The sequence below is a fragment of the Sulfitobacter sp. UBA1132 genome (assembly GCF_002311545.1).
GTDB lineage: Bacteria > Pseudomonadota > Alphaproteobacteria > Rhodobacterales > Rhodobacteraceae > Sulfitobacter > Sulfitobacter pontiacus.
Genome location: NZ_DCAN01000021.1, coordinates 1 through 54,125, shown reverse-complemented (window position 1 = coordinate 54,125; position 54,125 = coordinate 1). Strand labels below are relative to the sequence as shown.

Here is a 54,125-nt window from a genome sequence, read left to right as displayed (position 1 = left end):
GGCACGCCACCGGAGGCCATCGCCACGATCACGCGCTTGCCTTTGACCAGACCTTCGGGGCCGTTTTCGGTATAGCGAAAGGTAACGCCGACACGGGCGACCAGATCGATCCACGCCTTCAGCGACGCGGGCACGCTGAAGTTATAGATGGGCGCGCCGATGACGATGGTGTCGGCGGCCAGAAGCTCTGCGACGAGCTTGTCGGATTCAACCAGCGCTTCGCTTTGCTCGGGCGTGCGGTCTGTCTCGGGGGTGGCGCGGGCGATGGCCCATGTTTCGGTGATCTGGGGCAGGGGTTCGAGAGCCAGATCGCGGACGGTTACATCATTGTCGCCCAGTTGTGCGATGATCCGGTCGGTGAGGCCGCGGGTCACAGAGCTGGTGGTGTTTGCAGAGGAATCGATACGCAAGATAGACATGGGAGGATATCCTTTCGTGTTAACTTTCTTCCCTTTACATGACCCTTGCTCGTGCGAACGCAACTGGCGAAACTGCGGGTGATGTGTTCAATAATGCACAGTCGGGCAGACGAGGGGCCGAGAATGGACAATTGGGAAGAAATCAAGACGGCCTATCAGGTGGCGCGCATGGGCACCGTCAGTGGCGCGGCCGAGGTTCTGGGTGTCCATCATGCGACGGTGATCCGCCATGTAGATGCGCTGGAACGACGTTTGTCGGTAAAGCTATTCCAACGGCACGCGCGCGGCTACAAGACGACGGAGGCGGGCGAGGATCTGCTGCGTGTGGCCTCTGCCACGGATGACCAGTTCAGCCAGCTTGCCAGTCGCATCAAGGGGCGCGGCGAAGCGGTGTCGGGCGAGCTGGTCGTGACCTCTCTGATGGAGCTTTCAAGCTGGATGACGCCGTTGTTGGTCGCGTTCCAGAGGGAAAACCCGGATGTGACCCTGCGCTTTCTGACCGGGGAGCGATTGTTCCGGCTGGAGTATGGTGAGGCGCATATCGCGATCCGCGCGGGGCAGGTGCCCGAGCAGCCGGACAACGTCGTGCAGCCGTTCTATCAGTTCCAGATGGGGCTGTTCGCGCATAAGGACTATATCGCGGCCTTCGGGATGCCGTCGGGGGTCGAGGAGTATGGCAACCATCGGTTTGTCGGCCATGACGACGCGCAGATGCGTGCGCCCTTCTTCAAATGGATGCGCGAGGTGGTGCCCGCCCATGCGATCTCCTTCCGCGGTCTCCATGCAGACGCGCTCCGCGTTGCGGTGCTGGAGGCGGCGGGGATCGGGTTTGTCGATCTGATCGAGGGGCGCGCCAACCCCGATCTGGTCGAGGTGCACCCGCATCTGCCGGAATGGGATTCGATGCTGTGGCTGGTCACCCATGTTGATCTGCACCGCACGCCCAAGGTGCAGGCCTTGCTGTCGTACCTGAAAAAAGCCGTCAAGACGGGGCTGTGATGCGATCTGATCTGCAGGGGCATCTGGCGATGCTGGCATTTTCGGCGCTGGTGGCGGGGTCGTTTTCGCTTGGGTCGCTGTCGGCCAATCTGATCTCGCCCACGGCGTTGAATGCGGCGCGGTTCGTGATCGCGGGCATGGTGATTGCCGTGGCGGTCGCTGCGACGACAGGTGTGCCGAAAGGGGCCACGCGCGCGCCTTGGCGCTATTTGGTGCTTGGGGGGCTTTTCGCTGTCTATTTCGTGCTGATGTTCGAGGGGTTGAAGACCGCGCGCCCCGTCAGTGCGGCGGCGGTGTTTACGCTGACGCCCGTGATTGCTGCGGGGTTTGGGTGGCTCTTGTTGCGGCAGGTGACCACAGGGCGGATGGCGCTGGCGCTGGCCATCGGTGCGGTCGGCGCGCTTTGGGTGATTTTTCGCGCTGATCTGGCCGCGCTGCGGCGGTTCGAGCTCGGGTATGGCGAAGCGGTGTATTTCGTCGGCTGCGTAAGCCATGCGCTTTATACGCCGATGGTGCGCAAGCTGAACCGCGGAGAGCCGGCGGTGGTGTTCACCTTGGGCACGCTGATCGCCGGTGGTCTGTTGCTGTTCATCTATGGCTGGCGCGATGTGCTGGGGACGGACTGGACCGCGCTGCCCGCGATTGTCTGGATCACCATCCTCTACGTCGCGATCGCTGCGTCTGCCGCGACTTTTGTGTTGCTGCAATTCGCGTCTCTGCGGCTGCCGTCGGCCAAGGTAATGGCCTATACCTATCTGACGCCCAGCTGGGTTATTCTGTGGGAAGTCGCATTGGGCAATGGCGCACCCGGCCCGCTTGTTTTCGGGGGCGTCGGGCTGACGATTGTGGCGCTGTATCTGCTGTTGCGGGACGATACCAAAGCGGTTTGATCAAAAGGGCGGGAACCGATCCGACATATCCAGCGTTAAGATCACATAAAGTTTATAAAGGGACTATTCTAATGCGTAGCATTATTTATCTGATCGGTTTGATTGTTGTTGTTCTGGCGATCCTGCGCTTTGCGTTCGGCGTCATTTAATAACATCAAGTTTGGCCCTTCTGTGTAAAACCTCGTCGCAGGAGGGCCAATATTTATCTACTCTTCCAGCGTCCCCGGATCATTCTGCGCCGCATCCCCTGACGTTTCGCGTATTTCGGCGGCCAGAAACCTTTCAAAGTCATCAAGGTTGATCGGGTCATATTGACCGAAGCCCTGCATCCACACGGACGGGGCCTTTAGGGCTGCCGGCTCAAGCTTGCACCATTTGAGCCGCCCGCGTTTTTCCTGCACGATCAGACCTGCACGTTCCAGCACCGACAGATGTTTCGATATCGCAGCGAGCGAAATGCCGAAGGGGTCGGCGACGTCTGTGACGGCCATATCATCCTCAAGAAGCATCGCCAGAATGGCGCGCCGCGTGGGATCGGCGAGCGCGGCAAAAATCGCGTCGAGCTGTGTGGCGGGCGGTTGGGGCACGGCTGTCTGGATGTCCTTGATGCGCGGGTAGGGGCGGTTCTTATGAGGTAGCGGAAACCACGCTTAACCAAAAGGTTGAATATGATTGCCGCGCGAATTTGCAAGGGGTGGGGGCAGTTTGCACCTGAATATGAAGCGCGGCTCAGCGTAAAACCTTTTTATTACAATGCTTTGGGGTGTCGGCTAACAGAGTTGACTCTGAAGCGGTGTGAAAGTAGCTACTGCGCAACACATCCAACAGGGATTTTGGCGTGACCGATCCGGACCAACAGCAGCGGCTAAAGCAGCTTGAGGCAAAGATCGAAGCAGCCAAACGGGCGCAGGCTCCAAAACCCCGGGCGGATGAGCATTATTCCCAGGCATCGCTGGCCTGGCGGATGGTGATCGAACTTTGCGCCGGTCTGGGGATCGGTTTTGGCATCGGATACTCGTTGGATTGGTTCTTAGGAACGCTCCCGATTTTCATGGTGCTGTTTGTAATGCTGGGCCTTGCGGCAGGGGTGAAGACGATGCTCCGCTCCGCGCAGGAAATCCAGGAAAAGAAGATGGCCGATGTGGCCGATGAAGAAAAAGGGCCCTGACATGGCGGCAGAAGCACACGGCGAAGAAACAGGCGGTTTGGCTTTTCACCCGATGGATCAGTTCATCGTCAAGCCATTCTTTGGCGACGGCGCTGTATCCTGGTACACGATCACCAACGCAACAGTCTGGATGGCCGTTGCCGTTCTGGCGATCTTTGCGCTGCTGGTTCTGGGCACCTCCAAACGGTCGGTTATCCCGTCGCGCATGCAGTCGGTCGCTGAACTGGCCTATGGCTTCATCTACAAGATGGTCGAGGATATCTGCGGTAAAGAAGGGGTGAAATACTTCCCCTACATCATGACCCTGTTCATGTTTATCGTCTTCTCGAACTTCCTGGGCCTGCTGCCGATGGCGTTTACCCCGACATCGCATATCTCGGTCACCGCCGTGATGGCCTTTGCCGTGTTCTTCGGTGTGACCATTCTGGGTTTCGTCAAGAACGGCGCATCGTTCCTGAGCCTGTTCTGGGTCAGCAGCGCGCCCCTGGCACTGCGTCCGGTTCTGGCCTTGATCGAGCTGATCTCGTACTTTGTACGTCCGGTCAGCCACTCTATCCGTCTTGCGGGTAACATGATGGCGGGTCACGCCGTGATCAAGGTTTTCGCGGGCTTCGCGGCACTTGCTGCCATCGCCCCCTTCTCGGTTCTTGCGATCACGGCGATGTATGGTCTCGAGGTGTTGGTTTCCTTCATCCAGGCATATGTTTTCGCGATCCTCACATGCGTTTATCTGAAAGACGCATTGCACCCACACCACTAACACCAAGGCGGGATATTCCCGCCTGACCAATCACCAAAATTCCATTGTAAGGAGAAATGACATGGAAGGCGAACTCGCACAAATGGGCCAATTCATTGGCGCAGGTCTGACAGCATTCGGCATGGGTGGCGCAGCCATCGGTGTGGGCAACGTTGCAGGCAACTACCTGGCTGGCGCACTGCGCAACCCATCTGCTGCTGCTGGTCAAACAGCAACTCTGTTCATCGGCATCGCCTTTGCAGAAGCCCTGGGGATCTTCTCGTTCCTCGTCGCTCTGCTGCTGATGTTCGCTGTCTAAGCTTAAGACACCTACGTCCTTACGCTTCGGGCAGTGCGCTATGGCGCGCTGCCCGAAAGACTTCCACGCTTTGACAGGAGCCCGCTATGGCGACGGAACCGATTACTAGGGAAATCGCTGGCACATGTGTCAACGAATTTGGCAGCGCCATTGGTATGCCACAGCTTTGCATTGATTGGTTCGGCAACCAGATTTTCTGGCTTATCGTCGCTCTGGTCGCAATTTACTTTATTCTGTCGCGCGTTGCCCTGCCACGCATCGGCGCTGTTCTGGCGGAACGCCAGGGCACCATCACCAATGACATTGCCGCCGCCGAAGACCTGAAGGTCAAAGCGACGGAAGCAGAGGCCGCTTACGACAAAGCCTTGATCGACGCCCGTGCAGAAGCACAGCAGATCATCGCCGCCGCGAAAGCCGACATTCAGGCCGATCTGGACAAAGCGATTGCCAAGGCAGACGCTGAGATCGCCGCCAAATCCGCCGAGTCCGAAAAAGCGATCAGCGAAATCCGCGCCTCCGCGATGGAGAACGTTGAAGCTGTTGCCAAAGACACAGCCGAGGCAATCGTCGCCGCCGTCGGTGGCTCTGCTGACGCGAAAACAATTTCCGCGGCCGTCGATGCCCGGATGAAAGGATAAGCCATGCGTTTGACCTTCTCAGCCCTCATCGCCGGCCTGGTCGCCTCCCCTGCTTTTGCAGCTGGTGACGTGTTCTTTTCGCTGCGCAATACGGACTTTATCGTCCTGCTGGCTTTCCTGCTTTTCGTAGGTGTTTTGATCTATTTCAAAGTGCCAAAGATTATGGGCAGCATGCTCGACGGCCGCGCCGAAGGCATCAAGTCCGAACTGGACGAAGCCCGTGCGCTGCGTGAAGAAGCGCAGACGCTTCTTGCCAGCTACGAACGCAAGCAGCAGGAAGTGAAAGAGCAAGCGGACCGTATCGTGACATCGGCCAAGGCCGAAGCGAACGAAGCCGCGGATCAGGCACGTGCCGACTTGGAGAAATCCATCGCGCGCCGTATGGCCGCCGCCGAAGAGCAGATTGACTCCGCTCAGGCTGCTGCCGTTAAAGAAGTCCGCGATCAAGCTGTTATCGTGGCCATTGCCGCTGCCAAGGATGTTATCGCCAAGAAGATGACAGCCGCGGAAGGCAATGCATTGATCGACAGTGCAATTGCGGAAGTCGACGCAAAGCTTCACTAAGTTTTAACGAACTGACTTTGAAAGGCCTCGGTATTGACCGGGGCCTTTTTACGTTGGGCTAGGTGTTCGTCTCGTGTTGAAGACGTTGTCGCGCGACATCTTCGTTCCGCTCGGCCTTTTGATGATCGCGCAGCGCATTTTCAACATAGGTCAGATGCGCCTCTACTGCGGCTTGTGCTGCGGCGGGATCACGTGCCTGTAATGCGTCGTTGATTGCGCGATGTTGATCCAGCAGGGCGGTGCGCGTTGTGCGCTGCTTGAACATGACTTCGCGATTGTAGAACACGCCGCCACGCAGCAGATCATACATCGACCGCATCATATGCAGCATAACGACGTTATGGCTCGCCTCTGTGATCGCCATGTGAAACTGCGCGTCCAGTTGCGCTTCGTCATCCGCGTTACGCTTCTGATGTGCGGCTTCCATCTTGTCGAAAACCGCCTGAATGACCCCAAGGTCGGTATCAGAGCCAAGCCGCGCAGCCCGCTCGGCTGCAAGCCCTTCCATATCGCGGCGGAACGAAAGATAGTCGAACACGGCTTCGTCGTGGCGTGCAAAAAGCTCTGTCAGGGCAGGGGAGAACGCGCTGCCAAGCACATCGGCGACATAGACCCCCGCGCCAGGCTTTGCGGTCAGCAATCCGCTGGCCTGAAGCTGGGCAATAGCATCCCGAAGCGAGGGGCGCGAAACGGCGAGACGATCCGCCAGCTCCCGTTCGGCGGGTAGCCGTTCGCCGGGCCGCAGAATTCCACGCAGGATTAACTGTTCCACCTGCCTTACGACAGCGGCTGACAGTTTTTCGGAGGCGATAGGATGAAAGGGCATCGGCGTTTCCTTGGATTGGTCAAATTATATGACCGGAGGGGCGGGGCGGCAACGCGATTGTTTTTCTGCAAAAGGTTAGTCCGCATTAACACTTGCTTAGTGTGCAGCGCGTTAGATGGGCTCATGATGATAGATACGCGATTCCTTACCGTTTTGCTGTGCGCCTTCGTGATGGTGTTTGTCACGGGCTGCAACATGCCGAGCGCGAATTTCAGCGGCCTGCCTGCCACTGCAGTAACGGTGGATGGTTCCGACTTTGACGTGCGCGTTAACGGCAATCAGGCTGAAGCGATACGCACCAATATGGAATACGCCCCCCGCTTCGGCCCAATCCGCGACCGCGCGGCGCGGGCGATGGCGCAGGTCAGCGGGTGCGAGGTCACGCATGTCGTGGGGGATCAAGCGCTTGCCGTCGGGAAGCTGGACTGCGGGTGAGGGGTAGAACCGTCAAACAACCATAGCGAAAGGGGAACGCGATAACAGGCATAGAATAACAATATCTTGTGGATAAGGCGGCTACTTCCCGCTCTACCTAGCGGGGTCGCGTTGACTCTAAACCCGATGATCCGCAATTCTGGCTATCCATAAGAATCAGGCGGGCACGAACATTGCGGTTTTCCAAACTCAGGCTGACAGGCTTTAAAAGCTTTGTAGACCCCACTGATCTGATCATCTCGGATGGTCTAACCGGCGTTGTTGGCCCGAATGGTTGCGGCAAGTCCAACCTGCTTGAAGCGCTCCGTTGGGTGATGGGCGAAAACCGTCCGACCGCTATGCGCGGTGGCGGTATGGAAGATGTGATTTTCGCCGGCGCGTCCTCTCGTCCGGCCAAGAACTTCGCCGAAGTCGCGTTGCATATCGACAACTCCGAACGTCTCGCGCCGGCTGGGTTTAACGACGGTGATAGCATCGAAATCATCCGGCGGATCACCCGTGATGTCGGTAGCGCCTACAAGGCGGCTGGAAAGGATGTGCGCGCGCGCGATGTGCAAATGCTGTTTGCCGACGCATCAACGGGAGCCCATTCGCCAGCGTTGGTACGCCAAGGCCAGATTTCGGAACTGATCAACGCCAAACCGAAGAACCGGCGCCGTATTCTCGAAGAAGCCGCGGGTATTTCGGGGCTTTATGCCCGCCGTCACGAGGCTGAGCTGAAGCTGAATGGTACCGAAGCCAACCTTGCGCGCGTCGACGATGTGGTTGAACAGCTTGCCGGTCAGCTTTCGCAATTGGCGCGCCAGGCCCGTCAGGCTGCGCGTTATCGCGATATCGGGGATGCCCTGCGCCGGACCGAAGGGGTGCTGCTGTATCGGCGCTGGCGCGTGGCTGAGGATGCGCGTCAAACGACGGCCGAAGCGCTGCGCAGCCAGATGGCCACCGCCGCCGAGGCGGAAAAAGCCGTGCGTCAGGCCACTGTGGCACGGCAAAAAGCGGAAGAGGCTTTGCCGCCCCTGCGTGAGGAAGAAGCGATCGCGGCTGCGATCGTGCAGCGGCTTGGCGTGCAGCGCGATACCTTGAGCGATCAGGAAAACCGCGCCCGGGCCGCGATTGACGCCTTGACCAAACGCATCGCGCAGTTGACCCGTGATCTGGATCGCGAAGGTGAGCTAAACCGTGACGCCGAAGAAACGATCACGCGGTTGGAGCGGGAAGAACGTGACCTTTCGGATGCGGGCGAGGGCCATGAAGCTGCGGTCGCGGAGGCGGCAGAGCGCGCGAAAGAGGCCGCCGGCGTGCTCGAAAAACAGGAAGCGGATCTGTCGAAGCTGACCGAGGATGTCGCCCGTTTGGTCGCGCGTCACAGCTCTGCCGAACGTTTGCTGAACGATCACCGCAAGACGCTTCAACGATCGGAAGCGGAAGCGGATAAAGCGCGTGCCGCCGTCGCGCAGAGTGCCGCCGCACTCGAGAAGGCAAACGCCGATTTCAGCGCCGCTCAAGCTGCAGAGACGCAGGCGCATGCGGCCTCTGTCGCTGCCGAGGAAGCCTTGCAAAAGGCGGAGGACGACCGCGCTGCCACGCAAAGTCGCGAAGCAGATGCCCGTGCCGAACGGTCAGAGGCCGAGGGCGAACTGAACGCCATTCGCGCCGAAGCAGGCGCGCTGGCGAAGCTGGTAGAGCGTGACACCGCCGAGGGTGGTCAAATTCTGGACCGCCTGCAGGTCGAGCACGGGTTTGAAAAAGCGCTTGGTGCTGCCCTGGCCGATGATCTGCGCGCCCCGGATGTCGATGCCGACGGACCCTCGGGGTGGGCATATTTACCTGCCTATTCAACGGTCCAGCCGCTACCCGAGGGGATCACCTCGCTGACGGCGCATGTCTCGGTGCCTGACGTTCTGAACCGCCGGATGAGCCAGATTGGTCTGGTCGACGCGGACGACGGCACGCGGCTTCAACCGCTGCTGCTGCCGGGCCAGCGTCTCGTCTCGCCAGAGGGCGATTTGTGGCGGTGGGATGGTTTCCGGGCGTGGGCGGAGGATGCGCCCTCGGCCGCCGCGCTTCGTTTGCAACAAATTAACCGTTTAGAGGTACTCAAGCAGGGGTTAGAGCAAACGAATCAACGGGCAGAGGCTGCGCGTGATGCACATGAAACATTGCAAAAGCTTCTGCTTGCTCAGGCAGAGGCAGACAAAAATGCGCGGGCGCTGCGGCGCGATGCAGACCGTGCTGTTGCGGATGCAGGACGGGCCCTAAGCCGGGCTGAGGCGGATCGGAACCTGGCGGAGAGCCGGTTGGACAGTTTGGGATTGGCCGTCGCCCGCCACGAGGAAGAGGCGATCGTGGGTCGACGTTTGGTGTCGGAGGCAGAGAATGCGATTGCCGCACTTGACGACGTATCAAGTGCCCGCGCCGATGTGGAGATGTTGCGACAGACCGTTGAAGGCGCGCGCATCGCGATGATGACGAGGCGTTCTGCGCTGGACGAACTGCGTCGCGAGGGCACCGCGCGCGAGAGACGTGCCCAGGATGTCGCCAAGGAATTGGGCGGCTGGCGGAACCGCCTGGACACGGCGGGAAAACGCAGCGCCGAGCTTCTTGAGCGTAAAGAAGCGTCGGAAAGAGAATTGACCGAAGCGAGCTCTGCCCCCGCAGAGATCGCGGCGAAACGTGAAGAGTTGACGGGCGCAATTTCTGCGGCAGAGACCCGCAAGCAGACGGCCAGCGCAGAGTTGTCTACCGGGGAAGCTGATTTGCGCGAAACGACATTGGCTGAGCGTGACGCAGAGCGCTTGGCGTCGGAGGCGCGCGAGGCGCGGGCGCGGGCAGAGGCGCGCGCGGATGCGGCGAAGGAAACGGTAAGTCTTGCCGCAGAGCGCATTGATGAAGAACGCGACACGACCCCCGAAGCGCTGGCAGAGACACTTAAGATCAATGCAGATGAGATGTCAGATGTCGAGGTTCTTGAAAGCCAGCTGAGCCGTTTGAAGGGACAGCGCGAAGCCTTGGGTGCTGTGAACTTGCGTGCCGAGGAAGACGCGAAAGAGGTTCAGGCGGAACACGACACTTTGGTTGGCGAAAAGGCGGATTTGACCGAGGCGATCCGGACATTGCGCAGCGGTATCGCGAGCCTGAACAAAGAAGGCCGTGAACGCTTGCTGACCGCATTCGAAGAGGTGAACAGCAATTTCTCTATGCTGTTTAAACATCTTTTTAACGGGGGTGTGGCCAACCTTGTAATGGTCGAATCGGACGATCCTCTGGAGGCGGGGTTGGAGATTATGTGCCAACCGCCGGGCAAAAAGCTTAGCACGCTTAGCCTATTGTCGGGGGGCGAACAGACCTTGACCGCGATGGCGCTGATTTTTGCAGTGTTCCTTGCGAACCCTGCGCCGATTTGTGTGTTGGACGAGGTTGACGCGCCTTTGGATGATGCGAATGTGACGCGCTTTTGTGACCTGTTGGACGAGATGTGCCGACAGACTGACACGCGCTTTTTGATCATCACGCACCATGCTGTCACCATGGCGCGAATGGATCGGCTGTTCGGCGTCACCATGGCGGAACAGGGCGTCAGCCAGCTGGTCTCTGTCGATTTGAAGAAGGCAGAAACGCTGGTGGCCTAACGCCCGTGTCCCTAATCGCGCCCATGTGGGGCGGTGAAATCGACCTTCGGGTTAATCGGGATGATCTGATGCGGGTTCACCGTGATCTGACTGAAATGGTAGTGCCGAACAATGTGATCAAAATGAATGGTCTCGGCGATATCAGCGTGTTGATAAAGTTGCCGCGTATAGGCCCAAAGGTTCGGGTAATCGGTAAGGCGCTTATGGTTGCACTTGAAATGGGTGTGATACACGAGGTCAAAGCGCGCGAGGGTCGTGAACAGCCGCCAGTCGGCCTCGGTCAACTTGTCGCCCGCGAGAAAACGGTTGTTTTCGAGGATGCTCTCGAGCCACGTCAAACTGTCAAAAAGCGGATGGACCGCGTCGTCATAGGCATCTTGAGACGTCGCGAACCCGGCCTTGTAGACACCATTGTTAACGGTCTCGTAAACGCGTTCGTTGATGTCGGCGATTTGTTCGCGCAGGTCAGTCGGCCAATAATCATCAGTATTGCCGGTGATTTCATTAAACGCACTGTTGAACATGCGAATGATCTCGGCCGATTCGTTCGATACGATCGTGTTCTGCGCCTTGTCCCAAAGCACAGGCACCGTGACGCGGCCTGTGAAATTTGGATCGGCTTTGATATAAATGTCACGCAAAAAGTCACTGCCAAAGAGGGTGTCTCCGGTCGCGCCATGGAAATCTGTTGCGAAAGTCCAGCCGTCTTCCATCATATCGGGGTGTACGACCGACACGCTGATATGGTCGGTAAGGTCTTTCAGCGCGCGGAAAATCAGTGCGCGATGTGCCCAAGGGCAGGCATAGCTGACGTAGAGGTGATACCGCCCTGATTGAGCCTGAAAGCCTGATTTTCCTGACGGGCCCGCGCTGCCGTCCGCTGTGACCCAGTTGCGAAATTTGGAGGTGGAGCGTTCAAACTTACCTCCGGTAGACTCCGTATCGTACCATTTATCGCGCCATTCTCCGTCGATCAGCAGTCCCATACACCACTCCTTTACTTGTTTGTGTTCAAGGTAAGTTCAGACGGGCGAAAGGCCATAGCACGCGACGCACAGGGGGGCTGCGTTGATGCACGTCGAATAAATTCTTGGGGCGCACTTGATTTTGAATCCCAGCACGTCACGCTTCATGTTGGAAGCCTTTGGAGGGAGGAAACTGTGGAAGCCATATTGCCGAAAGACATTCAGGCCGGGCTGGATGCCGCACGGGTGGATAGCCTGCGAAAATCGTCGCGGTTGCGGGTACACGCGGACGGGGTCGAACATAAGGTCCTGCGTTATTGGGACACCGGCTTCTCGCTTGATGCGCAGACGGCACCGCAGTTGCGCGGTCGGGTCGATTTATTCGATGGCGCGGCGCATCTGTTTCAATGCTTGATCGTCGCGGTAGAGCAAGAGGGCGGCGAAATGTTGTTTGATTTTAAGCGCGCGACCCGTGTCGCGAAGTCTGCGGCGCTGGATTTCGAACAGTCTGCAGATGCGCCGGCGGGCTTGATCACCGTCGACGCACCGCATTGATTTTATTGCAGGTCTTTGAACGCCTCGCGCAGACGGTTGCAGGCTTCTTCTACCCGAGCGCGCGGGGTGGCGATGTTGAACCTCAGGAAGCTTTCCCCGCCCTTGCCAAAAGTTGGCCCGTGGTTTGCAGCAATCCCAGCGGAGTTTTCGACCCGTTGGGTGAACTCTGATCTGTCCATTCCGGTCCCGCTGAAATCGACCCAAGCAAGGTAGGTTGATTGAAGCGACATGGATTGCAGCCCGGGAATGTCCTTTATCGCAGCGTCAAAGATCTGCCGGTTGCCGTCCAGATAGCTGACCAGATCATCAACCCATGCGGCCCCTTCTGGCGAATAGGCTGCGGTCGCCATAAACAGACCGAAGGAGTTTGGCGAAAGCCCCATCGCTGCAACGCGTGCCGCAAAGGTTTCGCGGAGCTTCGGATCGGGGATGATCACGTTGCCTGAGTGGGAACCGGCAATGTTAAAGGTTTTGGTCGTCGCGGTCATCATGACCAACCGATCGGTCACGCCATCGATCAGGGCCATTGGAATGTGGGTATGACCGGGCATCACCAGATCATGGTGAATCTCGTCCGAGACGAGGACAAGGTCATGGCGTTTGGCAAAGGCTGCGACCTGCTCCAACTCTGACCTGCTCCAAACACGCCCGCCCGGGTTATGGGGGGAACAGAACACCAGCATCGTCTCGTTGCCCGTCATTTGCGCGTCATAGGCATCGAAATCGAGCGTATACTGGCCGCCTTCTATCGCCATTTCGCATTCGACCACCTGCCGCCCTGCGGCGGAGATCACACGCGCAAAGGCGTGGTAAACCGGTGTGAACAGGACAACTCCGTCCCCGGGCTTGGTGAAGGCGTCGACACACATCGCGGTTCCGTTAACCAAGCCGTGCGTGGTAAAAATCCACTCGGGCGCGACTTTCCAGCCGTGTCGATTCTCCATCCACCATTGGATGGCACCCAGATATTTGCTGTCATCGCCGAAGTAGCCATAGACACCATGGTCCAACATATCTTGCAGCGCGGTTTGAACCACCTGAGGCGGGCGGAAATCCATATCCGCAACCCACATGGCAATGCCAGTATCCGCGGGGACGCCGTAGATCGGCTCCATCTTGTCCCATTTCGCGCAATGGGTGCCACGCCGGTCGATGATTTCGTCAAAGCTCATGGGGTTCTCCTGTCAGATTTGGCCGACACGCTAAACCTAATCGACCAGACCGCAAGCCCCGAGGTTGCAGCGGCGCAGGTGTTGGCCTAAATCAACCAAATGATACGCAATATTTTACTACACCCTGACCCGCGGCTGAAAAAGCCATGCGCCCCCGTGACCGATATGACGGACGAGTTGCGCAGCTTGGCTGATGATATGCTCGCCACGATGTATGACGCGCCGGGGATCGGTCTTGCGGCCCCCCAGATCGGGGTGATGAACCGCCTGATCGTCATGGATTGCGTAAAGGAAGAGGGGGAGACACCGCGACCGCTGGTGATGTTCAACCCCGAAATCATCGCCGCCTCGGACGCGCTGAACACCTATGAAGAAGGGTGTTTGTCGATCCCCGAGCAGTTTGCCGATGTGACGCGCCCCGCAGATGTGGACGTGCGCTGGATCGATATCGACGGGAACGAGCAGACCGAGACCTTTACCAAACTATGGGCGACCTGCGTGCAGCACGAGATCGACCATCTGGATGGCAAGCTTTTTATCGATTATCTCAAACCGATGAAGCGCCAGATGATCACGCGCAAAATGACCAAGCTGAAACGCGAACTGGCGCGCGGATGAGCGTGCTGGACATCGTGACCTGGCCTGACGCGCGGCTGACAGCTGTGTGCGCGCCCGTCGCCACGCGCACGCCCGAGATCGACCAGTTGATCGCTGATATGTTCGAGACGATGTATGCCGCGCCCGGTCGCGGGTTGGCGGCGCCGCAGGTTGGCCGGACCGAGCGTATTTTCGTTTTCGATGCGGGCTGGAAGGAAGGCACCCCGACGCCTGTCGCCTGTATCAATCCGCAGATTGTCAGCCTGTCTGACGCCCGCGCGATTGGCGAAGAGGGATGTTTGTCGATCCCCGGCGTGCCAATGGATATTGCCCGCGCGACCGAGGTTACGTTGCGGTGGACGGATGCTGATGGCACCCACGAACGAAAGTTTACCGGCGCAGAGGCCGTGATCGTGCAGCATGAATATGACCACCTTGATGGCATCGTCATTTATGACCGTGTCGCGCAGGAGCAAAGCCAATGACCGTTCGTCGCATTCTTCCGTGGCCGCACGCCTGTTTGCGGACGCCCGCCGCCCAAGTGGCAGAAATCAATGATGAAATTCGTGCGCTCTGGGGCGACATGATCGACACGATGGACGCGATGCCGGGGGTCGGGCTGGCCGCACCGCAGATCGGAGTGTCGTTGCAGGTCGCCGTTGTCGATGCCTCGCAAGCGCGGGATAAACGGATCCGTTTGGCAAACCCTGTCGTCATCGACGCTTCGGCGATCATGAATGAATACGAAGAGGCGAGCCCGAATTTGCCCGGAATATCGGCCAAGATCCGGCGTCCACGTGGTGTGAAAGTGCAGTATCTTGACGAGCAGGGCGCGACAGTGACGCGCGATTTCGTCGGGTTGGAGGCGACCAGCGTGCAGCATCAGATCGACCATCTTGCCGGAAAAATGTTTGTCGACAATCTGAGTAAAACGCGTCGTGATATGCTGCTGCGCAAGGCGCGCAAGTACAAGGGCTGATTGCCTCTACGGTTTGAAGGGAAGTGTTCGATGCGTGTTATCTTTATGGGAACACCTGATTTTTCAGTGCCAGTGTTGGATGCGTTGGTCTTGGCCGGCCACGAAATCGCCGCCGTCTATTGCCAGCCGCCGCGCCCTGCAGGGCGAGGCAAAAAGGACCGCCCCAGCCCGGTTCAGCAACGGGCAGAGGCTTTGGGGTTATTGGTACGTCACCCCGTTTCGTTGAAAACCGCCGAAGCGCAGGCGGAGTTTGCAGCGCTCGGCGCGGATGTGGCTGTTGTTGTGGCCTATGGTCTGATTTTGCCCCGAGCCGTTCTGGATGCGCCGAAATCCGGGTGCCTGAATATCCACGCTAGTCTGTTGCCCCGATGGCGGGGGGCCGCGCCGATCCATCGGGCGATCATGGCGGGCGACGTTGAAACGGGGGTGTGCATCATGCAGATGGAGGCGGGGCTGGACACGGGGCCCGTGCTGTTGCGCGCCGCGACGCCGATCCGCACCACCGAGACGACGATCGAACTGCATGACCGACTAAGCGCCATGGGCGCCGAGTTGATCGTGGAAGCACTTCGGCAACTGCCTGACCTGCAACCGGAACCGCAGCCCGAAGAGGGCGTGACCTATGCCAGTAAAATTGACAAGGCCGAGGCGCGCATCGATTGGTCGCGCCCCGCTACAGAGGTGGATCGTCAAATCAGGGGGTTGTCGCCGTTTCCCGGTGCATGGTTCGATCTGGACGGCACGCGGGTGAAGGTGCTGGCATCGAAGCTTGCCGAGGGCGAGGGTGCAGCGGGCGAGGTTCTGGATGACACTCTGCGCGTCGGTTGCGGGGAGGGTGCGGTTCAGCTGATCCGCTTGCAACGGGCGGGGAAAGCGGCGCAAGATGCGCAGACATTCCAGCGTGGTGCGCAGATTGCTGCGGGCACAGTTCTAAGCAAAGGGTAAATCATGCTTCCGACGCTTATTGGCACGGTTGTGATCGCGGGGCTTGTCGGCTTTTTCGCCGAAAAGTCGGGCTTTACCCGCAACGGCTATCTTGCCTCGATCATCATCTGCGTGGGCGGCGCTTTTCTGTTTTATTTCGTGCGGTTGATGTTCGGCTTCGGGTTCAATTCGGCTGGCATGAACGCCATCGCATCATCAATCGGGGCGCTGATCATCGTGCCGTTTCACTGGCGTCGAAAGTAACGTTACACCCGCGGCGGGCGGCTTTTGTACACGGGAAGGTGCCATCCGAAATACAGCGATCCGGCACGCAAAATCCACGTCATACAGGCACCGGCAAACAGCGCCAGCGCATCATCGCCCAGAATGCTACGGATGATGACAGCGGTTGCAGCACCGGCGAAAGCGGCGGTCACATAAAGTTCACCCTGTTGCAGAACAAGCGGCACTTCCCCTACGACAACATCGCGCATCAACCCGCCCATGCAGCCGGTGATCATCCCCATCAGCACCACGACCACAGCGGATTGATCAAGCGAGATCGCCACGCCCGTACCCGCAGCAACAGCCACGGCGAGCGCCACGGAATCGAGCCATAGCAGCGCGCGATAGCGGCTTTCGAGGAGATGTGCGGTAAAGAAAACCACCATTGCGGCAGTGACGCCCACGGCGAGATGGGTGGGGTTCGCAATCCAGAAAATTGGGTTTCGATCCAGCAACAGGTCGCGCAGTGTGCCGCCGCCCAAGGCCGTGAGACAGGCGATAAAGGCGAAGCCTACAAGGTCAAGCTGGGCGCGGCTGGCGACCAGCGCCCCCGTAATCGCAAAGACCAGAACGGAGGCATATTCCAGCAGGGTGATTAGGCTCATTTGGTTTTGAACGGGGCCATGCCCGCCCGCGCCAGTTCATCCGCGCGCTCGTTCTCGGGATGGCCGGCGTGGCCTTTGACCCACTCCCAAGTGACCTGATGCCGCGCATTTGCCGCGTCCAGCCGCTGCCAAAGCTCCGCGTTTTTGACGGGCTTTTTAGCGGCATTCTTCCAGCCGTTTTTCTTCCAGCCGTAGATCCAGCCGGTGATGCCATTTTTGACATAGTTGCTGTCGGTGACGATCGTGATCTCGGTCGGGCGGGCTAGCGCTTCGAGCGCGCTGATGGCGGCCATCAGCTCCATCCGGTTGTTGGTGGTGGCGGGTTCGCCGCCTTTCAACTCGCGTTCCTTAACGATCTTGTCGCCATCCATCGCCCGCATCAGGGCACCCCAGCCACCGGGGCCGGGATTGCCGGAACAGGCACCATCAGTATATGCAATCAGCTTGGTCATGGGGCTGCCTTATCCAGTCTGGCGTGGGGGCGTCCAGCCTAATCTACGCCCCGCCCGCAAGTTTCGCTGCTACAGAAAGACGCCCACAGCCAGACACGCCAGCACGACGGCGGTCAGAAGCGTGCGCAGCTTTAGCCACCAGCGCGGCGCAAGACGCCAGTGCCAGAAGGCGGCATCAAGGACCAGTAGACCCGCAAAACCGAACATCAGGTTCAGCCCCGCACCCACGGGGCCGCCGCTGGTCATGAAGAACGCCCAAAGCGCCGGGATCACGGCGAGGATATAGCCGGCCGTCGCCTTCGCCCCGCTGGTCTTGGTTGCGAATCCCCATAGCACGCCGGACATGAAGGAAAGAATAACTGTGCCATAGAACAGCTGGATATATGGCCCGACAAAACGGCCGCCGAACGTCGCCGCGCCCCAGTTCGCCAAGGGATCGACCAGCCCGGTCAAGGCCCCCCAGATAAAGGGAGTAAGCCCGGCAAGGCCAAGCCAAAGCGGCGCGCGGGGGATGCCGGTCATGCGGGTACCCGAAGCACACGGGGGACTTTGAATTCCACATTCTCTACCGCGGTTTCGACCATTTCGGTGGTCACATCGTATCGGTCTTTGAACGCGTCAATGACCTCGTTGATAAGTTGTTCGGGGGCCGAGGCTCCGGCGGTGATTCCGATGCTTTTGATCCCCTCGAGGCTGCGCCAGTCGATGTCCGTCGCGCGCTGCACCAGTTGGGCGTAATCGCAGCCCGCACGCGATCCGACCTCGACCAGACGGCGGGAGTTCGATGAGTTTGGCGCGCCCACAACGAGCATCGCATCGCATTTCGGCGCCATTGCCTTCACCGCTTCTTGACGGTTGGTCGTGGCGTAGCAGATGTCTTCTTTGTGCGGCCCGATGATCTGCGGGAAACGTTTGTTCAGGGCGGCGACAATCTCGGCTGTGTCATCAACGCTCAACGTTGTCTGTGTGACATAGGCCAGCTTGCTCGGGTCGCGCACCTTGACGGTTTCGACATCGGCGGGCGTTTCAACCAGCAAAACCTCGCCCGGGGGGAGCTGCCCCATGGTGCCAATGGTTTCGGGGTGGCCCGCGTGGCCGATCATGATCATCTGCAGCCCGGCGTCGGCGTGGCGTTGCGCCTCGATATGCACCTTGGAGACAAGCGGGCAGGTCGCGTCGACATAGACCATATTGCGGGCCTCGGCCTTGGCGGGAACGGCTTTCGGTACGCCGTGCGCCGAGAAAATCACGGGCCGGTCATCGGGGCATTCCGACAGTTCCTCGACAAAGATCGCACCCCGTTCGCGCAGCCCGTCGACGACGAATTTATTGTGCACGATCTCGTGGCGCACATAAACCGGCGCGCCCCATTTCTCGATGGCCATTTCGACGATCTTGATTGCGCGGTCGACGCCCGCACAGAACCCGCGTGGCGCGGCAAGATACAGGGTCAAAGGCGGTTTGGTCATCACACTCTCCTTGGGCATGGGCCATAGGTAAGGGTTGCGCGGCGCATCGTCCAGACCACCGGAGGCACAGTCTGATGCTTCAAATGCGCGCGCACGTATTGCGGGGGCATGAGGGATGCGGAGATTTAGGCGCGCCGTCGCGGGTTATTCGTCAGATGTTTCACGTGGAGGCCGGCCAATAACGTCGCGCAGGTCTTCGAGTTCGATAAAGTTGTCCACTTGGCGGCGCAGCTCGTCCGAGATCATGGGCGGTTGGCTGCGGATCGTGCTGACAACAGAGACGCGCACGCCCTGACGTTGAAGGCTTTCGACCAACGGGCGGAAATCGCCGTCACCAGAGAAGATCACGATGTGGTCAAGATGTGGCGCAAGCTCCATCGCGTCGACCGCAAGCTCAATATCCATGTTCCCTTTGACCTTCCGGCGGCCCATGCTGTCGGTGTATTCCTTGGCCGGTTTGGTCACCATGGAGAACCCGTTATAGTTCAGCCAGTCGACCAGCGGGCGTATGGGAGAGTATTCGTCATTTTCCAGCAAAGCGGTGTAGTAAAAGGCACGCAGCAGTTTGCCGCGACGCATGAACTCCTGCCGCAGTAGCTTGTAATCAATGTCAAAACCCAGGTTCTTGGCTGCTGCGTAAAGGTTGGAGCCGTCGATGAATAAAGCGAGCCGTTCGTCCTTGTAGAACATGAAGTGCCTTCCTAATACACGTCGTTCGGAAATTTGCGTCGTGTAGAGCCGCTATAAAACGAAATGTTTCAAATTTAGTTTCCGACTATGAATACAATACTAACTAAGGTTTTTTCGAGAGGCAGCAAGTGAAGACATTGGCCATCCCTGACCCCAAGGGGGGTGAAATCGGCAAGTGCGCGCTGATCGCCCTCGGGAGTAATCAATCATCAGTTGCGGGAGGGCCGGCGGAAACTCTGCGTCGGGCCCTTGATATTATGGTCGGTATGGGCGCGCGGGTTGCCGCTCTTAGCCCGTTTTACTCAACCTATGCGTTTCCTGCGGGGTCAGGCCCGAATTTCGTAAATACAACCGCTAGTATAAGGGTGGAAGGGGAGCCGGATCAAGTTTTAGCTATTCTTCATGCCGTCGAAGCAGAGCTTGGGCGCGAACGGCAAAGCCGTTGGGCCCCTCGGACGGTCGATCTGGATCTAATCGCGATGGGGGAAGTGGTGTTGCCGGATGTACAGACCCAGACCGATTGGCGGGAGATTCCGCTTGAACAGCAGATGGTCAATGCGCCTGACCAGCTGATCCTGCCGCACCCGCGGCTTCAGGATCGTGCCTTTGTTTTGGTGCCGCTGGCGGACATCGCGCCGGACTGGCGTCATCCCCTGATCGGCAAAACCGTTCGCGAGATGTTGAATGACCTGCCAGAGGCAGATAAAAAGGGGGTATGGCCGCTGGAATAGGCCCTTGTAAATTCCGCCGATGGCTTCTAAATAGTTGGCTTCTTGCAGCATTCATGATTGGAGCATCCCCATGGCCCGCGTCACTGTCGAAGATTGTGTAGATAAAGTGCCAAACCGGTTCGAGCTTGTCATGCTTGCCGCGCATCGTGCGCGTGAAATTGCGGCAGGTTCTACGGTTACTGTTGATCGCGATAACGACAAAAACCCTGTCGTTTCTCTGCGCGAGATTGCGGATGAAACCCAATCGGCCGATGAGCTGCGCGAGCGCCTGATCGAAAGCAACCAGAACCAGATCGAGGTTGATGAACCCGAAGAGGACGCAATGGCGCTTCTTATGGGGGCTGAGCAAGACAAGCCCGAAGAGGACAGCATGTCCGAAGAAATGCTGCTGCGGCAGTTGATGGCGGCACAAGGGCAGGGCTAAGGCCCGCGCCCTTCGGGGCTTATAGGCAGGACAGGTATGAATACCGCCGACATTACGGCTGACGACCTTATCGCGCTTGTGCGCGCCTATAACCCTAAGACGAACGAAAATCAGATCAGGCTGGCCTATGACTATGGCCAGCAGATGCACGAGGGCCAGTTCCGCCATTCCGGAGAGCCCTATTTCACGCATCCGGTCTCTGTCGCGGCCATTTTGACCGAACAGCAGCTGGATGACGCGACCATCATCACCGCATTGCTGCACGACACGATCGAGGACACGAAAGCGTCCTATAGCAGCGTCGATGAAAAGTTCGGGCATGATGTCGCTGAACTGGTCGATGGCGTGACCAAGCTGACCAACCTGCAACTGAATTCCAACGAGACAAAACAGGCCGAGAACTTTCGCAAGCTGTTCATGGCAATGTCGAAAGACCTGCGCGTCATTTTGGTTAAGTTGGCGGATCGGCTGCATAATATGCGCACGATCAAGTCGATGCGCCCTGACAAGCAGATCCAGAAAGCTCGTGAAACAATGGATATCTATGCGCCTCTTGCGGGGCGTATGGGGATGCAATGGATGCGCGAAGAGCTTGAGGATCTGGCCTTTCGCGTGCTTAATCCTGAGGGGCGGCAGTCGATCATCCGGCGCTTTATCACCCTCCAGCGTGAAACCGGCGATGTTATCCAGCGAATCACCGGCGACATGCGGCACGAGCTTGAGAAAGCCGGGATCGAGGCCGAAGTCTTTGGGCGGGCGAAAAAACCGTATTCGATCTGGCGCAAGATGCAGGAAAAGCAGCAATCCTTTTCCCGTTTATCGGATATTTACGGTTTCCGCGTTATCACCACCTCGGAGGATGAATGTTATCGCGCGCTTGGCACCATCCATCGGCGCTGGCGGGCCGTGCCGGGCCGGTTCAAGGATTATATCAGCCAGCCTAAGACGAACGGTTACCGGTCGATCCATACCACCGTCTCTGGCCGTGACGGGAAGCGGGTCGAGGTGCAGATCAGAACGCGGCAGATGCATGATGTCGCTGAATCCGGTGTGGCGGCGCATTGGTCCTATCGTGACGGCGTGCGGTCGCGAAACCCCTTTGCTGTTGATCCGGTCAAATGGGTCGCGCAACTGACAGAGCAGCTCGATTCCGAGGAGGATCACCAGGATTTCCTCGAAGCGGTCAAGCTTGAGATGTACGCCGATCAGGTGTTCTGCTTTACCCCCAAAGGCGAGGTGGTCAAGCTGCCGCGTGGGGCGACGCCGATTGATTTCGCCTATGCGATCCACACGCGAATCGGGTCTGCCTGCGTCGGCGCCAAGATCGACGGGATGCGCGTGCCTTTGTGGACGCGGGTGAAAAACGGCCAGTCGATCGAGATCATTACCGCCCAAGGTCAGACACCGCAGGCGACATGGCTGGATATCGCAACGACGGGCAAGGCCAAGACGGCGATCCGTCGGTCGCTGCGTGAACTGGATCGCGCGCGCTTTGTCAGCCTCGGGCGCGAACTTGCCCGCTCTGCCTTCGAGCAGATGAATAAATCGGCGACGGAGAAAGTGCTGCGCACCGCGGCGCGCAACCTGCGCCTCTCCAGCGCGGAGGAGCTTTTGGCGCAACTTGGCTCTGCCGAACTGACGGGCCAAGAGGTGGTGCAGGCCGTCTATCCCAACCTGCGCCCCAAACCCGGCGAACATGTCGACCGCAAGCGCGCGGTGGTGGGGCTGGAAGCGGGGCAATCCTTTGACCGGTCGCCTTGTTGTCAGGCGCTGCCGGGGGAACGCATTGTCGGCATCACGTTCCGCGGGCAGGGCGTCAAAATCCACACCATCGATTGCGAGCGTCTGTCGCATTACGAGGACCAGCCCGAACGCTGGCTGGACCTGCGTTGGCACGACGGGCCACATCCCGCGATCTATGGGGCGACACTGGATTTGACCATCGGCAATGGGGCGGGCGTGCTGGGGCGGATTTGTACGCTGATCGGCCAATCCTCTGCCAATATCGCCGATCTGGAATTTTTGGACCGCAAGCCTGACTTTTACCGGTTGTTGATCTACGTAGAACTGCGAGACATTGCGCATCTGCATTCTTTGATCCCGATGTTGGAGGCCGAAAGCGAGGTGGCCGAGATCAGCCGATACCGGAACCCCGACTTGTTCAAGGCAGGTACCAAAGACGCATGATCCGCCCGGACTGCACTGACCCAAGGACGAACTGTTGATTTTCAAACGCCGCGATCCAAAGCCGACAGTGCGCGCGATGGCTGAATTCATGTGGCCTCGGGGTGGTTGGACGCGGGCGTTTCACTATGTCAAACACCGGATGCGCCGCTTGCCCGATACGCCCGAACGCATTGCGCGTGGCATCTGGGCCGGTGTTTTTACCACGTTTACGCCCTTCTACGGTATGCATTTTATCGTGGCGGCGCTGGTATCGCGTGTCATGCGGGGCAATCTGCTGGCCGCATTGATGGGGACGTTTTTTGGCAACCCGCTGACCTATGTCCCGATCGGGTTGTCATCGCTGTCCATGGGACACTGGATTCTCGGTTCCCACATGCAGACGGGGGAGCATCGGTCCTTCGGGGGCAAATTCTTTGACGCCGGTCACGACTTGTTGGCCAACTTTGTGGCGATCTTTACCAGCCGTGACATGGATTGGTCGGGGCTTGAGGTCTTCTGGCATCAGGTGTTCTATCCGTATCTGATCGGGGGGATCGTGCCCGGCATGATCTGCGCCACGATCGCCTATTATCTGGCCGTGCCCTTGCTGCGGGCCTATCAAAAGCGGCGCAAGGGCGCGATCAAGGCCAAGTTCGATTTGTTGAAAAAGAAAGCCTCGGCCAAGGCAGAGGCGAAACGCAAGGCAGAGCAGGCGGCTCTGGAAGGGAAAGACCATGGCGGCACAAGGTAAGCTTCGGCTGGGCGTAAATATTGACCACGTGGCGACTGTGCGGAATGCGCGCGGCGGTGCCTATCCGGACCCGCTGCGCGCAGCCCGCGCCGCGCAAGAGGCAGGCGCTGATGGGATCACCGCGCACCTGCGTGAGGATCGCCGCCACATCACCGATGCGGATATCGAAGGGCTGCAAGAGGTGTTGAACGTGCCGCTCAACTTCGAGATGGCCGCCACGGAAGAGATGCAGGCCATCGCCCTGCGCCACAAACCCCATGCCGTCTGCATCGTGCCGGAAAAACGCGAAGAGCGGACAACCGAAGGCGGGCTTGAAGTCGCACGCGAGGAAAACCGGCTGGCGCATTTTATTGCTCCTCTGCGCGAAGCGGGCAGCCGCGTCAGCATCTTCATCGCCGCCGATCAGCGCCAGATCGAGGCGGCGAACCGCATCGGGGCAGAGGTGATCGAACTGCACACCGGTGCCTATTGCGACGCCTATGCCGAAGGGCATTGGGAGGAAGCGCAAAAGGAGCTGCAAAAGCTCGAGGAGATGTCAAAATTCGCCCATGATCTGGGGCTTGAAGTGCACGCGGGCCACGGCTTGACCTATGATACCGTCAGCCCCGTCGCAGCTTTCCCTGAGGTGCAAGAGCTGAACATCGGGCATTTCCTTATTGGCGAGGCGATCTTTCTGGGCCTCGGCCCCGCCATCGCCGAGATGCGCCGCCTGATGGATGACGCCCGCAAGGGCTGAGGGCGCGGCATGATTTTGGGAATCGGCACCGACCTCGCGAATATCGAACGGATTCAAGGCACGCTGGACCGCTTTGGCGACCGTTTCCGCAATCGCGTGTTCACCGAGGTCGAACAGCTAAAGGCCGAACGTCGCCGTGATGTCGCGGGCACCTACGCCAAACGCTGGGCCGCGAAAGAGGCATGTTCAAAGGCGCTTGGCACCGGTCTGCGCATGGGGATTTCTTGGCGCGATATGGCGGTGAGCAACCTGCGCACCGGCCAGCCCGTGATGGAGGTCACCGGCTGGGCGGCGGAGCGTTTGGCCAAGATGACACCCGACGGCCACGAGGCGATCATTCACGTCACGCTGACAGATGACCACCCTTGGGCGCAGGCCTTTGTCGTCATCGAAGCCCGCCCCAAGGCAGGTATTCAGACCTAACGGCAGATCATGGCCCATTCGGTCGATGGATCGGGGGCAGGGTTGCTTGACTTGCGTCAATGGCACCCGCATGTAACGCTCGAACGCATGAACAGGAGCGCCAAAATGGCCGCCAAAGAGAAAACCGGCAACGCCTTTGTCGAAACCATCAAAACAATCGTCTATGCGCTGTTGATCGCAGGGGTCTTTCGGACCCTGTTTTTCCAGCCTTTCTGGATCCCTTCGGGGTCGATGAAAGAGACGTTGTTGATCGGGGATTTCCTGTTCGTAAACAAAATGGCCTATGGCTATTCCTACGCCTCCTGTCCCAGCGTGATGATGCCGCGGTTCGGCATTGAGGTCGACGCGAAAGACGTCTGCGGTGTGTTTGATGGCGACAACACGCGTTTGTTCGGGTCAGAGCCCGAGCGGGGCGATGTGGTGGTTTTCCGTCATCCCGTGTCTGGTCGCGATTACATCAAGCGTCTGATCGGCTTGCCGGGTGACAAGGTTCAGATCACCGACGGTGTGGTCAGCATCAATGGCACGGCGGTCGAACTGCGTGACGATGGTGTCTTCGAAGAGGTGATGGACCGTCAGGGCCCGCAGGGCATGCGTCCGCGTTGCGAGAACGGTGCCGTCGGTGCCGGTGGTGTATGTGAAAAATCCCGTCAGATCGAAGTGCTCCCTAACGGGGTCGAACATGCGATCCTGAACATTGGCAATCAGGCGTCGGATAATACCGGTGTCTACACGGTGCCAGAAGGGCATTACTTTTTCATGGGTGACAACCGCGACAACTCTGCCGATAGCCGTCTGGCACAGCAGGCCGGTGGCGTCGGTTTCGTGCCGTACGAAAACCTGATCGGTCGCGCTGACCGGATCATGTTCAGCTCGGCCGGTCGGTCGATGTTGTTCTTCTGGACATGGCGCAGCGATCGTTTCTTTAAGGCGATCAAGTGAAGTTGAATGCTGATCTCCGGGCCTTTGAAGGCCGCATCGGGTACCACTTTGCCAAGCCGGAGCTGTTGAACCGCGCGGTGACCCATGCCTCTATGTCGTCGGCCAATCGTGACGACAACCAGCGGCTCGAGTTTCTGGGGGATCGCGTTCTGGGGCTGGTGATGGCCGAAGCGCTGCTGAAACTTGATCCGGCCGCAACCGAAGGGCAGCTGGCCCCGCGGTTCAACGCTTTGGTGCGCAAGGAAGCCTGCGCCGAGGTCGCGCGCGAGATCGACATGGGCGCTGTGCTGAAGCTTGGCCGGTCAGAGATGTTGTCTGGCGGCCGCCGCAAGCAGGCGTTGTTGGGGGACGCGATCGAGGCTATCATCGCGGCTGTCTATCTGGATGGCGGATTTGACGAGGCCAAAGCGTTGATCCTGCGATTGTGGGGTGACCGCGTGATGCAGGTCAAGCAAGACGCCCGCGACGCCAAGACCGCGCTGCAAGAATGGGCGCAAGCGCGCGGCTTGCCGCCCCCCGCCTATGTTCAGACCGACCGGCAGGGGCCAGACCACGCCCCGGTGTTTACCATCACCGCCCGGATTGAAAACGGGGCCAGCGCCGTCGCGTCCGCCCCATCGAAACGTCAGGCCGAACAGGCCGCTGCCAAGACGCTCTTGGCCCAATTGGAGAGACCCTCATGACCACGCGCGCCGGATTTATCGCCCTGATCGGCGAGCCCAACGCGGGCAAATCGACGTTGCTGAACCGCATGGTCGGCGCGAAAGTGTCGATCGTGACCCATAAGGTGCAGACCACACGCGCCCGTATTCGTGGGGTCGCGATGGAAGGGGAAAGCCAGCTTGTGTTCGTGGATACGCCCGGTCTGTTCCAGCCCCGTCGCCGTCTGGACCGCGCCATGGTCGCCGCGGCTTGGGGGGGCGCTGCCGATGCGGATATTGTCATTCTGCTGATCGAGGCCAACCGCGGGATCACCGAAGGGGTCGAACGTATCCTGGAAGGCCTCGCTGACATCGGTCAGGGGCGCAAGGTCGCGCTTGCGATCAACAAGATCGACCGTGTCGAGGCACCGGTCCTGTTGGGGCTGAGCAAAGAGATGAACGACCGCTATGATTTTGCCGAAACATTCATGATCTCGGCCGAGCGGGGGCATGGTGTGGATACGTTGCGCCAATGGCTGGCAGGCGAATTGCCCGAGGGGCCGTGGCTCTATCCCGAAGACCAGATCGCCGATCTGCCCATGCGCATGATCGCGGCCGAAATGACCCGCGAGAAACTGACCCTGCGTCTGCATCAGGAGCTGCCCTATCAGCTGACGGTCGAGACGGAGAACTGGGAAGAGCATAAAGACGGCTCTGCGCGGGTGGATCAATTGATCTACGTGGTGCGCGACGGTCACAAGGGGATCGTGCTTGGCAGCAAGGGCGAGACGATCAAGGCGGTCAGCAAAGCCTCTCGCGAGGAGCTTGAAGAGTTTCTGGGGCGGAAAGTGCATCTGTTTTTGCAGGTCAAAGTGCGCCCGAACTGGCTGGACGAGGCGGAGCGCTACTCCGAGATGGGGTTGGAGTTCAAAGACGGCAATGTCTAGATCTGGTGCGGCCCGACCCTTCGGGGAGGATTTTACACCATTTGGAACGACGGGGCTGTCATGGCCCGGCTGACCGCGCGGTTCTGGGTCGATGCCTATCTGGCGCGGCTGCGGGTGTATGATATTCCAGCGTTCGTGGTCGCGCATGGGGATGACACTGGCGGCGCTGTTCTGGTGAAGCTCGCAACTCTTGATGGAAATGCACAGCTTTTTCAGAAAAGTTTCGATTTAATCAGTGGTGAGCGGACCTGGGTCGAAATGACAAGCGGACAGGAGCCGGAGGTTGATGCGTCGATCAGCCGACAGCGCAGCTTTGATCCAGACCTATGGGTGATCGAGGTAGAAGACAGGCAAGGTCGGCATCTGCTGCATGAGGACGGGCTGAGCTGATGGAATGGCGCGATCAAGGCATTTTGCTCAGCGCGCGCCGCCATGGTGAGACATCGGCCATCATCGAGGTGTTCACCCCCGAGCGCGGCCGCCACGCCGGAATCGTGCGCGGCGGTACCAGTCGCAAGATTGCCCCAATTCTCCAACCGGGCGCACAGTTAGACATTGCATGGCGCGCACGGCTTGAGGATCATATCGGCGCGTTTACTGTAGAGCCCGTCCGCAGCCGCGCCGCATTGGCAATGCATGATCGGCTGAGCCTTGCGGGGTTGAATGCGGTGACGGGGCTGCTTGCCTTTGCATTGCCCGAACGCGAAGCGCATGCGCCATTATATCGTCGAACTGAAGCGCTTCTGGATCTATTGGGGCAGGGGGACCTGTGGCCGTTGGCCTATCTTCAATGGGAAATCAGCCTGTTAGACGAGCTTGGCTATGGGCTTGATCTGAGCGCCTGTGCGGTGACCGGACGGACCAGCGGGCTGGTCTTTGTATCTCCGAAAACGGGGCGTGCTGTGACCCGAGAAGGGGCGGGGGAGTGGGTTGATAAAATGCTGCCATTGTCGCCCGTTTTACGGGGGGAAGGGGATGCGAGCGATGCGGATATTGCGCTGGCGTTCAAAACCACGGGATATTTCCTAGAGCGGCATTTGGCGCGCGATCTAGGGGACAAGCCCCTACCCGAGGCGCGCGCGCGCTACGTCGAGGCATTTAGTCGACGGCGCGAAACACCATATTAAGGTTCTCGGTGTTAGACAGGATCATGACGTCATTCAGAATCTCGACGAGGGTGGCGTTGTTGAGCGCGTCGATAACAATGTTTTCTTGGCCGAGATCAGGACATGCCTTTTTGGTGGAGGATATGAGCGTGAAAGAAAACCAGGGGTAGGGCAGCTTGTTCGTGCCGGACATCCGATTGCAGGGGCCTTGAACGGTAACCTGTTCTTTTTCTGGAAAGGACATCTGTGTGTTTGCTGAGAACGGGACCCCGTTTAGTTCTTGCAAGCGCCATTGGCGATCGGCGGCCCCATACGCCCGCAGAGTTTCGTCCCGACTGCACTGGGTTGTCAGGGCTATGGCCAGAAAGAGGGAGGTCAGCTTGATCATGGGGGCCGGATAGGCAGCCCGACGATTTCACGCGTCAGGCTGCCCGAACTTCATCCGAGCAAACGGCGCGAGATGACCTGCGCCTGAATCTCTGCCGCGCCTTCGAAAATGTTGAGGATACGTGCGTCACATAGGACACGGCTGATTTTGTATTCGAGTGCAAAACCGTTGCCGCCATGGATCTGCAAGCCATTGTCAGCTGCGGCCCAAGCGACCCGTGCGCCGAGCAGTTTGGCCATGCCCGCTTCGACATCACAGCGCCGGCCTTCGTCTTTTTCAAACGCCGAGAAATAGGTGAGCTGGCGGGCGACCATGATTTCGACCGCCATCATCGCCAGTTTGGACGACACGCGAGGGAAGTTGATGAGAGACTTGCCGAACTGCTTGCGATCAATCGCGTATTGCATCGAAATGTCGAGCGCGGATTGCGCGACCCCGATGGCACGCGCGGCTGTCTGGATGCGCGCGCTTTCAAAGGTTTCCATCAACTGTTTGAAACCTTTGCCCTCTTCGCCGCCCAACAGGTTTTCACCTTTGACGTGGAATCCGTCGAAACCGAGCTCGTATTCCTTCATGCCGCGATAGCCGAGCACTTCGATCTCGCCGCCGGTCATGCCTTCGGAAGGAAAAGGGTTCGCGTCGTCGCCCGGCGTTTTCTCGGCCAAGAACATCGACAGGCCCTTGTAGTTCGACGTCTGCGGATCCGTGCGCGCCAGCAGCGTCATCACATGGGTCCGGGCCGCGTGCGTGATCCAGGTTTTATTGCCAGTTATCTTATAATCGTCGCCATCTTTCACCGCGCGCGTGCGCAAAGAACCAAGGTCAGAGCCGGTGTTCGGTTCCGTGAAGACGGCTGTGGGCAAGGTCTCGGCGCTTGCGATCCGCGGGAGCCATTTTTCTTTTTGGGCGTCCGTCCCGCCTGCGATGATCAGTTCGGCCGCGATTTCAGACCGCGTGCCGAGCGAGCCCACGCCGATATAGCCGCGCGAGAGCTCTTCCGAGACGACGCACATAGAGGCTTTGGACAGCCCAAAGCCACCAAATTCTTCTGGGATCGTCAGGCCGAAAACGCCCATTTCTGCCAATTCATTGATGACTTCAATCGGGATCAGCTCGTCCTTCAGGTGCCATTCGTGGGCAAATGGTTCAACTTTTTCAACAGCGTAACGACGGAACTGTTCGCGGATCATCTCCAGCTCTTCGTCAAGGCCGGACCGCCCGACAGTGATGTTGGCGCTTTGCTCTTGCATGAGTTCGACAAGACGCGTGCGTGCAGCCTGCGAATTGCCTCGTTGCTGCAGTGTCGTGATGCCGGCATTGGAAAACGCGTTTTGATCTGTGGTAGAGACACCAAGATCGTGCAGGCGCAGAATTTCCCCTTGGTTCATCTGAATGCCGCCGGAAATCTGGCACAGGTATTCGCCGAATGCGATTTGATGGATCAGCTGTTCTGTTTCTGAAAACGTGCCATCTGCGTCGAGCTTCTCTGCCCATAGCTGCATCTGGTGAAGCGATTGGGCGTAGGTTGCAAGCCACGCAAGACCATGCGCGGCGGTTTGGTTTTCTTCGACCAGTGTATTCGACACTTTCCCGTCTTGAGAAACGGTCGCACGAACCGCGGATTTAGCGGCTTCTAAAAGGCGGTCTACCGGGGCCAGCGTTGATCTGGTGGTTGCGAGCAGGTCATCGATCACGATGTCCGCGCCAGAAATCACGTCTTGTCCATCATGTGCCATCTGTAAGCTCCCTTGTTTGGTTAAGCACGGCATACCCTTTTCGCAGGTGCAGCACAATAAAGATACGTTTTGCTGCGTCAATTTGGTTTAAAATTACGCTGAGGATTTCGCGTGCGCTCCGCCGCAATCTTGGTATGACGTGCGGTATGGACATGTTTTTCAGTTTATTGACGCCGTCAGAATGGGCGTTCGCCTTTGGAATTGGCCTTGTGGCGGGATTCATTAAGGGCGTCGTGGGCTTCGCGATGCCGCTGGTGCTAATCTCAGGGCTGACGATGTTCTTGCCGCCTGAGCTTGCCCTTGCCGGGCTGATCTTCCCGACTGTAATTACCAATATGTTTCAGGCACTAAGGCAGGGGGTGGCCGCGGCTTGGGACTCCATCAAAATTTTTAAGGTTTTTCTGATCGCGGGCGGCATAGCGCTTGGCTTGTCAGCGCAGACCGTGCGTTTTCTCGCCGCCGATACGATGCTGCTGGTGATTGGTGTTCCGATCACATTGTTCGCGCTGTGGCAGGTCACGGGGCGTAGCTTCACCCTGTCGCACCGATCTACAAAACTAGAAGCATTTATAGGTGCCTTCGCTGGGGCGGTCGGTGGCGTATCGGCCGTTTGGGGGCCGCCTACCGTCGCCTACCTGACCGCATTGGGCACGCCCAAGAACGACCAAATGCGGGTTCAGGGTGTCATCTACGGACTCGGCGCGGTGCTATTGTTGTTTTCACACTTCGGATCTGGCGTGCTGCGCGCTGAAACCGTGCCCTTTTCTGCCGTCATGATCTTGCCGTCGCTCACCGGTATGTGGCTTGGCAGCAAAGTCATGGATAAGATTGACCAAGCGTCCTTTAAGAAAGCGACGCTGGTCATCCTATTGATTGCAGGCGCAAACTTGGTGCGCCGAGGCGTGTTTGGTTAAGGCTTAGCCCTGACGCGCGACCGTCAGCCCAGACACATCTTCGATAAACGTCACAATACGCGTTTTGAGCGCGTCATCGTTTATTGCGGCCAAGGCGCTGACAATCTCGATGCTCGGGTCGGCTTTGGGCGCATCATTCGTGTTGTCATGCAGACCTTCAAAGAAATACGCGGGCGTTACGTCTAAAATCTGGGACAGTTCAAACAGGCGGCTTGCCGCGACCCGGTTTGACCCGATTTCGTATTTCTGGATTTGCTGGAACGACAGGTTTAACCGCTTGGCCACATCAGTTTGGGAAAGCCGACGCAGCGTACGGATCTGTTTAAGTTTTTTGCCGACGTGGATGTCCACTGGATGCGACATATGAATTACCTCCGGTTGTTGTTGAATTAGTCATCCCCAAATCACTCTTTCCGTTCAATTGGATAGATTTATTCAATTTGTGGTTACAAAGTGGCCAAGGGTGTATTATGAATAATGCCTTAATGTATGATTAATTTACCATTGGTGACGAATGAACACTGTCGACAGCCCAAAGCCAGTTGATTTTGACGCGGACCGAATTCCTCCGTTACTATATGAAATGGTTAGATCTTTTACCGTCCTCGCGGATACGTTGAACCTTAGTCAAGCTGTGCGCTTGTTGGGAAGTACGCGGCAGACGGTTCGGCGCCATATTGCCCAAATTGAGGAGTTCTTGGGGGCTCCTATGTTTGAGGTTGATGAGCGCCGGTACAAATTAACACAGCGTGGTGAAGAAGCTTTGCCAGAAGCGCGTGAGTTTCTCGCGCGGGGCAAAGTCTGGATCAAGGGCAACACGCGGAGCACGGGTGGGCTTTTACGGCTGTCCCACGAAACACCCAACGGATGGAATTTTTATCAGCAGCAACGGCCACTTACCCAGATTTGGGACGGTGAATCTGAAATGATCAAGGAGGCATTCTCGGCCTGGGTGCAGAGCGAGGGCCGGTTGGAACATGAGAATTTTCAACAAATTCGCCCCTATGTCCTAGTGTATCGCGACTCACCCAGTGGTTGGATCTGTATCGAAGTCGGACAAGAATCATTTTACACAAGTTGGTGGGGTTGGGAGAATGCGCGCAGCAGTATTGGCCGCCCTCTCGGCAATTTTCCGGGCGGTCCCGAGTTTGAGGCGATGCTGGATTTCCCCTTTCGGGAGGTTCAGGCGAATGGCGGGGTCCGCCTTGACGAGGTTGTGACGCAAATGCCGAGGAACACGGCAGGCGGCGAGCTTATCCCATTGGCCTATAAACGACTTTTGATGGCGAGCCGTTTCCCTGACGGAAGCTTTGCATTGATATCTGCGGTAGATAGATCACGTCACGTCACCATCTCAGGGTTGGATCAAGACGCGATGGTTGGCATGCCCGAGGATGCAATCGTCGGCTTCTAGCCGGTTACCTAAAAATCGAAGAAAATTCCCGATAAATAAGCTACCCTTTGATCAGCTTGCATCAAAGGAGAGTTCAGTATGACGTTGTTGAGTTTTCAAGACGGCGAACGGTTTATCGCCAGCAGTTCCGCACTTTTGCATGAGGCCGGGATTACATTAACGGTCGGTTATGATTTTGCTGAGTATAAGACGATATTGCAGGACGCGCGTCCGGATCACTTGCTAGGGCTGCCGTTTGACCCTGAAACGCACGACCTGAACGAAACCAATGCCTTTTGGATTGTCGGCCGAAATGCCAAAGGCGATGTTATGCATACGCAGGCAATGCGTATGCTTGATTTGAAAGGAGCCAAGCTAGCCGAATATCTTCGTCGGTCATTTGTCGAGTTTCCGCCGCCCGGCGTTGACATCGATTTTCTTCGATCACGGTATCGGGCGGGGCCGGGTGCGCAGCGCATCGCTGGCGACGTGTGCTATCATGGGGAGTTCTGGGTGGGCACAACGCCGCGAGAGTTCAGAAACGCAGGTCTATCTTCTGTGCTGGGGCGCTATGCATTCTGGCAGGCGATGCAGCATTGGGATCCTGACCATGTCATCGCGTTTATGACCAACTCGGTCGTGTATAAGGGCTTTCCAGCGCGGCACGGCTATATGCATACGGAGCCAGGCACATTGCGCTGGTTCATCAACGGAATGGATGCGCCGGTCGAGGGGTTCATGGCCTATATGGGGCGCGATGATTTGCGCTTTATTCTGGATATGCCGCTCTCGGGCCGAGCGTCGAAAGCGGCATAGTCTGCGCATGGAAAAAGAGCCGCGCATTGGCGCGGCTCTGTTAAGCTTTAGCCGATGGCGGCCGCTTTCACGTCGTCATCAATATAAGGGAGGTATTGTTCGAAGTTTTCTGCAAACATCTTGACCAGCTTGTCAGCCTGACGATCGTAGGATTCAGGGTTGTCCCATGTCCGGCGTGGATCCAGCAGGATGTCAGCAACACCCGTAACCGCCACGGGAACATCAAAGCCGAAGTTTGGATCTTTGCGGTACTCTACGCCCGCGAGCGCCCCTTCCAATGCTGCGGTCAGCAGCGCGCGCGTTGCTTTGATCGGCATGCGGCTGCCTGTGCCATAAGCGCCCCCAGTCCAGCCGGTGTTTACCAGCCAGCAGGTTGCGCCATGCGTCGCGATTTTCTCGCGGAGAAGGTTCCCGTAGACTTCGGGGCGACGCGGCATGAAGGGCGCACCAAAGCAGGTCGAGAATGTAGGCTCGGGTTCAGTCACGCCACGTTCGGTACCGGCAACCTTGGAGGTGAAGCCAGACAGGAAGTGGTACATGGCCTGCGCCGGGGTCAAGCGCGCGATAGGGGGAAGAACACCGAACGCATCACAGGTTAGCATGATGATATTCTTGGGGTGCCCACCCGTCGCTTTCGCCGAGGCGTTAGAAATGTAGTGAAGCGGATAAGCGCAACGCATGTTAGCGGTGAGGCTGTCATCGTCGAAATCAAGCTCTTTGGTGTCTTCATCAAAGATCATGTTCTCGATCACGGTACCAAATTTTTCGGTGGTGGCGTAAATCTCGGGCTCTGCCTCTCGGCTGAGGTTGATCGTCTTGGCGTAGCAGCCACCTTCGAAATTAAAGGTCCCGTTATCCGACCAGCCGTGTTCATCGTCACCAATCAATGTACGGCCCGGATCGGCGGATAGCGTGGTCTTTCCTGTGCCTGACAGACCGAAGAATACAGCGGTATCAACGGGATTGCCGGTAGCATGGTTGGCCGAGCAGTGCATCGGCATGATCCCTTTTTCCGGCAACAGGTAGTTCAGCAGGGTAAATACAGATTTCTTGTTCTCACCTGCGTATTCTGTGCCGCCGATCAAGATCATCTTTTTGTCGAAGTTCATCGCAATGACGGTTTCCGAGCGGCAATCGTGTTTGGTTGGATCAGCCGAAAAGCTCGGGCAGTTGATCACGGTGAAGTCCGCGATGAAATCATCCAGCGCGTCGCGCTCGGGGCGGCGCAGCATGTGGCGAATGAACAGACCGTGCCAAGCCAGCTCGGTCACCATACGCACGTTGATCGCGTGTTTCGGATCGGCCCCACCGACCAGATCCTGGACGAAGTAATCACGCCCCTGCATATGCGCCAACATGTCCTTGTGAAGCGCATCAAAGCCTTCAGGCGACATCTCGGCGTTGTTTTCCCACCAGATTTTATCCGCAACGCTGTCGGTTTTTACGACATGTTTATCCTTGGGGGAGCGTCCGGTGAATTTGCCCGTCGTCACAAGAAACGCGCCGCCCTTGCCCAACGTGCCCTCTTCCCGTTTCAGCGCGGCTTCGACCAACGCGGGTTCGATCATGTTGTAATAGACATCACCAAGCCCGCTTATGCCTTGGTCTTCGAGGCGGAATTGCGGATTTACGCGGCCTAACGTCATGTGATGTCTCCTGTAGCTGCACCGAGAAAAGGTGCCAATTCTTGCACTAATGGCTCGACCCAAGGGGTCGTGTCCGCCTCTTAGCACGTTGATTTACAGTATGAACAGGTAGGTTAGTCGCAGTTAGCGCCACCATGTAACTGTTTGCGGAAACTGTCGTTAATTGAACGTAAAGTGCTATGGGGTAACGTGGCGTCTGCATCCCATATGTGCGGCAATTTAGCCATTCATTGGCAAATTGTGGCGTGATTATGGCCAAGATGAGGAGCGATTCGCAGTTTCCGATTGATTCGGCCGCGTAAATTGATGATCAATGAAAGAAAAAATATTATGGCAGTTGAGCAGCATATAAAAGGAACAGGCAATGTCTAAAATTGCATTGGTGGATGACGACAGGAATATCCTGACGTCGGTTTCAATGACGTTGGAAGCCGAAGGTTTCGAAGTCGAGACATATAATGACGGGCAAGCCGCGTTGGATGCGTTTAACAAAAAGCTGCCCGACATGGCGGTGTTGGACATCAAGATGCCTCGCATGGATGGCATGGATTTGCTGCAAAGGCTTCGCCAGAAAACCGCGATGCCCGTGATCTTTCTGACATCCAAAGATGACGAGATTGACGAGGTGCTCGGCCTGCGGATGGGGGCTGACGACTACGTGAAAAAACCCTTTAGTCAGCGGCTTTTGGTTGAACGTATCCGTGCGCTGTTGCGCCGCCAGGATGCCGTGGAAACCAACGAGGTCGGCGACACCGAAGAAACCAAAGTGATCGAACGTGGTGATTTGCGCATGGATCCGTTGCGCCATGCAGTCAGCTGGAAGGGTAAGGACGTATCCCTGACGGTGACAGAATTCCTGTTGCTGCAAGCGCTTGCACAGCGCCCCGGGTTTGTGAAGTCACGTGACCAGTTGATGGACGTGGCATATGATGATCAAGTTTACGTCGACGACCGTACAATCGATAGTCATATCAAACGGTTGCGTAAAAAAATGCGGACTGCGGATGACGAGTTTTCCGCGATCGAAACACTCTATGGCATCGGCTACAGATACAACGAAGAGTGACCTGAGCCATGGCCATTGTCGAAAGGAATTTTGTGCGAGACATGACCACACCTTATCGGGACGGTGATGTTGTATTGGGCGACGATTGGGTCGCTCCGGACAAAACCGCGACAGATGAACTGCGCAGCAAACGCGCGCGGCGGGGGCTATTCTCTCTGCGTGCGTCGCCGCTGACGCGTAAGATCATCACATTTAACTTGATTGCGTTGAATGTTTTGGCCGCCGGTATTCTTTATCTTAACTCTTCTCGCGATAGCCTGGCCGTGCAGCGTGGTGCGTCACTGGTTTCGGAAGCTGAACTGATCGCTGACGTTTTTGAGGCGCAGTTGGCAACGGCGGGTGCGCCTGACAGCCTGAGCGACGCGATGGATGTGGATGCAAGCCTTGGCCGGCTTGATTTGCGCAGCGGGATCGAAGTGTTTGTATTCGATTCTACCGAAAGCCTTGTTGCGCAGAACGCGGGTGCCGCCGCGCGAAATAACGTCGGTGCCGAAGATGACACGGCGCTGATTTCCGATGGGTTGAGCTGGCTTTGGGGGCTGCTCTCCCGACCGTTTGAAAACGCCGCCACGGCAGATCCTGCTCCGTTAGCGGAACAGTTGCAGCCGTTGGTCTCGGGTGCATTGGTAGGCGGGACCAAGGTGCGGAACGATCTTGTCGGCACTGGTGGCACGCTTTTCTCCGTTGCTACGCCGATTGTGCAGAATGGATTGCCCGTCGGGGTTGTCGCCGTCACCTCGGCCGCGGGTGAAATTGACAAACTGGTTCGCGGCGAACGGGAGAGGGTGCTCCAGATGTTCGTGATCGCGACGCTGGTTTCGATCGGATTGAGCCTCGTGCTGGCCTCGACCATCGCAAATCCGTTGTCCGATCTTGCTGCAGCGGCAGAGCTTGGGCGTGATAAAGATGCGCGAAAGATGAACCCGGGCCGCATTCGGATCCCTGATTTGACGGCGCGTCCTGATGAAATAGGGCGCTTGTCGGGCGCACTGCGCGGGATGGTTTCCGCATTATACAACCGCATCGACGGAAACGAACAGTTTGCCGCCGATGTCGCGCATGAGATCAAGAACCCGCTTGCTTCGCTCCGTTCTGCGGTAGGCACGCTGCGCCTGATCAAGCGTGAGGACCAGCGCGAAAAACTGCTGGATGTCATCGACCACGATGTTCGCCGGTTGGATCGTTTGGTGAGTGATATTTCGAATGCGTCCCGTCTGGACAGCGAATTGGTCAAGGAAGAGGAAGAGCCGTTTGATCTGCTGATGATGATCAGCAATCTGGGTCAGTATCTTGGCGAAGATGCGCGCAAACGTGGCATCGATTTTATCACCGATCTGCCCGAACAGCCGATCATCGTGCACGGGTTGGAAGCACGCCTGGCACAGGTTTTTGTGAATCTGATCAGCAATGCCGTCTCGTTCTGCGAAGACGGCGATGCCATTCGGGTCTGGGCACGTAAACGTGAAAATCGCGTTCTTGTGGTCGTCGAAGACACGGGGCCCGGCATTCCAGAGCAAGCTCTGTCGAAGATATTTAAGCGTTTTTATTCGCAGCGCCCGGAAGAGCATTTTGGCAATAACTCCGGCCTCGGGCTGGCGATCTCTAAGCAGATTGTCGAAGCGCATGGCGGCGTGATCTGGGCAGAAAATATCCGGCCCACGGATGCCGATATCTCCTCTGATCCCCTTGGCGCGCGCTTTGTAGTCGGCCTGCCCACCTGAACCGGCCATGACCAAAAGCACGATCCACGCCACCACCGTCGCAATTGATGGGCGTGGCGTGATGATCAGGGGGGGCTCGGGTAAAGGCAAGTCCGCGCTGGCGCTGCAGATGATTGCGATGGGGGCCGAGCTGGTTGCCGATGACCGCACGGATTTGATCGTTCAGGATGCCCAAGTTATCGCGCACCCACCCGCCGCTATCAAAGGGTTGATCGAGGCGCGCGGCGTCGGCTTGCTGACCTTGAAACATCGCAGTGCGATACCGATCTTTCTTATCGTAGACCTTGACCAAGATGAGCCTGACCGTCTTCCCGAAACCACATACCAGAACGTAATGGGCATCCACATCCGATGCCTGAGAAGATGCGACGGGCCTCATTTTGCTGCCTCTGTTTACTTGATGGCAAAGATGATGAAATACACAGCAGATGACTGATGATGTAACACCCAACCGGCGTATGGTGCTGGTGACCGGCCCCGCGGGGGCAGGGCGATCTTCGACGCTCAATGTGTTGGAGGATGCAGGCTTTGAAGCGATCGACAATATTCCCATGCGGATGCTGCGCGCTTTGCTCGAAGCCCCGGGTCAACTGCGTCCGATGGCTCTTGGTGTCGATTTGCGGAACCGCGATTTTTCGACCGATCGCGTGATCGAACTGATGTCGGACATGCGGTCTCGTCCCGATGTAGATATTGAATTGCTATATTTGGATTGTGCGACCAACGTCCTGCTTCGGCGCTTCTCCGAAACACGCCGGCGTCACCCCATGGCGGCCACCGCTACACCTGTCGAGGGGATCGTGCGCGAGAAAGAGCTGCTTGAACCGGTGCTGGCGCTGGCGGATGTCCTGATCGACACGTCCGAGCTGAATGTGCACCAGTTGCGTGCGGAAGTGGAGCGCTGGTTCGCGCTTGATGGGGAACATCACCTCAGCGTATCCGTACAGTCTTTCTCGTATAAGCGCGGCTTGCCCCGCAGTGCGGATATGGTGTTTGACTGCCGGTTTTTGCGCAATCCCTATTGGGAACCCTCGCTGCGTGGTATGAACGGCACACAGAAAGAGGTCGCCGATTACGTGCATGCCGACCCGCTGTTCGAAAGCTTTGCCGCACAGGTAAACTCTCTGTGTCAATTGATCCTGCCAGCCTGCAAGACTGAAGGTAAATCGCATATCTCTCTTGCGTTTGGCTGCACAGGGGGGCAACACCGTTCCGTAACTTTGGCCGAACATCTGGCGTTCAAACTTTCGAACGACGGCTGGCAGGTGTCCATCAGGCACCGCGAACTGGATCGTAGTAAACGGGAAGAGACATCGCGTTGATTGGTATTGTGATTGTTGCACACGGTGGATTGGCCAAAGAATATTTGGCTGCGATCGAACATGTTGTTGGGTCGCAAAACGGCGTGCGCGCTATTGCGATCCATGCAGACCATGATCGTACCGAAAAGCAGCGCGAAATCTGCGAGGCAGCCGATGCCGTGGATACGGGCAATGGTGTTGTCGTCGTAACAGACCTTTTCGGTGGGTCTCCGTCGAACCTCAGTTTGCTTGCATGCCGTCCTGAAAACCGTCGGATCCTTTACGGCGCAAACCTTCCCATGTTGATCAAGCTGGCAAAGTCACGTGATCTGGAAGTGCCCGAGGCGGTGCGCGCGGCCCTGGCGGCCGGCAGAAAATATATTGATAGCCAGAATGTTAGTGCGGAATAGCAAGGCCCCTATTGTATGACCCAAGTCTCATTGAAAATCGTAAACGAAAAAGGCCTGCATGCCCGCGCCTCCGCCAAGCTGGTTGAGGTCGTCGAGGCTTTTGATGCGCGCGCCGAAGTCAGCAAGGACGGGATGTCCGCCTCTGGTGACAGCATTATGGGGCTGCTGATGCTGGCGGCGTCCAAAGGGTGTACGATTGATGTACAGACCTCTGGCCCGGATCAGGACGCATTGGCCGATGCGTTAACAGCCTTGGTGGCTGACAAGTTCGGCGAAGGCCAGTAACGGCGGTGTTTGCAATGCGGCCGGTGGTCACTGTGATGCGTAAAGGGTTAACCACATGACGGAGAATGCGCCAACCGGCCCTGCGCCCCTACTGAACGATGGCAGCGGCGAACCGGTGACCTTCACGAAGTATGACCGCCGCAGCCTGTCCTATGCATCCACGTTTGATCATCCTGTCAAATCGGGGATCATCAGCGCTATCGAACTTTTCACCGGCAAGCTCAAGGTTCTGCGCCTGATCCGACAGTTCGAGAAACAGGGCGCGCCCACAGGGCAGGGTTTCTGGCGTGCGGCACTCGATACCATGGGGATCGACCTGACGACCCCGCAGGAACAGCTGGATCGCATTCCGAAAACGGGTCCAGTGGTCGTTGTCGCGAACCACCCGCACGGGATGGTCGATGGCATGATTTTCGCCGATCTGATCGGACGGGTACGCCCTGATTATCGGATCCTGACGCGCTCTTTGTTGACCTCTATCGACGAGGTCGCGGGCAGCTATATGATCCCCGTGCCGTTTCCCCATGACCCTGATGCGCAGCGCAAAGGTGTCGAAATGCGCGCCAAAGCGATGGCGCATCTGAAGGATTGCGGTGTTGTCGCGCTGTTCCCCTCCGGGGTCGTAGCGGCTTCGGATACCATGTTCGGCCCTGCCATAGAGGCGGAGTGGAATGTTTTCACCGCGAAAATGATCCGGCGCTCGGGCGCGCAAGTGGTTCCAATGCGCTTTCCAGGGCAAAATAGCAGAGCCTATCAAATTGCGAATAAAATCTCGCCCATCTTGCGGCAGGGGCTTCTGCTCCACGAGATTGTGCACGCATGCGACAAGCCGCAGGGCCCGATCGTAGGCGCGCCGCTTTCGCCAGAGCACATGGCCGCTCATGCGGACGACCCGCGCGGTTTCATGGCGTGGCTACGGGCGCATACACTTGCGCTTAAAGACTAACGCTATCTTCCAAATGGGATAAATCCCGGGGGCGCGGGGGCTGGCTCCCGCTGCTTGCTGCAGATTTATCGCGTGGGGACAGGCACATCGCCGCGGTAGTCATAGAAACCCCGCTGAGATTTACGCCCCAGCCAGCCCGCTTCGACGTATTTTGTCAGGAGCGGGCAGGGACGATATTTCGTATCGGCCAGCCCGTCATGCAACACGTTCATAATCGCCAGGCAGGTGTCTAGACCGATGAAATCTGCAAGCTCCAGCGGCCCCATCGGGTGGTTGGCCCCCAGCTTGAGTGAACTATCGATAGATTCGACAGAGCCCACACCTTCATAGAGTGTATAGACAGCCTCGTTGATCATCGGCATCAAGATACGATTTACGATAAATGCTGGGAAGTCTTCGGCAGAGGCCGCAGTTTTGCCCAGTTTATCAACAACGCCGCGGCAGGCCTCAAAAGTTTCCTTGTCCGTCGCAATCCCGCGGATCAGCTCCACCAGCTGCATCACGGGCACCGGGTTCATGAAGTGGAACCCCATAAACTTTTCAGGGCGATCGGTTCGGCTGGCGAGCCTTGTAATCGAAATCGACGACGTGTTCGACGTCAGGATTGTGGTCGGTTTGAGGTGGGGGATCAGATCTTCAAAAATCGCTTGCTTGACGGTCTCGCGTTCAGTCGCCGCCTCGATCACCAGATCGCTTTGGCCCAGTTCTGCAAGTGTTTGGGTTGTCACGATTCTTTTGAGCGTCGCGTCACGGTCTGCTTCGGTTACCTTACCGCGGCCAACCTGACGGTCGAGGTTGCCGGTAATGGTATCAACCGCCTTTTGCAGTGCTTCAGCGCTTACATCATTCAACAGCACGTCGTAGCCCGCCAAAGCCATAACATGGGCGATGCCGTTGCCCATTTGGCCCGCGCCAACGATGCCGATTGTCTGGATATCCATGCGCTGTCCCCTTTTGTTTCGCCGCAGCATAAAGCGGGCGGGGTAGCAGCCGCAAGGGTCGGAATTCACGACAGCTTTTCTCAAATCCGAACATTAAGGAAATCGAAAATACTTAGGGCGATTCTGCGTCCGTAAAGCGGTGGAACAGGGTGAACGGTATGGGCGCTACGGATGATGGCAAGCGGCGGTTGGACTACGCGTTGTGTCGCTATGGCACGTCGAAGCTACTGTTTCGCGGACCTCTTCGGGGAACTTCCTCGCCCTATGTGGTTTTTGTTGGCGGCACCCAGACGTTTGGCCGCTACGTCGAAACTCCGTTCCCCGCGTTGGTAGAACTGTCTAGCGGGGTGCCTTGCATCAATTTCGGGTTACAAAATGCGGGTCTGGATGTGTTTCTACATGATACCGAAGTCATGAAAATTGCCGCCGGGGCGCATGTGACCGTGGTGCAAGTGTTGGGCGCACACAACATGTCGAATCGCTACTATTCAGTACACCCGCGTCGAAACGACAGATTTATCGCACCGTCGAAACTGCTTTGCTCCATCTACCCCGAGGTTGATTTTGCGGAGTTTCATTTCACACGCCACCTATTGGAAGCGCTCAAACAAGTCTCGCCCACTCGGTTCGCGATGGTGGTGCGTGAGCTTCAGCAGGCCTGGATCGCACGGATGACCCTGCTGCTTGGCCGGATGACGGGACCATGCGTGCTGCTTCACCTTGGTCCCGAAAAGCCCACGCGGGACATGGGGGCGCAGGCTCGTGCGGGGCCTCTGTTCGTGACCAAAGCTATGGTTTCTCAGGTGAGTCGGCTGGCGGCCGGAGTGGTATATGTGACACCGTCACACGCGGCCATGTCCGAGGGGACGGCGGGGATGGTGTTCCCTGCAATAGAAAAAGAGCGGGCGTTACAGCTCCCCGGCGTTCGGGCACATCAAGAGATTGCGAAGGCGGTCGCGCAGACGATTGAACACCTGAAATAGAAAAAGGCCCGCAGGTGATTGCGGGCCTTATCCGTGAAAACCTTAAAGGCTTACAGTTTCTCGATCAGCTCGGGAACGGCTTCGAACAGATCGGCCACCAGACCATAGTCCGCAACCTGGAAGATCGGCGCTTCTTCGTCTTTGTTGATGGCGACGATGATCTTGCTGTCTTTCATGCCGGCCAAGTGCTGGATCGCACCGGAGATGCCAACCGCCACATAAAGCTCGGGCGCGACAACCTTACCGGTCTGACCAACTTGCCAGTCGTTCGGAGCATAGCCCGAATCAACGGCAGCGCGCGAAGCGCCAACAGCGGCACCCAGCTTGTCAGCCAGCTTTTCGATCAAGGCGAAGTCTTCTTCGGAGCCAACGCCACGGCCGCCGGAAACAACCACGCCAGCCGATGTCAGCTCGGGGCGATCGCTTTCTGCAACGTGGTCTTCAACCCAGGAAGACAGGCCGGGATCGGCCGCAGCGGATACCGTCTCTACAGAGGCGGAGCCACCGTCGCCCGCGGCGTCAAACGTCGTGGTGCGGAAGGTGATAACCTTTTTCGCATCCGAGGATTTGACCGTCTGGATCGCGTTGCCCGCATAGATGGGACGCTCGAACGTGTCCGCGTCGACAACACCGGACACATCGGACAGCAACATGACGTCAAGCAACGCAGCAACACGTGGCATCACGTTTTTGGCGTCTGTGGTCGCTGGCGCGGTGATGTGATCGTAATCACCGGCGAGCGATACGATCAACGCCGCCGTGGATTCCGCGAGGCGGTGGCCAAGGGTCTCATCCTCGGCGACCAGAACTTTGGAAACACCGTTGATTTTCGCCGCCGCTTCGCCCGCCGCAGCGGCGGAACCACCAGCGCAGAGAACAGTAACATCGCCAAGCATCTTGGCCGCAGCAACGGCTTTGGATGTCGCGTCAAGTGCCAGTTCGCCATCAGTTACTTCTGCAAGGAGTAGAACAGCCATTACACAGCCCCCGCTTCTTTAAGTTTCGCAACCAGTTCATCGACCGACTCGACCTTGATGCCCGCAGCACGTTCTGCTGGCTCAGCCGTCTTGATGATTTCCAAACGGTTGGAAACCTCGACGCCATAATCGGCAGGTGTCTTTTCATCCAAAGGCTTTTTCTTTGCCTTCATGATGTTGGGTAGCGACGCATAGCGTGGTTCGTTCAGGCGCAGATCCACAGTCACGACTGTAGGCATGGAAACCTTAATAGTCTGCAAACCACCGTCGACTTCACGTGTCACAACTGCGCTGTCGCCATCGATGTCGACTTTGGAGGCGAAGGTCGCTTGCGACCAACCCAGCAGAGCGGACAGCATCTGACCAGTGGCGTTCATGTCGTTGTCGATCGCCTGCTTACCGCAAAGAACAAGGTCGGGCTTCTCTTCTTCGACGACGCCTTTCAGAATTTTGGCAACGGTCAAAGGCTCGATATCGTTGTGCACATCGTCGGCCGCCACGATCAGAATCGCGCGGTCGGCGCCCATTGCCAGCGCTGTGCGCAGTGTTTCCTGCGCCTGTTTTACGCCGATAGAGACGACCACAACTTCTTCGACCTGGCCGGCCTCTTTCATGCGGATCGCTTGTTCGACGGAAATCTCGTCAAACGGGTTCATCGACATCTTTACGTTGGCAAGATCAACACCCGTGCCGTCCGCTTTGACGCGTACTTTCACGTTGTAGTCGATCACGCGCTTTACAGGTACCAGTACCTTCATGAGCGTTCTCTCTCCTCAGTTGACGATCCGGGCCGGTTCGGCCCCGATCATGTGAACTCTTCGTCGGTGTAACGAAGCAATCGAATGCAAAACAGTCAAAAATAGTAATTTATTGTCTTTCGACGCGGCGTTTCTGACTGACGGCCTTAGCGATTTGCCCCGGGCACCCATAATACATCGTCCTTACCGCCGTTATTTGAAGCCCTCGCCGCGACGAAAAACCAATCGCTTAGCCGGTTCAGATATTTGACGGCGGCCGGATTAATAGAATCCCTGTCAGCCAAATGCACCGCAAGCCGTTCGGCGCGGCGGGCAACTGTCCGGCACACGTGCAAATGCGCGGCAAGTGCGGTGCCGCCGGGTAGAATAAAGCTTCTCAGCGGGGACAGATCAGCGTTCATCACGTCGATCTCACGTTCAAGCCTGTCGACCTGCGCCGCCGCGAGGCGCAGAGGCGGGTATTCGGCGTCTGCATCCGCTTCCATATCGGGGCGGCACAGGTCAGCGCCCAGGTCGAACAGGTCGTTCTGGATACGCGACAGTGCGGCGTCGGTTTCGCCTTTCGCCTCAAGCCGCGCGACACCAACAAAACAGTTCAATTCGTCGGATGTGCCATATGCCTCGACCCGCAGGTCGTGTTTGGCCACACGGTCCCCGTTTCCCAACGCGGTTTCGCCTTTGTCGCCGGTCCGGGTGTAGATTTTATTAAGAACAACCATCAGCCAGCGTCCTTTCGCAGGTACACATATATGACGATGAGAACGACAGCGATGAACTGTGCGATGATGCGCATGCGCATAAGTTTATTTGAATTGCGCTTATTGAATTCTCCGCCACCAGCGAAGCCCCCAAGCCCAAAAATCAATACGATAACCACCGCAATCACGGCAACGACGGTCAGGATATATAACGGATCAGCGAACATAAGCATCCTTTGTGTTGCTGAAAGATGTAGCGGGGTCATGCAGTAGCGCAACCCGAATTTATCGAGAGAGCACCCAGTCTAGGGCACGTGTTGGTAAAATACGCTTTAAAATGCCCGAGATACGCGTCGGCGTCGTGACATAATACCGCGGCCGTGGGCGGTCGGCCTCCAGCGCATGGATAAGCTTGTCAACGACTGCTTGTGGCGGAAGCTCGAACCTGTCGGGCCCTCTCGCAGTGTATAGCCTGTCTAATAACGCGCTTTCGTATTGCGCCTTTCGGGCAGAGCTTTTCCAATCGATCCAACGCTCGAAGTGCGGGATAGAGTTCGCGCGGATGTTGGATGTAATGGGCCCGGGCTCGATCAGGGTCACGTGAATGGGGGTGTCGCGCAGTTCAATGCGCAGCGTGTCCGTTAAGCCTTCCAGCGCGAATTTCGTAGAATTGTAAGCGCCACGCCACGGCATTGTGACAAAACCCAATACGGACGAACATTGGATAATGCGCCCGTGACCCTGTGCCCGCATCACAGGGATGATCTTGCGCGTAAGCTCATGCCAGCCGAAGAAATTGCTTTCGAATATCTCGCGCAGCGCATCTGTGGGGAGGTCTTCGACGGCACCGGGTGTCGCATGGGCACCGTTATTATAAAGGGCATCGAGCGTGCCACCGGTTTGCTCAAGTACATGATCCACCGCAGTGGCGATGCTACTGGCATCCGTATAGTCGAGCTGGGGCGCATCAAATCCTTCAGCGGCTAACCTCTCGCAATCGCGCGTTTGGCGGCACGAAGCGAAAACCCTCCAGCCGCGTTCGCGCAATGCATGCGCAGCGGCGTAGCCGATCCCGGAGGAGCAGCCGGTAATTAAAATTGTACGTTGTTGCATTAACAATTGTCTCGGGAGTTGTTGAGTAGTTTACCCGTTCGACAACAGGAAATCGGCCATCCAGCCCTCTGGCCCGCCGTCTACGGGACGCATCTTTACCCATCCATCGCCGTTATCCTGAATGATCTCGACCGAATCGCCGCGACCTAGCTTGCTCACGACCTGAAACTCGGTGCCAGGGCCACCACGGACATTCACACGGTTGCCGGATACAGAACGAATATCCGCCTCGTTGCTCAGGTTCGTTTCAGCACGTGCCTCTACGATCGCGGCACCGCTGTCGTTCGGAACGATCAGACTGGGAATAATTGCGGGTGTGTCCGCCCCGTTCGCCGCGATATTCTGGGCAACAGGCACATACGATACGTCAGTCGCAGCACCGGTGTCCGCAGTATTCAATGCGGTTGTGAGGGTGACAGAAACGCGTTCGGCATCATCAGCTTGCGCGGTGCTTTCAAAACCTGGCGGGGTCGTATCAACCGGAGCCGTCGCGACCGCCGGGATGACCTTTGCGGTATCGACTGGTTCGTTTGAAGTTTCGGCGGTGATTCCACTCTCTTGTGTCGGCATCTGGTCTGCATTCGTAGCCATCTGAGCACTCGCGGGTTGAAAATCGGCCCCGCCGCTCATCTCGTAGAATGCCCAACCAAGAAACCCGAAGGTCAACAAAATAAACCGCTTCATCACACATTCCTCGAAATAGCAGACAGCCTAGACCCGCAGCAGGTCTCCCCAAGGCTGTATTATCAAGTATAACATAAAATGCTGCCTAATCGTTCCAATATGTTTGCAAAGTTGCATGACAGAGACACCGCGCACCGTGCTGGGGCGCTGCGCGCCAAACAGTCGCTTGCCGCGTCTCGCGGCCTTGGCTAAACAATGAAGATGTCAGATGTAACCACCCCCGCCGATCCAGATTCTCGCAATTCGTCAGAGCCTTTGCGCCGTGCATTGGGCGACCGGTATCTGACCTATGCGCTGTCTACTATTATGCACCGCGCGCTGCCCGATGCGCGCGACGGGTTAAAGCCCGTTCACCGTCGGATTCTATTCGCGATGCGTGAACTGAGGCTTAACAGCACCGGGGGATTCCGGAAGTCTGCGAAAATTTCCGGCGACGTAATGGGGAACTATCACCCGCACGGCGACGCTGCGATTTACGATGCGATGGCGCGTCTCGCGCAAGATTTTAACGTGCGTTATCCGTTGGTTGACGGGCAGGGGAACTTTGGCAACATCGACGGGGATAACCCCGCTGCAAGCCGATATACCGAAGCGCGGATGACCGCCGTGGCCGAGGCCATGCTGGAAGGTCTGAATGAAAATGCTGTCGATTTTAGAGAGAATTACGACGGCACACTGACCGAGCCTGCCGTTCTGCCCGCGCAGTTCCCGAACCTTCTGGCAAACGGGTCGTCGGGCATTGCTGTCGGCATGGCCACCAACATTCCGCCGCATAATATCTCGGAACTGGTAGACGCCTGTATTCACCTGATCAAAACGCCCGATGCCCGCGACGATACCTTGCTTAAATACGTTCCCGGTCCTGATTTTCCGACCGGCGGTATTATCGTTGAACCCCCTGAAAACATTGCGAATGCCTATCGTACGGGTAAAGGCGGTTTCCGTCTGCGCTGTCGGTGGGAAACAGAGGATCTGGGGCGCGGTGCTTGGCAAATTGTCATCACTGAAATTCCCTATCAGGTGCAGAAATCCAAGCTGATCGAAAAGATCGCAGAGCTTATTCAGACCAAGAAAATTCCGATTCTGGGCGATGTACGCGACGAATCGGCCGACGATATTCGTCTGATCATCGAGCCGCGTTCCAAGAACGTTGATCCCGAGGTCCTGATGGGGATGCTGTATCGCAGCTCTGATCTTGAGGTGCGATTCTCGTTGAACATGAACGTCTTGATCGACGGTGTGACGCCTAAAGTATGTTCGATGAAGGAAGTGCTGCGCGCATTTCTTGATCATCGGCGCGAGGTGCTTCAGCGGCGCTCGACCCACCGGATGGAGAAAATCGACCACCGACTAGAGGTCTTGGAAGGTTTTATCGTCGCGTTTCTTAACCTCGATCGCGTGATCGATATCATTCGCTATGACGAGGACCCGAAATCGGCGTTGATGGCCGAGGATTGGGGTAAGGATCACGTGCGCGCGATGGACGAGGCGAGCTATGTACCGCCAGCGCCCTCCGCTGAGAACTCGCTATCCGAAGTCCAAGCGGACGCGATTTTGAACATGCGCCTGCGGTCGTTGCGCCGCTTGGAAGAAATTGAGTTGCTGCGCGAGCAATCCGCCTTGATGGAGGAGCGCTCGGGCCTCGAAGATCTGTTGGAAAATGAAGGTACCCAATGGGATACGATCATCGACCAGCTGCGCGAGACGAAAAAGCAGTTCGGCAAGGACTGGTCGCTGGACGGTAAGAATATCGGTCGTCGTAGAACGAGCTTTTCCGAAGCCGGCGTGATCGAGGAAGTCCCGCTGGAGGCGATGATCGACCGCGAACCGATTACAGTTGTCTGTTCGCAGATGGGCTGGATCCGTGCGATGACGGGACATATCGATCTGAACCGCGAGTTGAAGTTCAAGGATGGGGACGGACCCCGCTTTATTTTCCATGCAGAGACAACAGACAGGCTGCTGGTCTTCGGGTCGAACGGGCGCTTTTACACGGTGTCTGCATCGACCTTGCCCGGCGGGCGCGGCATGGGGGAGCCATTGCGGTTGATGGTGGATCTGCCCAACGAAGTTCAAATTGTCGATATTTTGATCCACAAGGCGGGGCGCAAGCTATTGGTGGCTTCCTCGGCCGGGGATGGATTTATCGTGCCGGAGGATGACGTTCTGGCGCAGACACGCAGCGGTAAACAGGTGCTGAACGTGCGCGGCGACGCGAAAGCAATGATTTGCGCGCCGGTGACTGGTGATGCGGATGCCGTTGCCGTTGTGGGTGAAAATCGCAAAGTCTTGGTGTTCGGCTTGGACGAGCTTCCCGAAATGGGGCGCGGCAAAGGTGTGCGGCTGCAAAAGTACAAAGACGGGGGCATGTCTGATGCGATCACGTTTAGCCGCGAGAACGGGCTAAGCTGGCAGGATCCCGCGGGACGGACACGCACCGAAGCTGACCTGACCGAATGGACTGGCAAACGCGCGACAGCGGGGCGCATGGCACCGCGTGGGTTCCCGCGTGATAACCGCTTCGGTTGATCGCAAGCGACGTGAGTGACGCCGAACTGTCATACCCCAGTGGTTCGGCACCCGCGATGTCGGTTCAATTCGTCGGGGGGCGCGGCGCGCTCTTTTGGTTGGCGTTCAAAACCGGTTTCCTCACGATTATGACGCTAGGGTTTTACCGGTTCTGGATGAAGACCCGTTTGCGGCGATGGTATTGGTCTGCAATCCGGCCGGGCGGGCATCCGATGGAATACGTCGGCGATCCGATTGAAAAGCTATTGGGCTTCTTCATCGCCGTTGTGATCCTCACCTTCTACATCGGAATCATTAATCTGATTCTGATGTTCGTCAGCTTCTCGGTGTTTTCGAGCGCGACCTTAGGGTACTTCGCAGCGGGATTCGGGGTTGTTCCTTTTTGGTTCTATGCCCGATATCGTGCGCGACGGTACGTTTTGGGACGGACGCGATGGCGCGGGGTGCGGTTTGGCCTTGATAAAGGCGCATGGGGGTATGTCTGGCGCGCTATGCTGCATTGGTTGGTCACCATTTTCTCGCTAGGGCTGCTATGGCCACGTATGACCTTCTACCTTGAAAAATACATGACGGACCGCACCTTTTTCGGATCGGCACAGCTGCATCAAGGGGGGCGTTGGGGCATGCTCTATCGTGCCGCGATTCCGTTTGCTTTGTTCACCTTGCTGCTTCTTGTTAGCGTGGCCTACGCGTACATATCTGCCGCGTCCCAGACTTTCGACACGTCGGGCTTCGCCTCGCAGATGCTCGAAACGCTAGCTGACGGGCAGGGCGCAGCATTTTCTATGCGAGGCGCTTGGTGGTTGCTCCTTTTCCCCGTGAGCCTGCTAGGCATGGTCTACGGTGCAGCGCACTATCGCTTTGTTTCGAAAAGAATAATGGCAAACCACAAGACAGCGAATGGTATCGCCATAACGTCGAGGCTAAGCGCACCGCGTATCGCGTTCATCTACGTTTTCGGCAGCTTTATCGCATATTCGGTCCTCGTTCTGGGGGTGATTTTGCTAGTGCTAGGGGCATTTGTCGTCATTGGACCAAGCGCCTTTATGGGGTTTGATTTGGGGATCGACATTGAAACGCTTCCGATCTCGCGGGCTTTGGCGATCGTGGTGTTGGCGGGTTTTTACCTCTCGGTCTTTTTGATGTGGAACGTTTGCTACAACACATTCGTCACCTTTCCGTTAATGCGTCACATGGCCAAAACCTGTGCGCTTCCGCGGTATGACGGTTTGCAAAGCATCAGCCAGTCGGGGCGGGATGACTTCGCCGAAGCCGAAGGGTTTGCAGAGGCGTTGGACCTGGGAGCCGCGATATGAGCGTCGGGTTTAACGGCATGGGGGCGGCATATTTTGATGGTGATCATCCGGTTGCCGAAGATGTCAGCCTGCATATTGCGAACGATAATCTGCAGATTGGACTGGATAGCGAAGATATTATCTTCTGGCAGCTTGGCGATATTCGGTTGGTGCCCGATCAGGCGCGTGGGAAAGACTATACCCTGCGCTCAGTTACAGATCCGCTGGCGCGGCTTGTCGTTGCGGATAAGACGCTGCTACGACATCTTCCTGCCGCCCGGCGTCCTGCGCCGGCCCGAGGGCGGGGCCGCTTGTTCGCTTGGGCAATCGCAGCCGTCGCGGCCGTTCTGCTTCAGATTGCAGTGCTGGTGCCATTTCTGGCGGACCGTTTGGCGAATTTCATCCCACCAGCAGGAGAGGCCGCCTTGGGTGAGGCGACATTGGGCCAGATTCGCAGGGCCTTGGACGAAACCGGCATGCAGCCCCTCGCCATTTGCGACGCCTCGGCGGGCGAAGCGGCGCTCACCAGCATGATCACCGCGCTTAACGCGGGCGAGGGGGCAGTGCAGGATTTGAATGTCCTGGTCCTGGACCACCCGATGGTGAACGCTTTTGCGCTACCCGGCGGGATTGTCGTGCTGTTCGACGGGCTGATCCAGCAAGCCCAGTCCCCGGATGAGGTCGCCGCTGTGCTGGCGCATGAAATTGGTCACGTTGTCAGTCGTGACCCGACACGCCATGCGTTGCGGTCCGCCGGATCGATCGGCGTATTGGGGCTTTTGTTCGGTGACTTCGCAGGCGGTGCCGTGGTGTTGTTTCTGGCAGAGCGTTTGATCAGCGCGACCTATACCCAGCAGGCCGAAACAGAGGCAGACGCGTTCGGACATAAACTTATGGCGGCTGCGGGCGTGTCACCGAAAGCGATGGGGGCCATGTTCGAGCGCCTGCGCGAGACCCAAGGCGAAGCGAACCCACTGATGGCCCATTTCCTGAGCCATCCATCATTCGATGACCGCATCACGGCAGCGCAAAATGCGGCGCGCGCGCAGTCTGAATACTCAGCTATTGTCGACGCGGACGCCTGGGGCGACTTGCGGCGGATTTGCGACTAGGCAGGCGTTGCGGTTAACCATACTCCGCCTTCGGGGCGTAGGGTCAGGATCATAACCGGTTCAGGGCTTTTCCCGGCGACAGGTGTGAAACGAAACCGCGAAAGCAAGGTCGCAAGGATGATCACCGCTTCTTGCTGCGCAAAGGACGCGCCGATGCAGATACGCGGGCCATCGCCAAAGGGCAGGTAGGCGTATCGGTCGATGGCTTTGCGATCTTTGAAACGGTCGGGATCGAAAACGTCGGGCTGATCCCAAAGCTGCTGATGGCGGCCAAGCGCGTAAATCGGCACCATGACAGTATCGCCGGGCCGAACTTCCCTGCCGCATAAGGTGTCGTTTCTCTGCGCGGTGCGTGAAATCACCCCCGCCGGCGGGTACAGGCGCAGGGTTTCGTCGATAATTTGGCGGATGTATGGTAGGTTTTCGACGTCTGCACCCGTCGCCGCGCGCCCCTGCAGCACGGTTTGCGCCTCGGCGCGGGCTTTCTGCTGCACGGCCTGATCAAAGCCCATCAGATAGAGCGCCCAGGACAGGGTAAGGGCCGTCGTCTCATGCCCTGCGACGATGAAGGTTAACAGATTGTCCCGTAGCTCGGCCGTATTCATCTGACGTTTGGTCTTGGGGTCGGTGCCATCAAGGAGAAGATCCAGCAGGTCCGGCGTATCGCTGGGCCCCCGTTCGGCGCGCGCATCTATCGCGCCGTCGGCAATGCGTTTCATGTCTTTCAGGGCACGGCCCGACATCGCCCGTCCTGGGCGCGGAAGCCAGTCTGGCAAGCCAAGAATATCGAAAAGGCTCAGTTTCCCGGCCTCTGCGATATAGTCGTCGATGGCGCGGTGCACGGCGCCGCGGTCAAACCCGTCGCCGCCCGAGAATGTGACATCCGAGATGACCTCGAATGTCGACGTGACCATCTCGTCCAGCATATTGATGGCCCGCGGGCCAGCGGCGGCGATCCGGTCGGCCGACCTTTGCGCTGCTGCGGTCATGATGGGCGACAGGTTCAGCATATTGCGGTGTGAAAAGGCCGGTGCCACCGCGCGGCGTTGCCAGCGCCAATGCGCACCCTCTGCAATGAAAAGGGAGTCTCCGATCGCGGGGCGCAAAAGGTTTTTTGTCACTAAGGATTTGGGGTAGTCGTCAACCCGATCCAACAGCATCTCGCGGATGGCAGTCGGGTCCATAACCATGTGCCAACGCTTGCCCATTTTGCCAGAGACCATCGGCTGTTTGACAGCTATTTCAGGAATAATGCTAAGCACATTACGTCGCGCCATAGCGAGGCTGCGAAACAGGCCTAGGGGTTGGTTAACCAAGGCCACGCGGGCGGGCAGGGGACGATCCATGGCAATTATCCTAATTCAGACGGACATAAGGTAGCACGCCTCCCAGTGCGTGCCACTTTAGCAAACGTTGCACCCTATTCAGCCTTAGGGTATCGCAAAGGGCATAAATGCGCCGAGGAGGCATGAAATGGTTCGAATTTTATCAGCTTTGATCAGTATCGTGGTCCTTTCTGCGTGCAACGGGGCATCCGACCTCGACAAGCCGGCGGTGCCTTTGGGTGACTTTAATCTATACCACAACATCGTTGTTGCGCCGAAGGTACAGAAACTGCCGATCAGCCGCGAAGTCAGTGAAGAGGTGCTGACGACGGCTGTCAAAGACGCCATTGCCGAACGTTTTGACCGCTATGAAGGCGCGCGCAATTACCACTTTGGCGTCAGTGTCGAAGGCTACGTTCTTGCCCCTCCGGGTATTCCGCTTGTGCTTGCGCCCAAGTCGATCATGATCCTGAACCTTACCGTTTGGGACGATGCCGCGGGTAAGAAGCTTACGGACGAACCGCACCAGATCACCGTTTTCGAATCCCTTGATCAGGGGCCTATCGTGGGGTCTGGCTACACCAAGACTGCTGAAGAACAGCTTAAGAACCTCAGCCAGAATGCGGCAAAGTCGATCGAGACCTATTTGGTCAAGCAAAATAAGGCCGAAGGCTGGTTCGAACGCCCGGCGGACGCGGTCATCGAGCGCGCTGAAATCCCCTCTGCGCCGGCGGTAACAGCGAACTAGTGCGCATTTACATGAATTCTGCGGCGGTGTGAGGCGAACAGGTGCTTGATTTTATGCGCCAGACCCAATACATCGCCCGCCAGATAGGTTTGGGTCTGGGTTCAGGCCCTCATTAATATAAAGGGCTGCTCCATGGCTAAGGCAAAGTTTGAAC

The 54,125-nt window shown here is 57.7% G+C and carries 63 protein-coding genes (1 of these 63 running past the window's edge); 41 read left to right on the top strand and 22 right to left on the bottom strand.

Translation table 11 applies throughout. The features are described 5' to 3' along the window. On the bottom strand, positions 1-419 hold the 5' portion of the coding sequence (locus B4F27_RS17085) for an FMN-dependent NADH-azoreductase (RefSeq protein ID WP_005849982.1). The gene continues 163 nt to the left of window position 1, outside the view; the window shows 419 of its 582 coding nt (coding positions 1-419); the start codon lies at positions 417-419; the stop codon falls past the left edge of the window. Positions 420-542: 123 nt separating this feature from the next. On the opposite strand from B4F27_RS17085, the gene B4F27_RS17080 reads away from it, so the two are divergent. Then, positions 543-1,418, top strand: a complete 876-nt coding sequence (locus B4F27_RS17080; RefSeq protein ID WP_005849981.1) for a LysR family transcriptional regulator — start codon at positions 543-545, stop codon at positions 1,416-1,418. After that, positions 1,418-2,308 carry a DMT family transporter gene (locus B4F27_RS17075; RefSeq protein WP_286760257.1) on the top strand — a complete coding sequence of 297 codons (891 nt, stop codon included), beginning with the start codon at positions 1,418-1,420 and terminating at the stop codon, positions 2,306-2,308. The genes B4F27_RS17080 and B4F27_RS17075 overlap by 1 nt, the downstream gene beginning before the upstream one ends. Before the next feature lie 206 nt (positions 2,309-2,514). On the opposite strand, the gene B4F27_RS17070 is transcribed toward B4F27_RS17075, so the two are convergent. Next, positions 2,515-2,895, bottom strand: coding sequence for an ArsR/SmtB family transcription factor (locus tag B4F27_RS17070; protein ID WP_074637233.1), 381 nt, complete (start codon positions 2,893-2,895; stop codon positions 2,515-2,517). Positions 2,896-3,146: 251 nt separating this feature from the next. On the opposite strand from B4F27_RS17070, the gene B4F27_RS17065 reads away from it, so the two are divergent. The 5 genes from B4F27_RS17065 (at position 3,147) to B4F27_RS17045 (ending at position 5,736) form a co-directional block, all read left to right on the top strand. Next, the gene (locus B4F27_RS17065) at positions 3,147-3,476 is read left to right on the top strand and encodes an AtpZ/AtpI family protein (protein ID WP_005849975.1); all 330 of its coding nucleotides are present in this window, start codon (positions 3,147-3,149) and stop codon (positions 3,474-3,476) included. A gap of 1 nt (position 3,477) precedes the next feature. Then, entirely contained in the window at positions 3,478-4,236 is a 759-nt protein-coding gene (locus tag B4F27_RS17060) for a F0F1 ATP synthase subunit A (protein ID WP_237277710.1), read from the top strand. A 61-nt stretch (positions 4,237-4,297) separates the two neighbouring features. Continuing rightward, a complete protein-coding gene (locus B4F27_RS17055; protein WP_005849971.1) occupies positions 4,298-4,534 on the top strand; it encodes a F0F1 ATP synthase subunit C in 237 nt (78 codons plus the stop codon). Positions 4,535-4,620: 86 nt separating this feature from the next. Continuing rightward, complete coding sequence (locus B4F27_RS17050) at positions 4,621-5,172, top strand: F0F1 ATP synthase subunit B' (RefSeq protein ID WP_005849969.1); 552 nt, start codon at positions 4,621-4,623, stop codon at positions 5,170-5,172. A gap of 3 nt (positions 5,173-5,175) precedes the next feature. Beyond that, complete coding sequence (locus B4F27_RS17045) at positions 5,176-5,736, top strand: F0F1 ATP synthase subunit B (protein ID WP_286760256.1); 561 nt, start codon at positions 5,176-5,178, stop codon at positions 5,734-5,736. Between the two features lie 58 nt (positions 5,737-5,794). Here the strand turns inward: B4F27_RS17045 and B4F27_RS17040 are convergent, their stop codons facing one another. Next, entirely contained in the window at positions 5,795-6,562 is a 768-nt protein-coding gene (locus B4F27_RS17040) for an FCD domain-containing protein (RefSeq protein ID WP_286760255.1), read from the bottom strand. A gap of 126 nt (positions 6,563-6,688) precedes the next feature. Here B4F27_RS17040 and B4F27_RS17035 point away from each other — a divergent pair, with 126 nt between their 5' ends. Both B4F27_RS17035 and smc read left to right on the top strand, forming a co-directional pair. Further along, positions 6,689-6,997: a hypothetical protein gene (locus tag B4F27_RS17035; protein ID WP_286760254.1), complete on the top strand. Its 309-nt coding sequence runs from the start codon at positions 6,689-6,691 to the stop codon at positions 6,995-6,997. Between the two features lie 173 nt (positions 6,998-7,170). Next, positions 7,171-10,626 carry a chromosome segregation protein SMC gene (smc, locus tag B4F27_RS17030; RefSeq protein ID WP_286760253.1) on the top strand — a complete coding sequence of 1,152 codons (3,456 nt, stop codon included), beginning with the start codon at positions 7,171-7,173 and terminating at the stop codon, positions 10,624-10,626. An 11-nt stretch (positions 10,627-10,637) separates the two neighbouring features. On the opposite strand, the gene B4F27_RS17025 is transcribed toward smc, so the two are convergent. Continuing rightward, on the bottom strand, positions 10,638-11,612 hold the full coding sequence (locus B4F27_RS17025; RefSeq protein WP_286760252.1) for a glutathione S-transferase family protein: 975 nt from the start codon (positions 11,610-11,612) through the stop codon (positions 10,638-10,640). 174 nt (positions 11,613-11,786) lie between these two features. Here B4F27_RS17025 and B4F27_RS17020 point away from each other — a divergent pair, with 174 nt between their 5' ends. Beyond that, on the top strand, positions 11,787-12,146 hold the full coding sequence (locus tag B4F27_RS17020) for a hypothetical protein (protein WP_286760251.1): 360 nt from the start codon (positions 11,787-11,789) through the stop codon (positions 12,144-12,146). 2 nt (positions 12,147-12,148) lie between these two features. On the opposite strand, the gene B4F27_RS17015 is transcribed toward B4F27_RS17020, so the two are convergent. Beyond that, complete coding sequence (locus tag B4F27_RS17015; protein WP_286760250.1) at positions 12,149-13,318, bottom strand: MalY/PatB family protein; 1,170 nt, start codon at positions 13,316-13,318, stop codon at positions 12,149-12,151. Positions 13,319-13,417: 99 nt separating this feature from the next. On the opposite strand from B4F27_RS17015, the gene def (B4F27_RS17010) reads away from it, so the two are divergent. From def (B4F27_RS17010) to B4F27_RS16990, 5 genes are read left to right on the top strand one after another with little or no spacing between them, the layout of a single operon-like run. Next, complete coding sequence (def, locus tag B4F27_RS17010; RefSeq protein ID WP_037941269.1) at positions 13,418-13,936, top strand: peptide deformylase; 519 nt, start codon at positions 13,418-13,420, stop codon at positions 13,934-13,936. Next, the gene (gene def, locus B4F27_RS17005; RefSeq protein ID WP_243250710.1) at positions 13,933-14,400 is read left to right on the top strand and encodes a peptide deformylase; all 468 of its coding nucleotides are present in this window, start codon (positions 13,933-13,935) and stop codon (positions 14,398-14,400) included. Before def (B4F27_RS17010) ends, def (B4F27_RS17005) begins: the two co-directional genes overlap by 4 nt. After that, positions 14,397-14,894 carry a peptide deformylase gene (def, locus tag B4F27_RS17000; protein WP_286760249.1) on the top strand — a complete coding sequence of 166 codons (498 nt, stop codon included), beginning with the start codon at positions 14,397-14,399 and terminating at the stop codon, positions 14,892-14,894. Before def (B4F27_RS17005) ends, def (B4F27_RS17000) begins: the two co-directional genes overlap by 4 nt. A gap of 30 nt (positions 14,895-14,924) precedes the next feature. Then, complete coding sequence (fmt, locus tag B4F27_RS16995; RefSeq protein WP_286760248.1) at positions 14,925-15,839, top strand: methionyl-tRNA formyltransferase; 915 nt, start codon at positions 14,925-14,927, stop codon at positions 15,837-15,839. 3 nt (positions 15,840-15,842) lie between these two features. Next, a complete protein-coding gene (locus B4F27_RS16990) occupies positions 15,843-16,082 on the top strand; it encodes a hypothetical protein (RefSeq protein WP_005849950.1) in 240 nt (79 codons plus the stop codon). A 2-nt stretch (positions 16,083-16,084) separates the two neighbouring features. Here B4F27_RS16990 and B4F27_RS16985 read toward each other — a convergent pair whose 3' ends face one another. The 5 genes from B4F27_RS16985 to B4F27_RS16965 form a co-directional block, all read right to left on the bottom strand. Next, complete coding sequence (locus B4F27_RS16985) at positions 16,085-16,708, bottom strand: trimeric intracellular cation channel family protein (RefSeq protein WP_009825341.1); 624 nt, start codon at positions 16,706-16,708, stop codon at positions 16,085-16,087. Beyond that, on the bottom strand, positions 16,705-17,160 hold the full coding sequence (rnhA, locus tag B4F27_RS16980; protein ID WP_005849948.1) for a ribonuclease HI: 456 nt from the start codon (positions 17,158-17,160) through the stop codon (positions 16,705-16,707). The genes B4F27_RS16985 and rnhA overlap by 4 nt, the downstream gene beginning before the upstream one ends. Positions 17,161-17,229: 69 nt before the next feature. Beyond that, the gene (locus tag B4F27_RS16975; protein ID WP_005849947.1) at positions 17,230-17,682 is read right to left on the bottom strand and encodes a DUF3429 domain-containing protein; all 453 of its coding nucleotides are present in this window, start codon (positions 17,680-17,682) and stop codon (positions 17,230-17,232) included. After that, on the bottom strand, positions 17,679-18,629 hold the full coding sequence (gene ispH, locus B4F27_RS16970) for a 4-hydroxy-3-methylbut-2-enyl diphosphate reductase (protein ID WP_005849946.1): 951 nt from the start codon (positions 18,627-18,629) through the stop codon (positions 17,679-17,681). Before ispH ends, B4F27_RS16975 begins: the two co-directional genes overlap by 4 nt. Before the next feature lie 144 nt (positions 18,630-18,773). Next, positions 18,774-19,319: an NYN domain-containing protein gene (locus B4F27_RS16965; protein ID WP_005849944.1), complete on the bottom strand. Its 546-nt coding sequence runs from the start codon at positions 19,317-19,319 to the stop codon at positions 18,774-18,776. 128 nt (positions 19,320-19,447) lie between these two features. Here B4F27_RS16965 and folK point away from each other — a divergent pair, with 128 nt between their 5' ends. The 11 genes from folK to recO all read left to right on the top strand — a co-directional run bounded on the left by folK (position 19,448) and on the right by recO (position 28,207). Continuing rightward, on the top strand, positions 19,448-20,050 hold the full coding sequence (gene folK / locus B4F27_RS16960; RefSeq protein WP_340246720.1) for a 2-amino-4-hydroxy-6-hydroxymethyldihydropteridine diphosphokinase: 603 nt from the start codon (positions 19,448-19,450) through the stop codon (positions 20,048-20,050). A gap of 70 nt (positions 20,051-20,120) precedes the next feature. Continuing rightward, the gene (gene rpoZ, locus B4F27_RS16955) at positions 20,121-20,474 is read left to right on the top strand and encodes a DNA-directed RNA polymerase subunit omega (protein ID WP_005849941.1); all 354 of its coding nucleotides are present in this window, start codon (positions 20,121-20,123) and stop codon (positions 20,472-20,474) included. A 36-nt stretch (positions 20,475-20,510) separates the two neighbouring features. Further along, the gene (locus B4F27_RS16950; protein WP_286760247.1) at positions 20,511-22,661 is read left to right on the top strand and encodes a RelA/SpoT family protein; all 2,151 of its coding nucleotides are present in this window, start codon (positions 20,511-20,513) and stop codon (positions 22,659-22,661) included. Between the two features lie 34 nt (positions 22,662-22,695). Further along, entirely contained in the window at positions 22,696-23,391 is a 696-nt protein-coding gene (locus tag B4F27_RS16945) for a DUF2062 domain-containing protein (RefSeq protein WP_064215905.1), read from the top strand. Continuing rightward, positions 23,375-24,127, top strand: a complete 753-nt coding sequence (locus B4F27_RS16940; RefSeq protein ID WP_009825335.1) for a pyridoxine 5'-phosphate synthase — start codon at positions 23,375-23,377, stop codon at positions 24,125-24,127. Before B4F27_RS16945 ends, B4F27_RS16940 begins: the two co-directional genes overlap by 17 nt. Positions 24,128-24,136: 9 nt before the next feature. After that, positions 24,137-24,550 (top strand): holo-ACP synthase, encoded by a 414-nt coding sequence (acpS, locus tag B4F27_RS16935; protein ID WP_286760246.1) that lies wholly within the window; start codon positions 24,137-24,139, stop codon positions 24,548-24,550. Positions 24,551-24,655: 105 nt separating this feature from the next. Continuing rightward, the gene (gene lepB, locus B4F27_RS16930; protein WP_005849934.1) at positions 24,656-25,492 is read left to right on the top strand and encodes a signal peptidase I; all 837 of its coding nucleotides are present in this window, start codon (positions 24,656-24,658) and stop codon (positions 25,490-25,492) included. Beyond that, positions 25,489-26,175, top strand: coding sequence for a ribonuclease III (gene rnc, locus B4F27_RS16925; RefSeq protein ID WP_005849933.1), 687 nt, complete (start codon positions 25,489-25,491; stop codon positions 26,173-26,175). The genes lepB and rnc overlap by 4 nt, the downstream gene beginning before the upstream one ends. Continuing rightward, positions 26,172-27,080 carry a GTPase Era gene (era, locus tag B4F27_RS16920; RefSeq protein ID WP_286760245.1) on the top strand — a complete coding sequence of 303 codons (909 nt, stop codon included), beginning with the start codon at positions 26,172-26,174 and terminating at the stop codon, positions 27,078-27,080. Before rnc ends, era begins: the two co-directional genes overlap by 4 nt. A 60-nt stretch (positions 27,081-27,140) precedes the next feature. Beyond that, positions 27,141-27,470, top strand: coding sequence for a DUF1491 family protein (locus B4F27_RS16915; RefSeq protein ID WP_037966773.1), 330 nt, complete (start codon positions 27,141-27,143; stop codon positions 27,468-27,470). Beyond that, on the top strand, positions 27,470-28,207 hold the full coding sequence (recO, locus tag B4F27_RS16910) for a DNA repair protein RecO (RefSeq protein WP_005849930.1): 738 nt from the start codon (positions 27,470-27,472) through the stop codon (positions 28,205-28,207). Before B4F27_RS16915 ends, recO begins: the two co-directional genes overlap by 1 nt. Here recO and B4F27_RS16905 read toward each other — a convergent pair. Both B4F27_RS16905 and B4F27_RS16900 read right to left on the bottom strand, forming a co-directional pair. Beyond that, positions 28,179-28,574 (bottom strand): META domain-containing protein, encoded by a 396-nt coding sequence (locus tag B4F27_RS16905; RefSeq protein WP_286760244.1) that lies wholly within the window; start codon positions 28,572-28,574, stop codon positions 28,179-28,181. The genes recO and B4F27_RS16905 overlap by 29 nt on opposite strands. Positions 28,575-28,624: 50 nt before the next feature. Then, positions 28,625-30,310, bottom strand: coding sequence for an acyl-CoA dehydrogenase family protein (locus B4F27_RS16900; RefSeq protein ID WP_286760295.1), 1,686 nt, complete (start codon positions 30,308-30,310; stop codon positions 28,625-28,627). A gap of 146 nt (positions 30,311-30,456) precedes the next feature. Between B4F27_RS16900 and B4F27_RS16895 the strand changes: the two genes are divergently transcribed. Next, positions 30,457-31,224: a sulfite exporter TauE/SafE family protein gene (locus B4F27_RS16895; protein ID WP_286760243.1), complete on the top strand. Its 768-nt coding sequence runs from the start codon at positions 30,457-30,459 to the stop codon at positions 31,222-31,224. Between the two features lie 3 nt (positions 31,225-31,227). On the opposite strand, the gene B4F27_RS16890 is transcribed toward B4F27_RS16895, so the two are convergent. Next, a complete protein-coding gene (locus B4F27_RS16890) occupies positions 31,228-31,587 on the bottom strand; it encodes a helix-turn-helix domain-containing protein (protein WP_005849925.1) in 360 nt (119 codons plus the stop codon). A gap of 220 nt (positions 31,588-31,807) precedes the next feature. Between B4F27_RS16890 and B4F27_RS16885 the strand changes: the two genes are divergently transcribed. Continuing rightward, complete coding sequence (locus B4F27_RS16885; protein WP_009825327.1) at positions 31,808-32,638, top strand: helix-turn-helix domain-containing protein; 831 nt, start codon at positions 31,808-31,810, stop codon at positions 32,636-32,638. Positions 32,639-32,716: 78 nt separating this feature from the next. After that, positions 32,717-33,433, top strand: coding sequence for a hypothetical protein (locus B4F27_RS16880; protein WP_286760242.1), 717 nt, complete (start codon positions 32,717-32,719; stop codon positions 33,431-33,433). A gap of 47 nt (positions 33,434-33,480) precedes the next feature. On the opposite strand, the gene B4F27_RS16875 is transcribed toward B4F27_RS16880, so the two are convergent. Beyond that, on the bottom strand, positions 33,481-35,079 hold the full coding sequence (locus B4F27_RS16875) for a phosphoenolpyruvate carboxykinase (protein ID WP_286760241.1): 1,599 nt from the start codon (positions 35,077-35,079) through the stop codon (positions 33,481-33,483). A 364-nt stretch (positions 35,080-35,443) separates the two neighbouring features. Between B4F27_RS16875 and B4F27_RS16870 the strand changes: the two genes are divergently transcribed. From B4F27_RS16870 to B4F27_RS16840, 7 genes are read left to right on the top strand one after another with little or no spacing between them, the layout of a single operon-like run. Then, complete coding sequence (locus B4F27_RS16870) at positions 35,444-36,145, top strand: response regulator transcription factor (RefSeq protein WP_005849917.1); 702 nt, start codon at positions 35,444-35,446, stop codon at positions 36,143-36,145. An 8-nt stretch (positions 36,146-36,153) separates the two neighbouring features. Continuing rightward, on the top strand, positions 36,154-37,866 hold the full coding sequence (locus B4F27_RS16865; RefSeq protein WP_286760240.1) for a sensor histidine kinase: 1,713 nt from the start codon (positions 36,154-36,156) through the stop codon (positions 37,864-37,866). A gap of 7 nt (positions 37,867-37,873) precedes the next feature. Beyond that, on the top strand, positions 37,874-38,302 hold the full coding sequence (locus B4F27_RS16860; protein WP_286760239.1) for an HPr kinase/phosphorylase: 429 nt from the start codon (positions 37,874-37,876) through the stop codon (positions 38,300-38,302). Next, the gene (rapZ, locus tag B4F27_RS16855) at positions 38,295-39,188 is read left to right on the top strand and encodes an RNase adapter RapZ (protein WP_009825323.1); all 894 of its coding nucleotides are present in this window, start codon (positions 38,295-38,297) and stop codon (positions 39,186-39,188) included. Before B4F27_RS16860 ends, rapZ begins: the two co-directional genes overlap by 8 nt. Next, positions 39,185-39,577 carry a PTS sugar transporter subunit IIA gene (locus B4F27_RS16850; protein ID WP_005849910.1) on the top strand — a complete coding sequence of 131 codons (393 nt, stop codon included), beginning with the start codon at positions 39,185-39,187 and terminating at the stop codon, positions 39,575-39,577. Before rapZ ends, B4F27_RS16850 begins: the two co-directional genes overlap by 4 nt. A gap of 15 nt (positions 39,578-39,592) precedes the next feature. Then, positions 39,593-39,862: an HPr family phosphocarrier protein gene (locus B4F27_RS16845; protein WP_005849908.1), complete on the top strand. Its 270-nt coding sequence runs from the start codon at positions 39,593-39,595 to the stop codon at positions 39,860-39,862. A 55-nt stretch (positions 39,863-39,917) separates the two neighbouring features. Next, on the top strand, positions 39,918-40,808 hold the full coding sequence (locus B4F27_RS16840) for a lysophospholipid acyltransferase family protein (RefSeq protein ID WP_074637199.1): 891 nt from the start codon (positions 39,918-39,920) through the stop codon (positions 40,806-40,808). 65 nt (positions 40,809-40,873) lie between these two features. Here the strand turns inward: B4F27_RS16840 and B4F27_RS16835 are convergent, their stop codons facing one another. Further along, on the bottom strand, positions 40,874-41,749 hold the full coding sequence (locus B4F27_RS16835; protein WP_005849905.1) for a 3-hydroxybutyryl-CoA dehydrogenase: 876 nt from the start codon (positions 41,747-41,749) through the stop codon (positions 40,874-40,876). A 158-nt stretch (positions 41,750-41,907) separates the two neighbouring features. Here B4F27_RS16835 and B4F27_RS16830 point away from each other — a divergent pair, with 158 nt between their 5' ends. Further along, entirely contained in the window at positions 41,908-42,732 is an 825-nt protein-coding gene (locus B4F27_RS16830) for a DUF6473 family protein (RefSeq protein ID WP_286760238.1), read from the top strand. 50 nt (positions 42,733-42,782) lie between these two features. On the opposite strand, the gene B4F27_RS16825 is transcribed toward B4F27_RS16830, so the two are convergent. From B4F27_RS16825 to B4F27_RS16800, 6 genes are all read right to left on the bottom strand, one after another. Further along, positions 42,783-43,709: an electron transfer flavoprotein subunit alpha/FixB family protein gene (locus B4F27_RS16825; RefSeq protein ID WP_005849902.1), complete on the bottom strand. Its 927-nt coding sequence runs from the start codon at positions 43,707-43,709 to the stop codon at positions 42,783-42,785. Next, positions 43,709-44,467: an electron transfer flavoprotein subunit beta/FixA family protein gene (locus tag B4F27_RS16820; RefSeq protein WP_005849900.1), complete on the bottom strand. Its 759-nt coding sequence runs from the start codon at positions 44,465-44,467 to the stop codon at positions 43,709-43,711. Before B4F27_RS16820 ends, B4F27_RS16825 begins: the two co-directional genes overlap by 1 nt. 146 nt (positions 44,468-44,613) lie before the next feature. After that, on the bottom strand, positions 44,614-45,186 hold the full coding sequence (locus B4F27_RS16815) for a cob(I)yrinic acid a,c-diamide adenosyltransferase (RefSeq protein WP_037941311.1): 573 nt from the start codon (positions 45,184-45,186) through the stop codon (positions 44,614-44,616). Then, positions 45,186-45,392, bottom strand: coding sequence for a twin transmembrane helix small protein (locus B4F27_RS16810; protein WP_037953908.1), 207 nt, complete (start codon positions 45,390-45,392; stop codon positions 45,186-45,188). The genes B4F27_RS16815 and B4F27_RS16810 overlap by 1 nt, the downstream gene beginning before the upstream one ends. A gap of 58 nt (positions 45,393-45,450) precedes the next feature. Beyond that, a complete protein-coding gene (locus B4F27_RS16805) occupies positions 45,451-46,278 on the bottom strand; it encodes an SDR family oxidoreductase (protein ID WP_286760237.1) in 828 nt (275 codons plus the stop codon). Positions 46,279-46,308: 30 nt separating this feature from the next. Continuing rightward, the gene (locus B4F27_RS16800) at positions 46,309-46,962 is read right to left on the bottom strand and encodes an SH3 domain-containing protein (RefSeq protein WP_286760236.1); all 654 of its coding nucleotides are present in this window, start codon (positions 46,960-46,962) and stop codon (positions 46,309-46,311) included. Positions 46,963-47,163: 201 nt separating this feature from the next. On the opposite strand from B4F27_RS16800, the gene B4F27_RS16795 reads away from it, so the two are divergent. From B4F27_RS16795 to B4F27_RS16785, 3 genes are read left to right on the top strand one after another with little or no spacing between them, the layout of a single operon-like run. Beyond that, positions 47,164-49,491 carry a DNA topoisomerase IV subunit A gene (locus tag B4F27_RS16795; protein ID WP_260003785.1) on the top strand — a complete coding sequence of 776 codons (2,328 nt, stop codon included), beginning with the start codon at positions 47,164-47,166 and terminating at the stop codon, positions 49,489-49,491. Positions 49,492-49,547: 56 nt separating this feature from the next. Next, complete coding sequence (locus B4F27_RS16790; protein ID WP_286760235.1) at positions 49,548-50,807, top strand: DUF898 family protein; 1,260 nt, start codon at positions 49,548-49,550, stop codon at positions 50,805-50,807. Continuing rightward, positions 50,804-51,898, top strand: coding sequence for a M48 family metallopeptidase (locus tag B4F27_RS16785; RefSeq protein ID WP_286760234.1), 1,095 nt, complete (start codon positions 50,804-50,806; stop codon positions 51,896-51,898). Before B4F27_RS16790 ends, B4F27_RS16785 begins: the two co-directional genes overlap by 4 nt. Here the strand turns inward: B4F27_RS16785 and B4F27_RS16780 are convergent. Further along, positions 51,895-53,244, bottom strand: a complete 1,350-nt coding sequence (locus B4F27_RS16780; protein ID WP_286760233.1) for a cytochrome P450 — start codon at positions 53,242-53,244, stop codon at positions 51,895-51,897. The two genes, B4F27_RS16785 and B4F27_RS16780, sit on opposite strands and share 4 nt — an antisense overlap. 127 nt (positions 53,245-53,371) lie before the next feature. Between B4F27_RS16780 and B4F27_RS16775 the strand changes: the two genes are divergently transcribed. Next, positions 53,372-53,971 carry a hypothetical protein gene (locus B4F27_RS16775; RefSeq protein WP_235208576.1) on the top strand — a complete coding sequence of 200 codons (600 nt, stop codon included), beginning with the start codon at positions 53,372-53,374 and terminating at the stop codon, positions 53,969-53,971. Positions 53,972-54,125 lie beyond the last annotated feature (154 nt).

Excerpts from the sequence above, each read along its gene's own strand:
- B4F27_RS17080 (WP_005849981.1), top strand. The coding sequence starts at position 543 with ATGGACAATTGGGAAGAAATCAAGACGGCCTATCAGGTGGCGCGCATG.
- B4F27_RS17075 (WP_286760257.1), top strand. The coding sequence starts at position 1,418 with ATGCGATCTGATCTGCAGGGGCATCTGGCGATGCTGGCATTTTCGGCG.
- B4F27_RS17060 (WP_237277710.1), top strand. The coding sequence starts at position 3,478 with ATGGCGGCAGAAGCACACGGCGAAGAAACAGGCGGTTTGGCTTTTCAC.
- B4F27_RS17055 (WP_005849971.1), top strand. The coding sequence starts at position 4,298 with ATGGAAGGCGAACTCGCACAAATGGGCCAATTCATTGGCGCAGGTCTG.
- B4F27_RS17050 (WP_005849969.1), top strand. The coding sequence starts at position 4,621 with ATGGCGACGGAACCGATTACTAGGGAAATCGCTGGCACATGTGTCAAC.
- B4F27_RS17045 (WP_286760256.1), top strand. The coding sequence starts at position 5,176 with ATGCGTTTGACCTTCTCAGCCCTCATCGCCGGCCTGGTCGCCTCCCCT.
- B4F27_RS17040 (WP_286760255.1), bottom strand. The coding sequence starts at position 6,562 with ATGCCCTTTCATCCTATCGCCTCCGAAAAACTGTCAGCCGCTGTCGTA.
- B4F27_RS17035 (WP_286760254.1), top strand. The coding sequence starts at position 6,689 with ATGATAGATACGCGATTCCTTACCGTTTTGCTGTGCGCCTTCGTGATG.
- B4F27_RS17025 (WP_286760252.1), bottom strand. The coding sequence starts at position 11,612 with ATGGGACTGCTGATCGACGGAGAATGGCGCGATAAATGGTACGATACG.
- B4F27_RS17015 (WP_286760250.1), bottom strand. The coding sequence starts at position 13,318 with ATGAGCTTTGACGAAATCATCGACCGGCGTGGCACCCATTGCGCGAAA.
- def (WP_037941269.1), top strand. The coding sequence starts at position 13,418 with ATGATACGCAATATTTTACTACACCCTGACCCGCGGCTGAAAAAGCCA.
- def (WP_243250710.1), top strand. The coding sequence starts at position 13,933 with ATGAGCGTGCTGGACATCGTGACCTGGCCTGACGCGCGGCTGACAGCT.
- def (WP_286760249.1), top strand. The coding sequence starts at position 14,397 with ATGACCGTTCGTCGCATTCTTCCGTGGCCGCACGCCTGTTTGCGGACG.
- fmt (WP_286760248.1), top strand. The coding sequence starts at position 14,925 with ATGCGTGTTATCTTTATGGGAACACCTGATTTTTCAGTGCCAGTGTTG.
- B4F27_RS16990 (WP_005849950.1), top strand. The coding sequence starts at position 15,843 with ATGCTTCCGACGCTTATTGGCACGGTTGTGATCGCGGGGCTTGTCGGC.
- B4F27_RS16985 (WP_009825341.1), bottom strand. The coding sequence starts at position 16,708 with ATGAGCCTAATCACCCTGCTGGAATATGCCTCCGTTCTGGTCTTTGCG.
- rnhA (WP_005849948.1), bottom strand. The coding sequence starts at position 17,160 with ATGACCAAGCTGATTGCATATACTGATGGTGCCTGTTCCGGCAATCCC.
- B4F27_RS16975 (WP_005849947.1), bottom strand. The coding sequence starts at position 17,682 with ATGACCGGCATCCCCCGCGCGCCGCTTTGGCTTGGCCTTGCCGGGCTT.
- ispH (WP_005849946.1), bottom strand. The coding sequence starts at position 18,629 with ATGACCAAACCGCCTTTGACCCTGTATCTTGCCGCGCCACGCGGGTTC.
- B4F27_RS16965 (WP_005849944.1), bottom strand. The coding sequence starts at position 19,319 with ATGTTCTACAAGGACGAACGGCTCGCTTTATTCATCGACGGCTCCAAC.
- rpoZ (WP_005849941.1), top strand. The coding sequence starts at position 20,121 with ATGGCCCGCGTCACTGTCGAAGATTGTGTAGATAAAGTGCCAAACCGG.
- B4F27_RS16950 (WP_286760247.1), top strand. The coding sequence starts at position 20,511 with ATGAATACCGCCGACATTACGGCTGACGACCTTATCGCGCTTGTGCGC.
- B4F27_RS16940 (WP_009825335.1), top strand. The coding sequence starts at position 23,375 with ATGGCGGCACAAGGTAAGCTTCGGCTGGGCGTAAATATTGACCACGTG.
- acpS (WP_286760246.1), top strand. The coding sequence starts at position 24,137 with ATGATTTTGGGAATCGGCACCGACCTCGCGAATATCGAACGGATTCAA.
- lepB (WP_005849934.1), top strand. The coding sequence starts at position 24,656 with ATGGCCGCCAAAGAGAAAACCGGCAACGCCTTTGTCGAAACCATCAAA.
- era (WP_286760245.1), top strand. The coding sequence starts at position 26,172 with ATGACCACGCGCGCCGGATTTATCGCCCTGATCGGCGAGCCCAACGCG.
- B4F27_RS16915 (WP_037966773.1), top strand. The coding sequence starts at position 27,141 with ATGGCCCGGCTGACCGCGCGGTTCTGGGTCGATGCCTATCTGGCGCGG.
- recO (WP_005849930.1), top strand. The coding sequence starts at position 27,470 with ATGGAATGGCGCGATCAAGGCATTTTGCTCAGCGCGCGCCGCCATGGT.
- B4F27_RS16905 (WP_286760244.1), bottom strand. The coding sequence starts at position 28,574 with ATGATCAAGCTGACCTCCCTCTTTCTGGCCATAGCCCTGACAACCCAG.
- B4F27_RS16900 (WP_286760295.1), bottom strand. The coding sequence starts at position 30,310 with ATGGCACATGATGGACAAGACGTGATTTCTGGCGCGGACATCGTGATC.
- B4F27_RS16895 (WP_286760243.1), top strand. The coding sequence starts at position 30,457 with ATGGACATGTTTTTCAGTTTATTGACGCCGTCAGAATGGGCGTTCGCC.
- B4F27_RS16890 (WP_005849925.1), bottom strand. The coding sequence starts at position 31,587 with ATGTCGCATCCAGTGGACATCCACGTCGGCAAAAAACTTAAACAGATC.
- B4F27_RS16885 (WP_009825327.1), top strand. The coding sequence starts at position 31,808 with ATGGTTAGATCTTTTACCGTCCTCGCGGATACGTTGAACCTTAGTCAA.
- B4F27_RS16880 (WP_286760242.1), top strand. The coding sequence starts at position 32,717 with ATGACGTTGTTGAGTTTTCAAGACGGCGAACGGTTTATCGCCAGCAGT.
- B4F27_RS16875 (WP_286760241.1), bottom strand. The coding sequence starts at position 35,079 with ATGACGTTAGGCCGCGTAAATCCGCAATTCCGCCTCGAAGACCAAGGC.
- B4F27_RS16870 (WP_005849917.1), top strand. The coding sequence starts at position 35,444 with ATGTCTAAAATTGCATTGGTGGATGACGACAGGAATATCCTGACGTCG.
- B4F27_RS16865 (WP_286760240.1), top strand. The coding sequence starts at position 36,154 with ATGGCCATTGTCGAAAGGAATTTTGTGCGAGACATGACCACACCTTAT.
- B4F27_RS16860 (WP_286760239.1), top strand. The coding sequence starts at position 37,874 with ATGACCAAAAGCACGATCCACGCCACCACCGTCGCAATTGATGGGCGT.
- rapZ (WP_009825323.1), top strand. The coding sequence starts at position 38,295 with ATGACTGATGATGTAACACCCAACCGGCGTATGGTGCTGGTGACCGGC.
- B4F27_RS16845 (WP_005849908.1), top strand. The coding sequence starts at position 39,593 with ATGACCCAAGTCTCATTGAAAATCGTAAACGAAAAAGGCCTGCATGCC.
- B4F27_RS16840 (WP_074637199.1), top strand. The coding sequence starts at position 39,918 with ATGACGGAGAATGCGCCAACCGGCCCTGCGCCCCTACTGAACGATGGC.
- B4F27_RS16835 (WP_005849905.1), bottom strand. The coding sequence starts at position 41,749 with ATGGATATCCAGACAATCGGCATCGTTGGCGCGGGCCAAATGGGCAAC.
- B4F27_RS16830 (WP_286760238.1), top strand. The coding sequence starts at position 41,908 with ATGGGCGCTACGGATGATGGCAAGCGGCGGTTGGACTACGCGTTGTGT.
- B4F27_RS16825 (WP_005849902.1), bottom strand. The coding sequence starts at position 43,709 with ATGGCTGTTCTACTCCTTGCAGAAGTAACTGATGGCGAACTGGCACTT.
- B4F27_RS16820 (WP_005849900.1), bottom strand. The coding sequence starts at position 44,467 with ATGAAGGTACTGGTACCTGTAAAGCGCGTGATCGACTACAACGTGAAA.
- B4F27_RS16815 (WP_037941311.1), bottom strand. The coding sequence starts at position 45,186 with ATGGTTGTTCTTAATAAAATCTACACCCGGACCGGCGACAAAGGCGAA.
- B4F27_RS16810 (WP_037953908.1), bottom strand. The coding sequence starts at position 45,392 with ATGTTCGCTGATCCGTTATATATCCTGACCGTCGTTGCCGTGATTGCG.
- B4F27_RS16805 (WP_286760237.1), bottom strand. The coding sequence starts at position 46,278 with ATGCAACAACGTACAATTTTAATTACCGGCTGCTCCTCCGGGATCGGC.
- B4F27_RS16800 (WP_286760236.1), bottom strand. The coding sequence starts at position 46,962 with ATGAAGCGGTTTATTTTGTTGACCTTCGGGTTTCTTGGTTGGGCATTC.
- B4F27_RS16795 (WP_260003785.1), top strand. The coding sequence starts at position 47,164 with ATGTCAGATGTAACCACCCCCGCCGATCCAGATTCTCGCAATTCGTCA.
- B4F27_RS16790 (WP_286760235.1), top strand. The coding sequence starts at position 49,548 with ATGTCGGTTCAATTCGTCGGGGGGCGCGGCGCGCTCTTTTGGTTGGCG.
- B4F27_RS16785 (WP_286760234.1), top strand. The coding sequence starts at position 50,804 with ATGAGCGTCGGGTTTAACGGCATGGGGGCGGCATATTTTGATGGTGAT.
- B4F27_RS16780 (WP_286760233.1), bottom strand. The coding sequence starts at position 53,244 with ATGGATCGTCCCCTGCCCGCCCGCGTGGCCTTGGTTAACCAACCCCTA.
- B4F27_RS16775 (WP_235208576.1), top strand. The coding sequence starts at position 53,372 with ATGGTTCGAATTTTATCAGCTTTGATCAGTATCGTGGTCCTTTCTGCG.